Annotated in this window: 55 protein-coding genes, 2 pseudogenes and 1 riboswitch (2 of these 58 cut by a window edge); of the genes and pseudogenes, 30 read left to right on the top strand and 27 right to left on the bottom strand. The window is 73.7% G+C overall.

Annotated features, from left to right (window positions below; translation table 11 throughout):
• The 14 genes from ACZ6ZT_RS01035 to ACZ6ZT_RS00970 all read right to left on the bottom strand — a co-directional run.
• On the bottom strand, nt 1-607 hold the 5' portion of the coding sequence (locus ACZ6ZT_RS01035; protein ID WP_469714318.1) for a glycosyltransferase. The gene continues 656 nt to the left of window position 1, outside the view; only the first 607 of its 1,263 coding nucleotides appear in the window; its start codon is at nt 605-607; its stop codon lies beyond the left edge, outside the window.
• Complete coding sequence (locus tag ACZ6ZT_RS01030; RefSeq protein ID WP_469714316.1) at nt 604-1,566, bottom strand: glycosyltransferase; 963 nt, start codon at nt 1,564-1,566, stop codon at nt 604-606. Before ACZ6ZT_RS01030 ends, ACZ6ZT_RS01035 begins: the two co-directional genes overlap by 4 nt.
• Nucleotides 1,563-2,753, bottom strand: coding sequence for a glycosyltransferase family 9 protein (locus ACZ6ZT_RS01025; protein WP_469714314.1), 1,191 nt, complete (start codon nt 2,751-2,753; stop codon nt 1,563-1,565). Before ACZ6ZT_RS01025 ends, ACZ6ZT_RS01030 begins: the two co-directional genes overlap by 4 nt.
• Complete coding sequence (locus ACZ6ZT_RS01020; protein WP_469714312.1) at nt 2,750-3,388, bottom strand: D-glycero-alpha-D-manno-heptose-1,7-bisphosphate 7-phosphatase; 639 nt, start codon at nt 3,386-3,388, stop codon at nt 2,750-2,752. Before ACZ6ZT_RS01020 ends, ACZ6ZT_RS01025 begins: the two co-directional genes overlap by 4 nt.
• Entirely contained in the window at nt 3,385-4,470 is a 1,086-nt protein-coding gene (locus ACZ6ZT_RS01015) for a glycosyltransferase family 2 protein (protein WP_469714310.1), read from the bottom strand. The genes ACZ6ZT_RS01020 and ACZ6ZT_RS01015 overlap by 4 nt, the downstream gene beginning before the upstream one ends.
• Nucleotides 4,467-6,122, bottom strand: a complete 1,656-nt coding sequence (locus tag ACZ6ZT_RS01010) for a carbamoyltransferase family protein (protein WP_469714308.1) — start codon at nt 6,120-6,122, stop codon at nt 4,467-4,469. The genes ACZ6ZT_RS01015 and ACZ6ZT_RS01010 overlap by 4 nt, the downstream gene beginning before the upstream one ends.
• A 113-nt stretch (nt 6,123-6,235) precedes the next feature.
• Nucleotides 6,236-7,198, bottom strand: coding sequence for an NAD-dependent epimerase/dehydratase family protein (locus tag ACZ6ZT_RS01005; protein ID WP_469714306.1), 963 nt, complete (start codon nt 7,196-7,198; stop codon nt 6,236-6,238).
• Nucleotides 7,199-7,473: 275 nt separating this feature from the next.
• Nucleotides 7,474-8,658 (bottom strand): zinc-dependent alcohol dehydrogenase, encoded by a 1,185-nt coding sequence (locus tag ACZ6ZT_RS01000; RefSeq protein WP_469714304.1) that lies wholly within the window; start codon nt 8,656-8,658, stop codon nt 7,474-7,476.
• Nucleotides 8,659-8,795: 137 nt separating this feature from the next.
• Nucleotides 8,796-9,290 (bottom strand): hypothetical protein, encoded by a 495-nt coding sequence (locus tag ACZ6ZT_RS00995; protein WP_469714301.1) that lies wholly within the window; start codon nt 9,288-9,290, stop codon nt 8,796-8,798.
• Complete coding sequence (locus ACZ6ZT_RS00990; RefSeq protein ID WP_469714298.1) at nt 9,287-11,779, bottom strand: molybdopterin oxidoreductase family protein; 2,493 nt, start codon at nt 11,777-11,779, stop codon at nt 9,287-9,289. The genes ACZ6ZT_RS00995 and ACZ6ZT_RS00990 overlap by 4 nt, the downstream gene beginning before the upstream one ends.
• Before the next feature lie 49 nt (nt 11,780-11,828).
• Nucleotides 11,829-12,386: a cysteine hydrolase family protein gene (locus ACZ6ZT_RS00985; protein ID WP_469714296.1), complete on the bottom strand. Its 558-nt coding sequence runs from the start codon at nt 12,384-12,386 to the stop codon at nt 11,829-11,831.
• A gap of 50 nt (nt 12,387-12,436) precedes the next feature.
• Nucleotides 12,437-13,150 (bottom strand): DUF6766 family protein, encoded by a 714-nt coding sequence (locus ACZ6ZT_RS00980; RefSeq protein WP_469714294.1) that lies wholly within the window; start codon nt 13,148-13,150, stop codon nt 12,437-12,439.
• 83 nt (nt 13,151-13,233) lie between these two features.
• Nucleotides 13,234-13,743 carry a hypothetical protein gene (locus tag ACZ6ZT_RS00975; protein ID WP_469714998.1) on the bottom strand — a complete coding sequence of 170 codons (510 nt, stop codon included), beginning with the start codon at nt 13,741-13,743 and terminating at the stop codon, nt 13,234-13,236.
• Between the two features lie 216 nt (nt 13,744-13,959).
• The gene (locus ACZ6ZT_RS00970; RefSeq protein ID WP_469714290.1) at nt 13,960-14,775 is read right to left on the bottom strand and encodes an SDR family NAD(P)-dependent oxidoreductase; all 816 of its coding nucleotides are present in this window, start codon (nt 14,773-14,775) and stop codon (nt 13,960-13,962) included.
• A gap of 136 nt (nt 14,776-14,911) precedes the next feature.
• Here ACZ6ZT_RS00970 and ACZ6ZT_RS00965 point away from each other — a divergent pair, with 136 nt between their 5' ends.
• On the top strand, nt 14,912-15,805 hold the full coding sequence (locus ACZ6ZT_RS00965) for an SDR family oxidoreductase (RefSeq protein ID WP_469714289.1): 894 nt from the start codon (nt 14,912-14,914) through the stop codon (nt 15,803-15,805).
• A gap of 63 nt (nt 15,806-15,868) precedes the next feature.
• Entirely contained in the window at nt 15,869-16,795 is a 927-nt protein-coding gene (locus ACZ6ZT_RS00960) for a DUF72 domain-containing protein (RefSeq protein ID WP_469714287.1), read from the top strand.
• On the opposite strand, the gene ACZ6ZT_RS00955 is transcribed toward ACZ6ZT_RS00960, so the two are convergent.
• Together ACZ6ZT_RS00955 and ACZ6ZT_RS00950 are read right to left on the bottom strand one after the other, a co-directional pair.
• Complete coding sequence (locus tag ACZ6ZT_RS00955; RefSeq protein WP_469714285.1) at nt 16,752-17,621, bottom strand: alpha/beta fold hydrolase; 870 nt, start codon at nt 17,619-17,621, stop codon at nt 16,752-16,754. The two genes, ACZ6ZT_RS00960 and ACZ6ZT_RS00955, sit on opposite strands and share 44 nt — an antisense overlap.
• 128 nt (nt 17,622-17,749) lie before the next feature.
• On the bottom strand, nt 17,750-18,055 hold the full coding sequence (locus tag ACZ6ZT_RS00950) for a hypothetical protein (RefSeq protein WP_469714283.1): 306 nt from the start codon (nt 18,053-18,055) through the stop codon (nt 17,750-17,752).
• A gap of 176 nt (nt 18,056-18,231) precedes the next feature.
• Between ACZ6ZT_RS00950 and ACZ6ZT_RS00945 the strand changes: the two genes are divergently transcribed.
• Nucleotides 18,232-19,524 (top strand): hypothetical protein, encoded by a 1,293-nt coding sequence (locus tag ACZ6ZT_RS00945; RefSeq protein WP_469714281.1) that lies wholly within the window; start codon nt 18,232-18,234, stop codon nt 19,522-19,524.
• On the opposite strand, the gene ACZ6ZT_RS00940 is transcribed toward ACZ6ZT_RS00945, so the two are convergent.
• Both ACZ6ZT_RS00940 and ACZ6ZT_RS00935 read right to left on the bottom strand, forming a co-directional pair.
• Nucleotides 19,492-21,609: an ATP-binding protein gene (locus ACZ6ZT_RS00940; protein ID WP_469714280.1), complete on the bottom strand. Its 2,118-nt coding sequence runs from the start codon at nt 21,607-21,609 to the stop codon at nt 19,492-19,494. The two genes, ACZ6ZT_RS00945 and ACZ6ZT_RS00940, sit on opposite strands and share 33 nt — an antisense overlap.
• Before the next feature lie 154 nt (nt 21,610-21,763).
• The gene (locus tag ACZ6ZT_RS00935) at nt 21,764-22,291 is read right to left on the bottom strand and encodes a MarR family winged helix-turn-helix transcriptional regulator (protein WP_469714278.1); all 528 of its coding nucleotides are present in this window, start codon (nt 22,289-22,291) and stop codon (nt 21,764-21,766) included.
• Nucleotides 22,292-22,374: 83 nt separating this feature from the next.
• On the opposite strand from ACZ6ZT_RS00935, the gene ACZ6ZT_RS00930 reads away from it, so the two are divergent.
• From ACZ6ZT_RS00930 to ACZ6ZT_RS00895, 8 genes are all read left to right on the top strand, one after another.
• Entirely contained in the window at nt 22,375-22,776 is a 402-nt protein-coding gene (locus ACZ6ZT_RS00930) for a carboxymuconolactone decarboxylase family protein (RefSeq protein WP_469714996.1), read from the top strand.
• A gap of 104 nt (nt 22,777-22,880) precedes the next feature.
• Nucleotides 22,881-23,054: a CsbD family protein gene (locus tag ACZ6ZT_RS00925; RefSeq protein ID WP_469714276.1), complete on the top strand. Its 174-nt coding sequence runs from the start codon at nt 22,881-22,883 to the stop codon at nt 23,052-23,054.
• 247 nt (nt 23,055-23,301) lie between these two features.
• Nucleotides 23,302-24,555, top strand: coding sequence for an FAD-dependent oxidoreductase (locus tag ACZ6ZT_RS00920; protein WP_469714274.1), 1,254 nt, complete (start codon nt 23,302-23,304; stop codon nt 24,553-24,555).
• A 28-nt stretch (nt 24,556-24,583) separates the two neighbouring features.
• Nucleotides 24,584-24,646: riboswitch (guanidine-III (ykkC-III) riboswitch) on the top strand.
• Nucleotides 24,647-24,726: 80 nt separating this feature from the next.
• The gene (locus ACZ6ZT_RS00915) at nt 24,727-25,248 is read left to right on the top strand and encodes a hypothetical protein (protein ID WP_469714272.1); all 522 of its coding nucleotides are present in this window, start codon (nt 24,727-24,729) and stop codon (nt 25,246-25,248) included.
• A gap of 446 nt (nt 25,249-25,694) precedes the next feature.
• The gene (locus tag ACZ6ZT_RS00910) at nt 25,695-27,056 is read left to right on the top strand and encodes an NUDIX domain-containing protein (RefSeq protein ID WP_469714270.1); all 1,362 of its coding nucleotides are present in this window, start codon (nt 25,695-25,697) and stop codon (nt 27,054-27,056) included.
• Between the two features lie 41 nt (nt 27,057-27,097).
• On the top strand, nt 27,098-27,640 hold the full coding sequence (locus tag ACZ6ZT_RS00905) for an NUDIX domain-containing protein (RefSeq protein WP_469714268.1): 543 nt from the start codon (nt 27,098-27,100) through the stop codon (nt 27,638-27,640).
• 39 nt (nt 27,641-27,679) lie between these two features.
• On the top strand, nt 27,680-28,018 hold the full coding sequence (locus ACZ6ZT_RS00900) for a hypothetical protein (RefSeq protein ID WP_469714267.1): 339 nt from the start codon (nt 27,680-27,682) through the stop codon (nt 28,016-28,018).
• Nucleotides 28,015-28,143, top strand: coding sequence for a hypothetical protein (locus ACZ6ZT_RS00895; RefSeq protein WP_469714265.1), 129 nt, complete (start codon nt 28,015-28,017; stop codon nt 28,141-28,143). The genes ACZ6ZT_RS00900 and ACZ6ZT_RS00895 overlap by 4 nt, the downstream gene beginning before the upstream one ends.
• Before the next feature lie 284 nt (nt 28,144-28,427).
• Here ACZ6ZT_RS00895 and ACZ6ZT_RS00890 read toward each other — a convergent pair whose 3' ends face one another.
• On the bottom strand, nt 28,428-28,550 hold the full coding sequence (locus tag ACZ6ZT_RS00890; protein ID WP_469714262.1) for a hypothetical protein: 123 nt from the start codon (nt 28,548-28,550) through the stop codon (nt 28,428-28,430).
• Nucleotides 28,551-28,843: 293 nt separating this feature from the next.
• Here ACZ6ZT_RS00890 and ACZ6ZT_RS00885 point away from each other — a divergent pair, with 293 nt between their 5' ends.
• The 10 genes and pseudogenes from ACZ6ZT_RS00885 (at nt 28,844) to ACZ6ZT_RS00840 (ending at nt 39,500) form a co-directional block, all read left to right on the top strand.
• Nucleotides 28,844-30,859 carry an ATP-binding cassette domain-containing protein gene (locus ACZ6ZT_RS00885; protein ID WP_469714261.1) on the top strand — a complete coding sequence of 672 codons (2,016 nt, stop codon included), beginning with the start codon at nt 28,844-28,846 and terminating at the stop codon, nt 30,857-30,859.
• Nucleotides 30,860-31,227: 368 nt separating this feature from the next.
• Complete coding sequence (locus ACZ6ZT_RS00880) at nt 31,228-32,139, top strand: NUDIX hydrolase (protein WP_469714260.1); 912 nt, start codon at nt 31,228-31,230, stop codon at nt 32,137-32,139.
• 210 nt (nt 32,140-32,349) lie between these two features.
• Nucleotides 32,350-32,895, top strand: coding sequence for a hypothetical protein (locus tag ACZ6ZT_RS00875; RefSeq protein WP_469714258.1), 546 nt, complete (start codon nt 32,350-32,352; stop codon nt 32,893-32,895).
• A gap of 162 nt (nt 32,896-33,057) precedes the next feature.
• Entirely contained in the window at nt 33,058-35,445 is a 2,388-nt protein-coding gene (fxlM, locus tag ACZ6ZT_RS00870) for a methyltransferase, FxLD system (RefSeq protein WP_469714257.1), read from the top strand.
• Nucleotides 35,442-35,927 (top strand): P-loop nucleotide/nucleoside kinase family protein, encoded by a 486-nt coding sequence (locus tag ACZ6ZT_RS00865; protein WP_469714255.1) that lies wholly within the window; start codon nt 35,442-35,444, stop codon nt 35,925-35,927. The genes fxlM and ACZ6ZT_RS00865 overlap by 4 nt, the downstream gene beginning before the upstream one ends.
• A 20-nt stretch (nt 35,928-35,947) precedes the next feature.
• On the top strand, nt 35,948-36,907 hold the full coding sequence (gene hemC, locus ACZ6ZT_RS00860; protein WP_469714252.1) for a hydroxymethylbilane synthase: 960 nt from the start codon (nt 35,948-35,950) through the stop codon (nt 36,905-36,907).
• Nucleotides 36,867-37,388, top strand: coding sequence for a P-loop nucleotide/nucleoside kinase family protein (locus ACZ6ZT_RS00855; RefSeq protein WP_469714249.1), 522 nt, complete (start codon nt 36,867-36,869; stop codon nt 37,386-37,388). The genes hemC and ACZ6ZT_RS00855 overlap by 41 nt, the downstream gene beginning before the upstream one ends.
• Nucleotides 37,333-38,082, top strand: a pseudogene (locus tag ACZ6ZT_RS00850) (PIG-L deacetylase family protein); the annotation flags it as partial. The gene ACZ6ZT_RS00855 and the pseudogene ACZ6ZT_RS00850, both read left to right, overlap by 56 nt.
• Nucleotides 38,083-38,586: 504 nt before the next feature.
• A pseudogene (locus tag ACZ6ZT_RS00845) lies at nt 38,587-38,955 on the top strand (NAD-dependent epimerase/dehydratase family protein); the annotation flags it as partial.
• A 125-nt stretch (nt 38,956-39,080) separates the two neighbouring features.
• Nucleotides 39,081-39,500 carry a GDP-mannose 4,6-dehydratase gene (locus ACZ6ZT_RS00840; RefSeq protein WP_469714248.1) on the top strand — a complete coding sequence of 140 codons (420 nt, stop codon included), beginning with the start codon at nt 39,081-39,083 and terminating at the stop codon, nt 39,498-39,500.
• 184 nt (nt 39,501-39,684) lie between these two features.
• On the opposite strand, the gene ACZ6ZT_RS00835 is transcribed toward ACZ6ZT_RS00840, so the two are convergent.
• Both ACZ6ZT_RS00835 and ACZ6ZT_RS00830 read right to left on the bottom strand, forming a co-directional pair.
• Complete coding sequence (locus tag ACZ6ZT_RS00835) at nt 39,685-40,074, bottom strand: hypothetical protein (protein WP_469714246.1); 390 nt, start codon at nt 40,072-40,074, stop codon at nt 39,685-39,687.
• Between the two features lie 282 nt (nt 40,075-40,356).
• The gene (locus ACZ6ZT_RS00830) at nt 40,357-41,322 is read right to left on the bottom strand and encodes a pirin family protein (protein ID WP_469714244.1); all 966 of its coding nucleotides are present in this window, start codon (nt 41,320-41,322) and stop codon (nt 40,357-40,359) included.
• A gap of 103 nt (nt 41,323-41,425) precedes the next feature.
• On the opposite strand from ACZ6ZT_RS00830, the gene ACZ6ZT_RS00825 reads away from it, so the two are divergent.
• The 7 genes from ACZ6ZT_RS00825 (at nt 41,426) to ACZ6ZT_RS00795 (ending at nt 46,243) form a co-directional block, all read left to right on the top strand.
• Entirely contained in the window at nt 41,426-41,788 is a 363-nt protein-coding gene (locus ACZ6ZT_RS00825; RefSeq protein ID WP_469714243.1) for a tetratricopeptide repeat protein, read from the top strand.
• Nucleotides 41,789-41,858: 70 nt separating this feature from the next.
• The gene (locus ACZ6ZT_RS00820; RefSeq protein WP_469714995.1) at nt 41,859-43,055 is read left to right on the top strand and encodes a methyltransferase; all 1,197 of its coding nucleotides are present in this window, start codon (nt 41,859-41,861) and stop codon (nt 43,053-43,055) included.
• Between the two features lie 37 nt (nt 43,056-43,092).
• Complete coding sequence (locus tag ACZ6ZT_RS00815; protein ID WP_469714241.1) at nt 43,093-43,851, top strand: MerR family transcriptional regulator; 759 nt, start codon at nt 43,093-43,095, stop codon at nt 43,849-43,851.
• A gap of 107 nt (nt 43,852-43,958) precedes the next feature.
• On the top strand, nt 43,959-44,621 hold the full coding sequence (locus ACZ6ZT_RS00810) for a DUF6230 family protein (protein ID WP_469714240.1): 663 nt from the start codon (nt 43,959-43,961) through the stop codon (nt 44,619-44,621).
• The gene (locus tag ACZ6ZT_RS00805) at nt 44,612-45,088 is read left to right on the top strand and encodes a DUF6114 domain-containing protein (protein WP_469714238.1); all 477 of its coding nucleotides are present in this window, start codon (nt 44,612-44,614) and stop codon (nt 45,086-45,088) included. The genes ACZ6ZT_RS00810 and ACZ6ZT_RS00805 overlap by 10 nt, the downstream gene beginning before the upstream one ends.
• Nucleotides 45,085-45,735 (top strand): hypothetical protein, encoded by a 651-nt coding sequence (locus ACZ6ZT_RS00800; protein ID WP_469714236.1) that lies wholly within the window; start codon nt 45,085-45,087, stop codon nt 45,733-45,735. The genes ACZ6ZT_RS00805 and ACZ6ZT_RS00800 overlap by 4 nt, the downstream gene beginning before the upstream one ends.
• Before the next feature lie 292 nt (nt 45,736-46,027).
• Nucleotides 46,028-46,243, top strand: coding sequence for a DUF2087 domain-containing protein (locus tag ACZ6ZT_RS00795; protein WP_469714993.1), 216 nt, complete (start codon nt 46,028-46,030; stop codon nt 46,241-46,243).
• Here ACZ6ZT_RS00795 and ACZ6ZT_RS00790 read toward each other — a convergent pair.
• From ACZ6ZT_RS00790 to ACZ6ZT_RS00765, 6 genes are all read right to left on the bottom strand, one after another.
• The gene (locus ACZ6ZT_RS00790; protein ID WP_469714234.1) at nt 46,216-46,980 is read right to left on the bottom strand and encodes a metallophosphoesterase; all 765 of its coding nucleotides are present in this window, start codon (nt 46,978-46,980) and stop codon (nt 46,216-46,218) included. The two genes, ACZ6ZT_RS00795 and ACZ6ZT_RS00790, sit on opposite strands and share 28 nt — an antisense overlap.
• 175 nt (nt 46,981-47,155) lie before the next feature.
• Entirely contained in the window at nt 47,156-48,583 is a 1,428-nt protein-coding gene (locus ACZ6ZT_RS00785; protein ID WP_469714231.1) for a dihydrolipoyl dehydrogenase family protein, read from the bottom strand.
• A 43-nt stretch (nt 48,584-48,626) separates the two neighbouring features.
• Entirely contained in the window at nt 48,627-49,037 is a 411-nt protein-coding gene (locus ACZ6ZT_RS00780; protein ID WP_469714229.1) for a thioredoxin family protein, read from the bottom strand.
• Between the two features lie 90 nt (nt 49,038-49,127).
• Nucleotides 49,128-50,567, bottom strand: a complete 1,440-nt coding sequence (locus ACZ6ZT_RS00775) for an aldehyde dehydrogenase family protein (protein ID WP_469714225.1) — start codon at nt 50,565-50,567, stop codon at nt 49,128-49,130.
• A gap of 158 nt (nt 50,568-50,725) precedes the next feature.
• Nucleotides 50,726-51,925, bottom strand: coding sequence for a thiolase family protein (locus ACZ6ZT_RS00770; protein WP_469714223.1), 1,200 nt, complete (start codon nt 51,923-51,925; stop codon nt 50,726-50,728).
• A gap of 412 nt (nt 51,926-52,337) precedes the next feature.
• Nucleotides 52,338-53,333 carry a LacI family DNA-binding transcriptional regulator gene (locus tag ACZ6ZT_RS00765; RefSeq protein WP_469714220.1) on the bottom strand — a complete coding sequence of 332 codons (996 nt, stop codon included), beginning with the start codon at nt 53,331-53,333 and terminating at the stop codon, nt 52,338-52,340.
• A 276-nt stretch (nt 53,334-53,609) separates the two neighbouring features.
• On the opposite strand from ACZ6ZT_RS00765, the gene ACZ6ZT_RS00760 reads away from it, so the two are divergent.
• On the top strand, nt 53,610-54,863 hold the full coding sequence (locus ACZ6ZT_RS00760) for an MFS transporter (RefSeq protein WP_469714217.1): 1,254 nt from the start codon (nt 53,610-53,612) through the stop codon (nt 54,861-54,863).
• A gap of 106 nt (nt 54,864-54,969) precedes the next feature.
• Nucleotides 54,970-55,246, top strand: partial view of an amidase gene (locus tag ACZ6ZT_RS00755; RefSeq protein ID WP_469714215.1) — the 5' portion only. Its footprint extends 1,193 nt past the window's final position; the window shows 277 of its 1,470 coding nt (coding positions 1-277); the start codon lies at nt 54,970-54,972; the stop codon falls past the right edge of the window.

The following is a 55,246-nucleotide window of genomic DNA, read 5'->3' as shown; positions in this document are numbered from 1 at the left end:
CCTTGTCCTCGGGGACGCCCATGCGCGCGAGCTCGGCGACCTCGTCCCGGCAGGTGGCGACCACCCGGTCACAGCACAGGCCGACCTCCCGTTCGCAGCGGATGCGCGACGGCGGGCTGGTGTCCGCGTCGCCTTGGTGGCGTCGCTTGACGGTGCCGAGCGCGTGGTAGGTGTGCAGCATCGGCAGCCTCAGCTCCCGTGCGGCGGCGAGGGAGGCGAGCCCGGACATCCAGAAGTGCGAATGGACCAGGTCGGGCGGCTGGTCGTGCTGCCAGCGGTTCATCAGGAAGTACGCGAACTCCCGCATGTACGGCAGCAGTTCGTCCTTGGGGAGGTACTCGGCCGGGCCGGCCGGTACGTGGTGCACCGTGACGCCGGCGCGCAGGTGCACGCGCTCGGGCAGGTCGGGCGCGTCGCGCCGGGTGTACACCGTCACCCGGTGGCCGCGGTCGGCGAGGGCTCCGGCCAGGCAGGCGACGTGGACGTTCTGGCCGCCCGCGTCGACCCCGCCCAGGGCGGCCAGCGGGCTGGCGTGCTCGGAGACCAGCGCCAGGGACAGGGGGTGGTGGGCGGGTGCCCCGGGCGCGGGGCGGGGGGAAGACGTCATGACCGTACCTCCGTCATCAGCCGCTCCCAGTCGTCCAGGAAGCGTTTGAGTCCGTAGCGTTCGAGGGCCGCCTGCCGGGCGCGCGCGCCGTCCTCGGCCGCGGCCTGCGGTTCGTGGACGTAGTGGCGGGCGGCGGCGGCCAGTACCTCGGGCCGGGTGGACAGGACGCCGGTGCCGGCCGGTACGGCTTCCACGGCCTCGGTGGTGGCGAGGGCGACGACGGGCATGCCGAGGTGCATGGCCTCCAGGAGGGACAGGCCCAGGGAGGTCCAGCGCACCGGGTGCAGGTAGACGCGGCGCTCCGCCATGGCGGTGTGCAGGTCCCGCTGCGGCAGTTCGTGGGAACGGCACCGTTCAAGGGGCAGGCCCAGGTGCGTGGCGAGTCCCTCGGTGCCCATGCCGAAGACGTCCAGCGGCGCGGCCCGGGCCAGCGCGGGCAGCAGGTCCGTACCGGTGTGGCGGCCGCGGCGGACCGGTTCGTTGACGACGACGGCGGCGCGCGGCAGGGCGCCGGTGTAGAGGTGGCCCGGATCGACGATGCCGTGCTCGATGACTTCGGCGCGGGTGCCGCCGTTGTCCCAGAAGAGCCGGTTGAAGTGGGTGACGTGGACGAGCGTCAGGTCGTCGCGGTCGGCGTACGGGTGCCGGGTGCGCGGCACGTCCCCGTCCGGGGCGTTGTGTTCCAGGTAGACGGCGGGCACGTCCCGGCCCGGACGGCGGCCGAGCCACCGTTCGGCCAGTTCCGCCTCGTGGGGCCGTTGCAGCACGACGAGGTCGACGGGGGTCTCGGCGAGTTCGGCGGGGGTGACCTCGCGGACCGATCCGGGCCAGTCGAAGGTGCGGGCGCGGCCGAGGCCGTCGGGGCCCCGGTCGGGGGTGACCGGTACCAGGTAGGTGTGGGGGCCCTGGACGAACGCGGTCGTCCAGGAGCCGTGGACGTGCCACAGGAGGATGTTCATACGCCGGCTCCTCGATCGGTGAGACGGGGCGGGTGGCCGTTCAGCGGCGCGTGGCCGCTCAGCGGGGTGCCGCTGAGCGGTGTGCCGCTGAGCGGTGTGCCGTTCAGCGGTGGTCCCTGTGGGGCCGTGCCGTGCGGCACGCCGTCCTCGCGCGGGGCGCCCGCGTCCGGCGGCGCTTCGCCGAGCAGCCCGGCCACGGCCGCCAGGACCTCCGCGTCGCTCACGGAGTCCAGGCAGGGGTGGCCGGGCAGCGGGCACGTCCGGGCCCGGCTCCCGGCGCAGGCCGCGGCCTGGTCGCCGAGCAGGACGTGCGGGACGCCGTACGGGCGCCAGCGTTCGGCGGGCACCACGGGCGCGAAGAGGCAGACGACGGGGGTCCCCACGGCGCAGGCCAGGTGCATGGGGCCGGTGTTGCCCGTCACGACGGCCCGCGCGCCCGCGAGGACGCCGGCCAGTTCGTGCAGGTCCGCGGTGGCGCCGCCGAGGTCGAGGCCGTGCCGGCCGGCCACCTCGGCGGTGAGTTCCCGCTCCGCGGCGCTGCCGGTGACCACCACCCGGTGTCCCGCCCGGTGCAGCGCGGCGGCGGCGCGGGCGGCCCGGCCGGCGCTCCACCGGCGGGCGGCCACGGCGGCCCCCGGATGCAGCACCACGTACGGTTCGGGGCCGGTCAGCCGGGTGGTGGCGGGCGGTGGCAGCACCCGCAGGGCGCCGTCGTCGCCGGGCGGCAGGCCGAAGCCGAAGGCGCGTACGAGGTCGAGCGCGGCCTGCGCCTCGTGGCGTCTGGGCAGCCGCCGGTGGCGCAGGGCGAGCAGGGAGCCGGGGTACTCCTCGCAGTCGGCGGCCACCCGCTCCACTCCGGCGAGCGCGAGCAGCAGGGCGGTCGGCAGCGGGCTCTGGTGGTAGGAGACGAGGACGACGCCGCGGTCGAAGCGGCCGGCCGCCAGGGCGTCCACCAGCAGGCCGCACTCCTCGCGCGAGGTCCGGCCGGGCTCCAGGCCGACCCAGGGGGCGTCGTAGACGAGTACCTGGTCCACGCCCGGCAGCACCCGCGCCGCCGGGACCCCGAGGGGCCCGCACAGCAGCGTGGTGTGGGAGGAGCCCGCCGCGACCGCGCGTACGGCGGGTCCGGCCAGCAGGACGTCCCCGGCGCTGTCGAGCCGGACGACCAGGCTGCGCGGGGCGCTCACCGGACACCGCCCGGCCCGTGCGGCGTACGGTCCCCGGCGAGGATCAGGCGTACGGCGGCCAGCAGGTCGGGCGCGGTCCGCGGGGCGGCGGTGACCTCCTCGGGCCGCGTGACCGGGGTCGGGACCAGGACGGCCCGCGCCCCGGCGGCCTCGGCGGCCCCCATGTCGGCGCCGATGTCCCCGACGACCACGGTGCGCCCGGGGGCGGCGCCGAGGTGGGCGCAGGCGGCGAGGACCAGGCCGGGCGCGGGTTTGCGGCAGGGGCAGCCGTCCTCGGAGCGGTGCGGGCAGACGGCCCACACGGCGAACGGTCCGAAGACGGCGTCCACGCGCCGTCGTACGGATTCCACCTGCGCGCGGGTCAGCAGTCCGCGGCCGACGCCCGACTGGTTGCTGACCACGCCGACCGGGACGCCCCGTTCCCGCAGGGCCGCCACGGCGGTACGGGCGGAGGGCATGGGGAGCACCCTGGCCGGGTCGCCGTTGTACGGGACGTCGACGACGAGGGTGCCGTCACGGTCGAAGAGGACCGCGTCGGGCAGGGGGGAGGCGGCCCGGCGGCGGTGCGGCGGGGGCGTGGCGGCTCCCCCGGCCCACACCCAGGGCCCCTGCGGTACGGCGGGCGGGGCCGTCACGACCGCACCCGCTGCGCGGCGGACCGCACCGGCGGGGCCGGCGGTGCGAGCGCGGCCGGGGGCTGGGCCGGGCGCGTCCGGGCGGTCCGGTGCAGGACGTGGCCGCGCAGCCAGTGCCAGGCGGCGACGGGCGGGATGACCACGCTGGTCACGGCCATGGTGACGACCTCGGCGCGGGTGCGCGGCCCGGGCGCGATCCGCGCCGCGGCGAACTCGGCGGTGCCGGCCAGCCAGCCGGCCGCGCACACGGAGGCGGCCCGGCCCCGGCCGGCCAGGGCGCAGCCGGCGGCGGCGGCCCCGGCGGCGGTGACCGCGAGGTGGCGCGGCAGCCGGCCGCGCGGCGCGGCGGCCCGCGCCCACCAGTCGGGTCCGTGCAGGCGGCGCATCAGGACGTCGTCGGCGTTGCCCGCCTGGACGCGGACGGACACCCACCGGTCGGCTGGCCGGACGGGGTGCGTGGTGCGGCGGGTGCCGGGGGCCAGGGTCCATCCGCCGTCGAGCAGGCGCAGGGCGAGGTCGGCGTCCTCGCGGAAGGCGCGCCGGAAGCGTTCGTCGAAGCCGCCCGCGGCTTCGAGGGCCTCGCGCCGGACGGCCATGTCGGCGGTGATCCAGCGGGCCGTGGCCAGTCCGGCGGTGTTGCGCTCCCAGTCGGTGGGGCGGCGCCGGGCGGGCAGCGGGACGTCGATGCGGGCGGTGACGGCCGCCGCGTCGCGGGCGGCCGAGGCCAGGTCGTGGGCCAGGTCCCGGCCCCAGGTGGGTCCGGGCACCACGTCGTCGTCGAGGAAGACGATCCAGGGCACCGTTCCGGCGGCCCGGGCCCCGGTGTTGCGGGCGGCGGCCGGTCCCCGGCCGCCGCCGGGCACGACGGTGGTCAGCGGGCGCAGGGCGGGCGGCACGTCCAGGGCGGGCGGCGGGGCGCCGATGCCCGTCCGGTCGTGGACGAGGACGACGGTGGTGGGGCCGGTGCCGTCGGCGGTGGCGGCGGCGAGGGCTTCGAGGCAGGCGCGCAGGCTGGGCCGGCCGAGGGTGGGGACGACGACCGCGTAGGCCGTCGTCACGGTGCGCTGGACGATCGTGCTCACGACTCGGCTCCGTTCCGGAACAGTTCGCCGCGCCGGACGGCGTAGGGGCCGATGGCGAGGAGGTCCACGGGCGAGGAGCCGAAGCACTCCAGGGCGTCGCGGGGGTCGTCGACCATCGGGCGGCCGGCGGTGTTCAGGCTGGTGTTGACGACGACCGGCAGGCCGGTGCGCTTCTCGAACTCGGTGAGCATGCGGGCCACCAGGGGTTCGCGTACCGGGTCGACCGTCTGGATGCGGGCCGTCCCGTCGACGTGGACGACGGCCGGGATGCGTTCGCGCCACTCGGGGGCGACGTCGTGCACGAAGAGCATGTACGGGCTGGGCAGGGGGCCGTCGAAGATCTCGGCCGCCCGCCCGGCGAGGACCATGGGGGCCACGGGCCGGAACTGTTCGCGTCCCTTGACGTCGTTGAGCCGCTCCAGGTTGCCCTCGTGTCCGGGGTGCGCGAGCAGCGAGCGGTGCCCGAGCGCGCGCGGCCCGTACTCGGAACGGCCTTGGAACCAGGCGACGATGGCGTTGTCGGCGAGGGCCTCGGCGACGGTCGCCGCGATGTCCTCGGGGCGTTCGAAGGGCACGCCCGCCGTCTTGAGCCAGGCGCCGATCTCCGCGTCGGACCAGTCGCGGCCGAGGTCGGCGCCGGCCATCGGTTCGGGGTCCTGTCCCGCTTCGGCGGCGAGGTACAGCGCCGAGCCGAGGGCGGTTCCGGCGTCGCCGGCGGCGGGCTGCGCCCAGACGCGGGAGAAGGGGCCCTCGCGGGCGATGCGGGAGTTGGCGACGCAGTTGAGGGCGACGCCCCCGGCCAGGGTGAGGACCTCGTCGTGGGTGCGTCCGTGGAGCCAGCGGGCCAGGTCGAGCAGGGTCTCCTCCAGTACGGCCTGGGCACTGGCGGCGACGTCCGCGTGGGCGGCGGTCCAGGGCTCGTCGGCGCCGCGGGGCGGGCAGTACTCCGCCCAGGGGACGCCGGTGGCGCGGAACCCGCCGTCGCCGGTGGGGTGCACGTGGCGGCGCAGCTCGGGCAGCAGCCGGGGGGTGCCGTAGGAGGCGAGGGCCATCACCTTGAACTCGTCGGAAGACCTCAGGAAGCCGAGGTGCTCGGTGAGTTCCTCGTACACGAGCCCGAGCGAGTGCGGCAGGTCCTGGGCGTGCAGCGGCTCCAGCCGGTTGCCGACCCGGCGGGCGGCCAGGTGGGAGGCGCGTTCGCCGCGTCCGTCGAGGACGAGGACGGAGCTGCGGTCCGCGCCGTCGGCGGCGAAGGCGCTGGAGGCGGCGTGCGCCATGTGGTGCGGTACGAAGCGGACGATGGCCGAGTCGAGGCCGGGCAGCGCGGCCGCCAGGAATCCGGGGACCTCGCGGGCGTAGGTCTGGCGCAGGTGGTCCCACGGGTCGTGCAGCCCCATGGTGTCGGCCGGCCGGGCCAGCGCCGGGTCGTAGGAGTACGCGACGGCGTCCAGGTCCTGGGGGCGCAGCCCGGCGCGGCGCAGGCACCAGGCGGCGGCCTGCTCGGGGAGTTCCCACGCGGAGAACGGCACGGGCCGCTTGCCGTGCTTGCGGCGGGAGAACCGCTCCTCCTCGGCGGCGGCGACGGTGCGGCCGTCGATGACGAGGGCGGCGGCGGGGTCGTGGAAGAGCGCGTTGATTCCGAGAATGCGCATGGCGGTGCGGGCCTTTCGGCGAGGGGGTACTGGCCGCCCCGCCTCGGCGGGCGGCGGCTGCGTGGGGCTGCGGGGGGCGCTGCGGCGGCGGTGGTGTGGGACTGCGGGCCGGGTCAGCCGTCCGGGTGGGCGCGGAACCAGGCGATCGTTCGCCGCAGCCCTTCCTCGGCCGGTACGAGCGGCTCCCACTGGAGCTTGTCGCGGGCCAGGGTGATGTCGGGGCAGCGCACGGCCGGGTCGTCGGTAGGCCGTTCCACGAAGGTGACCCGCGAGGCGGAGCCGGTCAGTTCGATGATCCAGCGGGCCAGTTCGAGCATCGTCAGCTCGGACGGGTTGCCCAGGTTCACCGGGCCGGGCATGCCGTGGGCCGCCGCCGCGAGGATGCCGGCGACGGTGTCGTCGACGTAGCACAGGGAGCGGGTCTGCAGTCCGTCTCCGGTGACCGTCAGCGGCTCGCCGGCCAGGGCCTGGCGGATGAAGGTGGGCACCGCGCGCCCGTCGTACCCGCGCATGCGCGGCCCGTAGGTGTTGAACAGCCGTACCACGCAGGTGTTGGTGCCCCGCGCGCTGCCGTGGGCCGTGGTGAGGGCCTCGCCGAACCGCTTGGCCTCGTCGTACACGCTGCGGGGGCCGACGGGGTTGACGTGACCCCAGTAGCGCTCGTTCTGCGGGTGCTCCTGCGGGTCCCCGTACACCTCGGACGTGGAGGCGAGGAGGAAGCGCGCTTCCGCCCGGTGCGCGAGTTCCAGCGCGTTGCGCGTGCCGAGGCTGCCGGCGTCCAGCGTGTGCAGCGGCAGCCGGAGGTAGTCGGCGGGCGAGGCGGGCGAGGCGAGGTGGAAGACGACGTCGGGCCGGCGCCGCACCGTGAACGGCTGCGACACGTCGGCCTCCTGGAGGGTGAATCCGGGGCGGTCGGCCAGTTCGGCCACGTTCGCGCGCAGTCCCGTGCTGAAGTCGTCGACGCAGGTGACGGCGGTGCCGGCGGATATCAGGGCGGAGCACAGGTGCGAGCCGACGAAGCCCGCACCGCCCGTCACCACTGCGTGCTCCCAGGCCGGTGCCGGAAGGGAACCCATGATGATCTCCTCGTGCCATCGGGGGAGCGCGGGACTCGGGAACCCGGAGGCGGCAGACGCTCGCCGCCCCGCACCTGGGAACGACCCGCGGGAGTGCCCTCAGCGTGCCCCACACCGACGCGGGTCGCCCGGAATGTGCGGCATTCGGATGATGACGTGGCGTGACCACCCGGTCGGCCCTGATCCACGAGGACGCCCCCCGTTCCCCCCGGGCGGGGGAGCGGGGGGCGTCCGTGACGGCCGCTCGGGGCGGTGACGTGACGCTCAGCGGACGCTCAGGGGGTGAAGAGCACCTTCACGGCGCCGTCCCGCTTCTTCTGGAACATGTCGTACGCGTCCGGGGCCTCCTCCAGGGGCAGCCGGTGGGTGGCGAAGTCGTCCACGCCCAGCGGGTCGCCGTCGACGAGGAGGGGCAGGATGTCGTCCACCCAGCGGTGGACGTTGGCCTGGCCCATGCGCAGCTGGATCTGCTTGTCGAACATGGTCAGCAGGGGCAGCGGGTCGGCCGCGCCCCCGTAGACCCCGGAGACGGACACGGTGCCGCCGCGCCGGACGAGTTCGATGGCCGTGTGCAGCGCGGACAGCCGGTCGACTCCGGCGCGCTTCATCATGGCGGCGGCGAGGCCGTCGGGCAGGAGGGTGGTCACGCCCTGCGCGGCGGCGGCGACGCGGCTGCCGTGGGCTTCCATGCCCACCGCGTCGATGACGGCGTCCGGGCCCCGGCCCCCGGTGAGCTCGCGTACGGCGTCGGTGAGTCCGTCCCCGCACTCGCGCAGGTCCAGGGTGTGGACGCCGCGCCGGCGGGCGCGTTCCAGTCGCTCGGGCACGAGGTCGATGCCGATGACCGTGCCGGCTCCCCGGAGGGCCGCGATGCGGCAGCTCATGTCGCCGATCGGGCCGAGTCCGAGGACGGCGACGCTGCCGCCGGGCGGGATGTCCGCGTACGCGACGGCCTGCCACGCGGTGGGCAGGACGTCGGAGAGGTAGACGAAGCGGTCGTCGGCCGGCCCCTCGGGGACCTTGACGGGCAGGGCGTTGCCGAAGGGCACGCGCAGGTACTCGGCCTGGCCGCCCGGCACCTGCCCGTAGAGCTTCGTGTACCCGAAGAGGGAGGCCCCGGTGCCGTGCTCGTGCACCTGCGTGGTCTCGCACTGCGAGTGCAGGCCCCGGCCGCACATGAAGCAGGCGCCGCAGGAGACGTTGAAGGGGACCACCACCCGGTCGCCGGGCTTGAGGCCCGTGACGTCGGGGCCGGTCTCCGCCACGACGCCCATGGGCTCGTGGCCCAGGATGTCGCCGGGGTCGAGGAAGGCACCGAGCACCTCGTAGAGGTGCAGGTCGGAGCCGCACAGGCCGGTGGTCGTGATCTTGACGATCACGTCGTCGCGGTCCTGGATGACGGGATCGGGGACGGTGTCGACCCGTACGTCCCGCTTGCCGTGCCATGTCAGTGCCCTCATGACGTCTCCTCGTGGGTTCGTCCGCGGTGGATTCGTGTGCGGTGTTCGTGCGCGGTGTTCGTGCGCGCGCCGTCCAGGCGCCTGCCCCGGGCGGCGCCGCCGAACCGGGACGGCCGCGCCGCGCGGCGGCCGGGGGGTCACAGGCTGGTCAGGACCTGCGGGCAGACGTTTTTGATCATGGTGTTGGTCCAGCGCATCTGCCGCAGCGTCTGCGGGTGGCAGGACGCGGCGAGGCCGATGAGCCCCTGGTCGTGGGTGGCCCGGGCGGTCTGCGCGAGCATCTCCCAGTGAAGGGAGTTGCGGGCGGCGGCCACGTGCAGCTCGCGGAGGTCCGTCAGCAGGAGCAGGCCCGGCGGCCGCGGCCCGGCCGTCCCGGCCGCCGGGGACGGCTCCGTCGGCCCGGGCGCCGTGTCCCGCCCGGCGGCGTCGGGGGCGCCGTCGAGGGTGAGGCCGTGGTCGGCGCCGGCCTCGGCCAGGCGCCGCACGTGCTCGAAGGACCAGCCGGCCAGGTCGGTGGCGATGTGGTGCACCTCGTGTTCGGCGCGGTGGCGGCCGGCGACCGCGAGGAGCTCCTGTGCCAGGTCCTCCTCGCCGTGGTGCAGCGCGCGCAGCGCCCAGGCGATGCCGTTCACTCCTCGTCGTCTCCCTCGGCCTCGTACCGCTCGTCCTCGAAGGTGTGGGTGACGCGGGCGGTCGGGCCGCCCGTGGTGGCGGGCGCGCCCCTGCGCCCGGCGGGGGCCGACGCGGTCGTGGTGGGGGCGGGCGCCGGGGTGCCGTTCCCGCGTGCGACCAGGGAGAGCGAGGCCGCGGCGGTCTTGAAGAGGGGCTGCTTGGAGGCCGGGTCCCACTCGGTGACCGTCGTCTCGTTGGCCGCCCGGCCGGGGGTCGTGCCGTCGGGGGCGTGTCCGGTGGGGGTGTCCCAGTAGCCGTAGTGGAACGGGACGAACAGCATCCCGCGCCGGATGCCGGTGATCCGCAGCCGCCCGCGCAGGGCGCCCCGGGGCGAGGCGACCTCCACCAGGTCCCCTTCCGCGAGGCCCAGTTCCGCCGCGTCGGCCTCCGCCGCCTCGACCCATACGTCGGGGGCGGCGGCGTTCAGCTGGGGGGCACGGCCGGTCTTCGTACGGGTGTGGAAGTGGTAGAGGGTGCGTCCGGTGGTGAGCCGGAAGGGGTGGGCGTGGTCGGGCTGTTCGTGGGGCGGCCGGTAGGCGGCCGCTTTGATCATCGCCTTGCCCGTCGGGTTGCACGCCCGGTAGTCGGTGGCGCTGTCGGCCGCGCCCGTCTCCAGGTCCTTCCCGTACGTCTCGCAGGTGTCGGGGTGGGCCCAGCTGATCCCGTCGGTGTAGAGGCGCTCGGTCCCGCCGGGGGCGTCCTCGTTGCACGGCCACTGGATGCCGCCGACCCGGCGCAGCAGATCGTGGTCGAGGCCGGTGTAGTCGCAGGGGCGGCCGGCGCTGCACCGCTTCCACGCCTCGAACGCCGAGCGCGGGTCGTGCCAGTGGACCAGCGGGCCGCCGTCCTTGTCGCGGAAGTCCATGCGGGCGGCGAAGTCCAGGAAGATGTCGAGGTCCGGCCGGGCCTCGCCGGGCGGCTCGACGGCCTTGTCGGACAGGTGGACGGTGCGGTCGGCGTTGGTGAAGGTCCCGGTCTTCTCGCCCCAGGTCGCGGCGGGCAGGACGACATCGGCCAGTTGGGCCGTCTCCGTCGGGAACAGGTCCTGGACGACGGTGAACAGCCGCTCCTGGGACAGGATCGAGCGGATGCGGGCGAGCTCCGGCAGCGACACGGCGGGATTGGTGCCGCTGATCCACAGCATGCGCAGCGAGCCCTGCTCGGCGTAGCGGAAGATCTGCAGGGCGTGTGTGGGCGGCGCGTAGTGCGGGATGCGGTCCGGTTCGACGTTCCACACCCGGGCCAGATCGGCGACGTGCTCCTCGTTCTGCCAGTTGCGGAAGCCGGGGAGGTCACCGTTGGCGCCGCATTCCCGGGTGTTCTGCGCGGTGGGCTGACCGTTCATCTGGAGCACACCGGCGCCGGGGCGGCCGAGCATGCCGCGGATCAGGTGCAGGTTGTTGACCTGCACGGCGGCCGCGGTCGCCTGGTGGGACTGGTAGACGCCCTGGAGCACCGTGGACAGCAGCCGGTCGGCCGTCCCCACCAGGTCCGCCGCCTCCTCGATCCGGGCGGCCGGGACGTCGCAGATGTCCGCCGCCCACCGGGGGGAGCACTGCGCCACCCGCGCGCACAGCGCGTCGAAGCCGACGGTGTGGGCGGCGACGTAGTCGTGGTCGACCCGGCCGGTGCGGATGACTTCGTGCAGCAGCGCGTTGAGGAGGGCCACGTTGGTGCCGCCGCGGGGCGCCAGATGGACCGCGGCCCGCCGCGCCACGACGGTGGGGCGCGGATCGACGCAGACCAGGCGGGGTGGATCGGCGCCTTGGAGCCGGTCCAGGATCCGCATCCACTGGACGGGCTGGGTCTCGGCGATGTTGTGTCCGAAGAGGGCGATGACGTCGGCGTGGTCGATGTCGTCGTAGGAACCGGGCTGGCCGTCACACCCGAACGACTCCTTGAGGGCCTCCGCCGCGGTGGCGGTGCACAACCGGGTGTTGCCGTCGATGTGGTTCGTCCCGATGCCGGCCCGGGCCATCGTCGCGAGCGTGTAGTACTCCTCCAGGAACAGCTGCCCCGAGGTGTAGAAGCCGATCGAGCCCGGTCCCCGCTCGTCCAGCAGCTCCCGGGTGCGGGCCACGATCCGGCCCATCGCCGTGTCCCAGTCGCTCTCCACCAGTCGGCCGCCCTCGCGTACCAGGGGCCGGGTCAGCCGGTCGGGCGAGGCGTTGGCCTGCCAGCCGAAGAGGTCCTTGGGGCCCAGCCGGCCGTGGTTGACGCGGTCGTCGGCGCGCCCCCGCACGCCGGCCATGCGGCCGTCGACGACGGCGATGTCCATGGCGTCCCCGTCGGAGTGCAGGATCGAGGCCGCCCGCACCCACCGCTGCACCCGCGTCTCCGTGACGCCCGGAGCGAGGAAGGTGTCGACCCGCACGGGCCACGGCTCGCCCCGCCCGTAGGCGGTGCGCGGGCCCCAGGGGCGGGCGATCCGGTCGGTCGTGGTGCTCATGGGGCCGCCTCCTGCGGGGTCGTCGTGGCGCGGTGCGGGCCGGGCCCGGTCAGGGGCGGTCCTGCGGGGCGTCGAAGGTGATGTCGTGTCCCGGCAGGATCTCGGCGCCCATGTTGCGCTCCATCATCCGTACGGCCGCCTCGGCGAGCTCCGGGTCGATGTGGGCGACCGCGTCCGCGGCGACCACCACGTCGAGGTGCCGGATGTGGGCGTCCAGCGCCGAATACAGCACGCACTGCTCCGTCACCTGCCCGCACAGCACGATCCGGCCGACGTCGAGCTGTTCCAGCAGGTAGCCCAGGGGCGTCTCGAAGAAGGCCGAGTGCCGGGCCTTGACGACGAAGAGCGCGTCCTCGTCGGGGGCGACCGGCTCGACCAGGTCCGCGTGCCGGCCGGACAGGGCGGCCCGGAGGATCTCCCCGTGGTGGGAGCGCCACTGCCCGAAGTTGTCGTTTACGTAGATGACCGGCGCCTTGTCCGCGCGGGCCCGCTCCAGCAGCAGGCGGACGCCGGGCAGGGCTTTGCGGACGGACGGGGCGAGGGCGTCGGCGTCCTCGTGTTCGTAGGTGTTGATCATGTCGATCACGATGAGGGCCGTCCGGGCCATGGCCGCCTCCTCTCCTTCGTCGTTCCTCGTTCCCGTTCCCCGTTCCCCGTTCAGCCCTCCACGCCGGTCGAGGTGTGGGGGGCACCGACCGGCTTGGACTCGGGGGAACCGCGCTGGCGCAGGTAGACGGAGAGGATGACCATGGCGGCGACCGCGAGGAGCTCGGACTGCCAGTTCTGCAACGTCCGGCTCCAGAAGTCCGGCGCGCCGAGGTAGGCGCCCCAGCTGATCGGATCCTGGAGTTGCCGGAGTCGCTCTCCGTCGTACGCCGCCACCCCGGCGATCGACTGGGCGAGCCAGGAGCCGAGGAACAGGCAGCCCATCACGGTGCCGAGCGAGCGCGAGTAGAGCCGCTGGCGCCAGTCCTTGGTGCCGGCCCAGCGGGGCGAGTCGGCGCGGGCGTGGTCGCCGAGGCGCTGCTCGCGGTCGGATTCCGTACCGGCCTTGTGGAGTTCCTTGGACTCGGGGGAACCGCGCTGGAGGAGGTAGACGGTGCCGAAGATGTAGAGGGAGAACTGCAGGAACTCCGACTGCCAGTTCTCGGAGACGTCCACGGCGAAGTCCGAGGTGGTGACGTACTCGCCCAGGCTGATCCGCTGGAGGCCGTCGACCGTGAGCTGGTCGTTGAACTCGGCGTGGCCGGCCACGGCCTGCGCGACCAGTACCACCAGGAAGGCGGTGCCGAAGACCAGCGTCAGGCTGTTGTCCCGCCAGAACCCGCCGCGCGGGGAGGTCTGGCGCTCGTCGCTGTCGTCGTCACTCATCGCTGCATCGCTCCGATCGCGATGAAGTAGGCGAGCCCGCCGATCACCACGACGAGGCAGGTCACGAACAGGAAGCGCATTCCTCAGCCGCCTTTCAGCTCGCACTGGTAGGGCTGTTCCCCCTGCGGGGTGCAGCCGGCCGCCACGACCTTCCACCCGGCGTCGAACCGGGACAGGAAGAGCGTGTCCCCGTCCAGGTGGAGCAGGGCCTGCCGCCCGTACACCTCGGTGGCGCGTACCGCGCCGGCCTTCGGGAGTTCCTCCGCACCCAGCGCGGGGCCGCACGCCTTGCGTTCCTGCTGCTCCAGGGCTTGGCGGGTCTCGGGAGCGAGCAGCCGGCACGCCGCCTCGTGATCGCCGGAGGCCATGGCCCGTACGAACTCCTCCCCGGCGCTGCGCGCCCCGGACACCCGGCTCGCGGACGCTCCGCAGCCGGCGAGGACCAGGGCGGCGGCGCCCGCGCCGAGGACGGCCCGCAGGACCCGGTTACGGGGCCGCGCCGCCCGGCGCCGGTCCGGTCCCGCGGGCGCCGGCGCGCGCCCGGGCACCACCCCGGTGCCGGCCTGGCGGCCGGCGGCCTCACTCCCCGACATCGCGATCACGCGGGTCTCCCGGTTCGGTTCTTCGTTCCTACGGTCCTTCTGTTTCCTTCGGCCGGCAGGCGGTCCACGCCCCGTCCACACGGGCCGGTGCGCGCCCCGCACATGCTCATGCCCCGTCCGCGCCCCGCCGGCGCGCCGCGCCACGGGCGCCACCCGACCGGCGGACCGGAGGCGTGCGTACGGTCCTCGTCGGGTGAGGGTGGCCGGTCATGGCTGTCCGCCGTCACGGTCCGCGCCGGATCCGGGCTCGGCCATCTTGCGGTGCAGCTCCGCCTTGGCCTTGTCCGGCAGGACCTTGTTCGCCAGGCCCTGGGCCTTCGTCTTCACCGAACCGGCGACGATCTTGTCCTTGCCCGCGAAGAGGGCGTCCAGCCCCTGGCGGGCCACCTCGGCAGGGTCGTCCTTGTCCTGCTGTCCGACCTTGGTGTCCTCCATGCCGGCACGGCGGAAGAAGTCCGTCTCCGTGGGGCCGGGCATGAGCGCGGTGACCGTGATGCCCGTGTCCTTGAGTTCGTTCTGCAGGGCCTGGGCGAAGGACTGCAGGAACGACTTCGAGGCGTTGTACACGGCCTGGAAGGAGCCCGGCATCGTCGAGGCGATCGAGGAGGTCACGAGGACGTGGCCGTCCCCGTCCTCCGCCATGTCCCGCAGGACGCGTTTGGCGAGGTGCACGGTGGAGCGGACGTTGAGGTCGACGATCTCCAGCTCGTCCGCGAGGTCGGTGTCGACGAACGGGCCGCCCCGGCCGACGCCCGCGTTGAGCACCGCGACGGCCACCGGCCGGCCCCGCGCGGTGACGGCGCCGTAGAAACGTTCCGTCTCGTCGTAGGCACGCAGATCCGCCTGGACGGCCTCCACCGAGGCCCCGGTCCGCTGGATCCGCCGCGCCGCCTCTTGCAGCCGGTCGTGGTCCTCGGCGTTGATCACCAGGTCGAATCCTCGCTCGGCCAGCTGCCGCGCCAGTTCGAAGCCGATGCCGCTGGACGCTCCGGTCACCAGGGCGAGGGGTCTGATGTCGTTCATGAGCGGCGTCTACCCCCCGTCACGCGGGGAAACAGGGGTGCCCGGACATAACATCCGAAACAAGGGGTTACCCGCACGCGCGGGGGTAGCCGGAGTGCAAGGACACCCCTCGCGGAAGGCACCAGAGGAAGGCACCATGAGCGCACAGGAAGATGCCCGCCCCACCGACCCGACCGGCCTGCACCCCCGCCCGCCGTTCCCCGACCAGCAGCAGGACCATCCCGGCTCGACGGAGGAGATGAACCCCCGGCCCGACCACGGCGAGGACTCCTACCAGGGTCACGATGTCCTCCGCGACCGCGCCGCGCTGGTCACCGGCGGCGATTCCGGCATCGGCAGGGCCGTCTGCCTGGCCTTCGCCCGGGAAGGCGCCGACGTCGTCTTCACCCACCTCCCGGAGGAGGCGGACGAGGCGGCCGAAACGGCGCGCCTGATCGAGGGGGCGGGGCGCAAGGCCGTCCCCGTGGAGTGCGACATCCGTGACGAGGCCCAGTGCGACGCCCTCGTCGACCGGGCCGTCCGCGAGCTGGGCCGGATCGACGTCCTGGTGAACAACGCGGCGTACCAGATGTCCCAGCCCGACGGGATCGAGGCCATCACCACCGAGCAGTTCGACCGCGTGATGAAGACCAACCTGTACGGCATGTTCTGGCTCTCCCGCAAGGCACTGGCCCACATGCCGCGCGGCGGCTCCGTCATCAACACCACGTCCGTGCAGGGCTACCAGCCGAGCCCGCACCTGCTCGACTACGCCATGACGAAGTCGGCCATCATCTCCTTCACCCACGGACTGGCTCAGATGCTCGCCGAGCGCGGCATCCGCGTCAACGCGGTCGCTCCGGGCCCCGTGTGGACCCCGCTGATCCCCTCGACGATGCCCGACCCCACCGAGTTCGGAAAGCAGTCTCCGCTGGGCCGGCCCGCCCAGCCGGCGGAGATGGCTCCCGCGTACGTCTTCCTCGCCTCCGACCGGGCGAGTTACATCACCGGCGAGATCGTCAACGCCACCGGCGGAACCCCGTTGCCCTGACCGCCGCTGCCCTCCCGCGGCCGTTCGGCGGTGCCGACGCCCCGGCGGGGTATACGGCGGCCCATGGGTGACATCTGGGTGGGCGCGTGTTCGTGGACGGATCCGGCACTGGTGGCCAGCGGGTGGTACCCCGTCGGCCGGCGCGACGCGGAGGGGCGGCTGAGGCATTACGCCGCCCACTTCCCGGTCGTGGAGGTGGACTCCTCCTATTACGGGCTGCCGAGCGCCCGCAACAGCCGGCTCTGGGCCGAACGGACCCCGCCGGGCTTCCGGTTCGACGTCAAGGCGTTCTCGCTGCTCACCGGCCAGCCCACCCGGGCCGCCGCCCTCCCCGCCGACCTGCGGCCGGCGGGGAGCGGGTACGCCTGGGTGCGGCCCGACGACGGACTCCGCAAGGAGGTCTGGGAGCGCTTCAGCGGTGCGCTGGCACCGCTGCGGGAGGCCGGACGGCTCGGGACCCTGCTGTTCCAGTTCCCGGCCGCGCTCGCCCCCGGGGCGCGGGCCGAGGCCACGGTGGAGGAGTGCGCCGAGCGGGCCGAGGGCTGGCCGGTGGCGGTGGAGCTGCGCCATCCGGGGTGGTGGAGCGCGGAGCGGCGGACGGCGACGGCCGCGCTCCTGGCCCGGCACGGGATGGCGGCCGTGGCCGTCGACACGGCCCAGGGGCTGCCCGCGTCCGTCCCCCCGGTCGCGGCCGTCACCTCCCCCGACCTGGCCGTGGTGCGCTTCCACGGGCGGAGCCCCGCGTGGGGCTCCAGCGGCCCCGGCAGCAAGGAGGAGAAGTACCGCCACACCTACACGGAGGCGGAGCTGGCCGGCTGGCTGCCCCGGCTGCGGGACATGGCGGAGCGGGCCGGCTCCGTCCACGTGCTGTTCAACAACTGCTGCGCCGACGCGTCCGTGCGGGCGGCGGAGACGATGCGGCGGCTGCTGGAGGACGATGCGGCCTTCACCGTGCGTGGGCCGCGAGGTGTTCCCGGATCAGGGGATTGACCAGGTCGGGGACCTCCTCGGGCAGCCAGTGGCTGGCCCCGTCGAGGACGACGAAGCGGTACGGCGCGTCCACGAAGTTCCCCGTGGCCTCGGCCGCTTCACGGCCCAGGGCGACGTCCTCGGTGCCCCAGACGAAGAGGGTGGGGACCGTGATGCGGCCGGCGGGGGTGGCGAGGCGGCCGTCGATCGCGCGGTACCAGTTCAGGGTCGGGGTGAGCGCCCCGGGCTCGGAGAGGCGGCGGACGTTGTCCTCCACCAGGTGGTCCGGGACGCGCCCGCCGTAGAGGCGGCGCAGCCGGGCGGCGCCGTCGGCCAGGAGGGCCGCCTCGGCGACGTGGCCGGGCCGGCGGAAGAAACGTACGTAGTCGGACTGCTGGTACTGCTCCGAGCCGGGCGCGGCGGCCTCGCTCAGCGCCCGGGGGTGGGGGGTGGCGAGCACGGTCAGCGACTTCAGCCGTTCGGGATGGGCCGAGGCCAGGGCCCAGGCGACCAGCCCGCCCCAGTCGTGCGCGACGAGGTGGAACCGGCCGGCGCCCAGCGCGTCGGCGAACGCGAGCGCGTCGGCCACCAGGTGCTTCGCGGCGTAGTCCGACACCTCCTGCGGACGGGCGCCCGGGGAGTAGCCGCGCTGGTCGACGGCGACGGCCCGGTACCCGGCTCCGGCGAGGTCGGGGAGCACCTCGTTCCAGGAGCTGGCGAACTCGGGCCAGCCGTGGAGGAGCAGGACGACGTCCCCGTCCCGGGGGCCGGCGGCGAGGGCGTCGAAGCGGTACGGGCCGGCCTCGATCGTCAGCTCTTCCGGCTCGGGGCGTCGCGTGGTGGTCATGGCTCCTCCTGGATCAGCGGTCGACGGCTTGCGAGTGTCGGGATCAGCTGTTCACGGCGACGAGCCCCGCGTCAACGAGCGGCCCGCCGGCCGGGCAGAATGTGCACGCCAGGAGGTGACGAGTGGGGTCAGGTGGACCGCTGCCGATGCGTGTGCCGGTCGGAGAGGGCTCCGAGCGGTGGGTCAGCCGTACGGGCCTTCGGCGCGTGCTGCTGGTGGTGCACAACACCACCTCCGCCGGGCGCCTGCTGGACGTGCTGCCGCTGTTCCACGACGACTTCCGCGTACAACTGCTCGTCACGTCGACGGGATCCTCCGCGTTCCAGGGCGGGATGCGCGAGCTGTTCGACGACTTGGGCCTGCCCGTGCTGTCCTGGGAACAGGCCCTGGCCACGCCCGTCGACCTGGCAATATCCGCCAGCTTCGGGGGTCAACTGCACCTGCTGCAAGGGCAGTTGACCGTCCTGTCACACGGGGTCGGATACACTAAGACACTGGCCCAGCCGGGAGCCGGGAGCCGGGAGCCGGGAGCCGGGAGCCGGGAGCCGGGAGCCGGGAGCCGACGTTCGGTCTGTCGCCGGAGTGGCTGCTGGCCGGGGGCGAGCCGTTCGTGGACGGGCTCGTCCTGTCCCACCCCGAGCAGCTTGAGCGGCTGCGGCGGGTCTGCCCCGAGGCGGAGGCCGCGGCCGTACTCGCCGGCGACCCCTGCTTCGACCGCATGCTGGCGGGCCGCCCGTACCGTGAGCGGTTCCGCCGCGCCCTGGGCGTACGCCGCGGCCAGCGCCTCGTCGTACTGAACTCCACCTGGAACGCCGAGGGGTTCTTCGGCAGCGGCGGCGGTCAGGACGTCCTGCCGAGCCTGCTCCCGCGGATCGCCGCCGCATTGCCGGCCGACGACTACCGGCTGGCGGCGATCCTGCACCCGAACATCTGGTACGGGCACGGTCCGGGCCAGATCCGCGCCTGGCTGGACCGGGCCCGCCGCGCTGGGCTGGCCCTGATCGACCCTCTGCACGCCTGGCGGCAGGCCCTGCTCGCGGCGGACCTCGTCCTCGGGGACTTCGGGGCGGTCTCCTACTACGCGGCGGCCCTGGGCACGCCCGTCCTGCTGGCGGCCGCCGCCCAGGACCGGCTGGACCCCGAGGCACCACTCGCCGCGTTCGTCCGGGAGGCGCCCCGGCTCGACCCGTACGCCCCGTTGCGCGAGCAGGTGGAGAAGGCGGTGGCCGGGCACCGGCCGCTCGCCGGCCCGGCCGCGTTCACCACCTCGGCGCCCGGCGCCTCGGCCACCCTGCTGCGGCGGCACTTCTACGCCTTGATGGAGCTGCCCGAGCCCGGTCGCCCCGCGCTGCTGGAGCCCCTGCCCCTGCCGCCGTACGACCCACCGGACCGGACGGCGCCGCTGCCCGTGCGGACCCGCGTACACGGTACGGACATCGCGATCGAGCGCACCACCGAACACCCGTACGCCGCCGACGGCGTCACGCACCTGGCGGCGCACGAGGACACCCTCGACCCCGGAACCCTGGATCTCGCCGACGTCATCACGCGCGACGGCCCACCGGACGACCCCCGCCTCGGCGGACCGGAGTCGTGGACAGCGGAGGTGCTGCGGCGGCATCGGCACTGTGCCGTCGCCGGGTACGTGACGGGGCCGGACACCTGCACCGTCCGCGTCCGGAACCGGGGGGTGTTCCGGCTGTCCCCGGACCCGGCGGGGCAGCCGCGGGCGGACCTCGACCCGGCGGCGTACGCGTCCGCGCTGCACGCGTGGCTGGGCGAGGCCGACCACGCGGCCGATCACGCGGCCCCTACCGTGCTCCGGATCCACGCGGCCGGCGGTGTGCACCGGGTGCTGGTGGAGCCGGCGCTACCCCCCGGCGACCTCGCAGCGCAGGCGTAGCCCCGCCAGGTACCCCAGGTGCGGGACGGCGGCCGGATCGAGGAGGCGTTCGGCGTCGGCGATCTTCTTCAGGGCGTCGGTGTTCCGGCCCGCTTCGTGCAGGGTCTCGGCCAGGTCCGTCAGCGCGCGCGCCTGGTTGTACGCCTCCCCCTGCCGCTCGAAGAACTCCGCCGCCCCTTCCAGCAGCCGCCGCGACTCCTCCAGCCGGCCGGCACCGCGCAGGGCGCGCCCCTGGTGGCGCTCGGCGAGGGCGAGGGCGCGCGGCAGGTCCCGAGCGCCCTCCTGGCCGGGGCCGATGCGCCGGTAGATCCGTTCGGCCTCCACGAACCGTTCGTACGCCGGCTCGTACAGCCACCGGTGCAGGTACAGCAGGCCCTGCAACTCCACGGCCGAGGCCTCGCCCAGCAGATGGCCCGCCGCCCGTTCGCACGCGGCGGCCGCGCGCGCGGCCTCGTCGGCCTCCTCCCGGCGGCCCAGTTCGCCCAGGCAGTGGCCGAGCTGGAAGTGCAGGGCCCCGGCCATCCGCGAGCGCGGCTGGTGCTCGTCCGCGCACCGGGCCGCGATCCGGAGGGCGGGCAGGACGTCGTCCCAGTGACCGGCCTTCAGCTGGAGCGGCCACAACGCCCGGGCCAGCCTCAGGGCGGTGGTCACGTGCTGGTACTCCCGGGCCACGGACACGGCACGCACCAGGTTGCCCGCCTCGGCGGCCAGCACGGCCAGGCCTTCCGCCTCATCGCGGTACGCCTCCCCGTGCGCGGGCGCGGGCTCGGTCCGCCAGCTCCGCGGCAGGGCCGCGTGGGCGGCGTGCAGCGCCTGGTCCAGCAGGGCGTCGAGGGTGCGGGCGACCGCGGCGGAGCACTCCGGGATGCCGTGCTCGGGGCCGGCCGTGTCCGCGAGGTGGCGGCCCACCTCGGGGCGGAACCGGTAGCGGCCGTCGGGCAGCGCCTCCAGCAGCCGCACGTCCGCCGCGTCGGCGAGCATCCGGGCGGCCTCCTCCGGCGCCACACCGGCGGCGGCCCCGGCGATCCGGGCGCTGACCGACGGCCAGCCGCCCAGGGCCGTCAGCCGGCAGAGCCGGGCCGTCGCGGGCCCGGCCTGACGGCAGGCGATCCGGGCCGCCTCGTGCACGGGATGGCTCCCCGGTGTCCCGGTGACCAGCGGCGCGTCCTCGGTCCCCAGAAGCGTCGCGGCGGCCTTGAGTGCGAAGGCGTTGCCCGCGCACCGCTCCAGCAGCCCCGGCAACTGCGCCTTGGCGCGCGCCGCCTGCTCCTTTCCGGCGACCTTCCGCACCAGTTGGAGCGCGTACCGGTCGCCGAGCGGGGGCACCGCCACCCGCTCCGCCTCCAGCCCGAGGGCCGGGCCCGACACGACCACGAGCAGGAGGACGTCGGGCGTGGCGGGAACGAGACCGCGGACCTGCGCGACCGACGACGCGTGGTCGATGACCACCATCATGCGGCGGCCGTCGGTCAGCTGCCGGTAGAGCTGCTCCCGGCCGGCTTCGGTGGGCGGAACGCGCTCGGCGGGCACGCCCATCCGCCGCAGCAGGCGCAGCAGTACGGCGGCCGGCGTCGGCCCGTGCTCGCCGGGGGTGTCACGCAGATCGACGTAAAACCGTCCATCGGGAAACCGGTCGTGGCAGGCGGCGGCCAGGTGCAGGGCCACGGCCGTGGTGCCGATCCCCGGGGGACCGTAGAGCAGCGCGACGCGCGGGCGGCCGGCCGCGGGGCGGGTCGCCTCCCGCTTCAGCCGCTTGACGACGTCCTGACGGTTGGTGAAGTCCCGGGAGGCGGGCGGCATCGCGCCCCCGGCGGAGGGCGCCGCCTGCGGGCGCTCGGCGAAGCCCGCCAGGAGGAGCGCCCACTCGTCGGCGCCGCGCCGGTCGTCGCCCAGGCGCGCGTGGAGGTGGCCGGCCAGGGCCCGTACGTCTTCGGGGCAGGCGGGCAGCGGGGTCTCCCGCCCCATGGTCCGCCGCGCCAGCGAGCCGGTGGAGAGCAGCAGTTGCTTGCCCATCTCCCCGGCGGCCCCGTTCCCCACGGCGGTGAGAAACGCGGTGAGCGCACTGAGCGCCACGACCTCCAGCATGCCGGCCCCTCCCGTGATCCCCGTGTGACGCCCGTTCCCGCCCTGGCCGGACCCTATCGCCGCGACGACGGCCGGAGGAATCATTCAGGTCACACCGTTCCCGGCGCGTGCCCGGTCCGCGTCGCCGCCGCCGAGGTGTTCGCCCGGGACTTCCTCAGGCGCCGCCGAGCCAGCTCGTGGCGTCCAGGCGGTAGGCGGTTTCCGGCGGTACGACGGTGCGCAGGGCCGCCTCCAGGTCACGGACGCGGTCGGCGCCGAGGGTCGCGGCCCATTGCGCGCGCAGTTCGCCGAAAATCGCGGCCGAGCGGGCCAGGGCGTCGTAGCCGTGCGGGGTGAGGCGCACGAGCTTGCGGCGGGCGTCGGCGGGATCGTCGGCCCGTTCGGCGTAGCCGAGGGCGAGGAGGCGGTCGACGGTCTTTCCGGCCGCCTGCTTGGAGACGCCGAGCCGGCGCCCGAGGTCACTGGCGGTCGCCCCCTGGGCACCGATGGCCTGCATGGCGAAGCCGTACGCGGGGCGTAGGCCGGGATGGCCCTCCGTGGCGAGGCGGGCGTGCAGGTGGTCGATCAGCGTGCGGAAGCCGCCGAACAGCAGGAACGGCAGCTCGTACGCGGGGCCCTCGGGCTCCCCCTTGCCGATATCGACAACCTGGTTTACGTTCTTCTCAGCGGAATGGTCAACCATGTTGTCCATCTTAGGCCACCCGCTTCCCTGAGCCCATCCCACCATCCTCATCCTCATCAGGAGTTCCCTTGTCCACCACCGACATGGCCGCCCGCACCACCCACGCCGTCGCCCTGCTCAAGGAGTCCCCGCACACCCTCGACGGCTTCCTGAAACTCAGCGAGATCTTCGAGTCCACCACCCTGGACGCGCACTCCCGCGAAACCGTCATCCTGACCGTCGCCTCCCGCAACCAGTGCCACCTGTGCGTCGACATGCACGAGGCGAAGCTCGCCTCCCTGGGCCCGGCCCCCGACCCGGAACGGCTGCGGGCCGTATGGGAGTTCACCCTCCAGGTGCTCGCCTCGTCGGGCGCGGTGAGCGACGCGGAGCTGCGGGCGTTCGAGGAGGCCGGCCACACGCGCCAGAACGCCCTGGAGGTGGTCCTCGGCATCGGCACGTACACGGTCTCGACGTTCGCGAACCGGCTCACCCGAGCCGCCTGACGCACGGCTGCCGCACGGCGGCGTGGGATCCGGGGGGTTTACGGGGCGCGGCGCGGAGCACAAGAGCGATTACGACCAAGCCGGTTCCAAACGAGGAGGTCCCCATGTCGGGTACTGAGAAGGCCAAGGCGCAGACCGAGCAGGCCAAGGGCAAGCTCAAGGAGGCCGCGGGCCGGACCGTCGGCAACGAGCGCATGGCCGCCGACGGCAAGGCCGATGAGGCCAAGGGCAAGGCCCGCGAGGCCAAGGAGGACACCAAGGACGCTTTCCGTCCCTGAGTGACCTGACAGTCCCCCATGAACGGCTGGACCCCGACCCCCTCCCCCCGGGTCGGGGTCCAGCCGCGTCCGCCGACGGTCGACTGTCCCGCTCGCCGTGGCCCCGGTGTGCGGGCCAGGCGGGCCGGGTGTTTTCGTAGCCGGGTGTCTTCGTCGAGCGGCGTGTTCCGGCCGGGGCGATCGCGGTGGCGGCGTAACGTGCGGCGGGCCAGAACACGCCACCGTGCAGCGAGGAGCCCCCACGGTCATGCCGAGCAACCAGGAGGGCGTGGGCGGCGGGCTCGACGTGGTGGTCGTGGGGGCGGGAGCCGCCGGGCTGGCCTGCGCCGCGGATCTCCTCGCGGCGGGCCTGCGCGTGAGGCTGCTGGAGGCTTCGGACGCCGTCGGCGGCCGGATCCGTACCGACCGGGTCTCCGGGTTCACGGTCGACCGCGGGTTCCAGGTGTTCAACACCTCCTATCCGCAGGTCAAACGCCGTCTCGACCTGCGCTCCCTGCGGCTGCGGGCCTTCACCCCCGGGATGCTGGTCCACACGGACGGCCGGTTGCGCCGCGTCACCGATCCCACGCGCCGCCCGGCGGCTGCCCGGGACCTGCTGCCCGGCCGGCTGTTCTCCGCCCGCGATCTGGCGGCCCTGGCCGTCCTCTCGGCCCGCGACATGTTCGGACCGGCCGGCGCGGGGCGGACGCGGCCCGACACCACCACGCGCGCTGGGCTGGCCGAGGCCGGTTTCTCACCCCGCGCCGTGGAGACGTTCTTCCGGCCGTTCCTGTCCGGGATCTTCCTGGAGGACGAGCTCCACACCTCCGCCCGCTTCTTCCACCTGGTCTGGCGCAGCATGCTGCGCGGCACGCTGTGCCTGCCGTCCCGGGGCATCGGCGCCGTCCCGGCCCAGCTCGCGACCGCCCTCCCCGACGGAGTCCTCGCCACCGGCAGCCCGGTCACGGCGCTCACCGCCGACGGCGTGGCCCTGGCCGGCGCCGGCGAGCTCGCCGCCCGGGCGGTGGTCGTCGCTGCCGGGCCCAGAGCGGCGGCGCGGCTCCTGCCCGGGCTGGACGTCCCGGCCGGCCGCACCGTCACCACGCTCTACCACGCGGCGGAGCGCTCCCCGCTGCCCGAACCGACCCTGGTGATCGACGGCCGGCGGCGCTTCCTGAACTCCTGCGTCCTGACCGAGGTCCACCGGGGATACGCCGAGGACGGACGGGCGCTGGTGTCCACCTCGGTGCTGGGCGCACCCGACCCGGCGCGGGAAGCGGCCGTCCTCGCCGCGCTCGGAGAGGTGTACGGGGCGGACACCGCCACCTGGCAGCCCGTCCACCGGGTGACCGTCCACGACGCGCTGCCCGCCATGCCCCCGCCGCTCACCCTGTCGCGTACCACCCGCTTCGCCCCGGGCCGGTACGTCTGCGGGGACCACCGGGCCACCGGTTCCCTCCAGGGCGCGCTCGCCTCCGGTGCCCGGGCGGCACGGGAGGTCCTCGCCGATCTGCGGGGGTGACGCTGCGATCGGCGGTGTTAGATTGTCCGGCGGCCCGGTCCTGGGGCCCCGGACGAGATGCGCCGTACCCGGTTACGCACGACGACGCGCCAGGCACCTTCCCCACCGGCGGGCGCCGAAGCGCTGTCCGGTCCCGGGCGGTGTTCCCTCGTTCCATGGATGGGCCGACACATGACCGCGCACCCCGAACGCGCCCGTACCGGACACATGGTGACCGACGCCGGGCACCTCCTACCGCCGGAGCCGGCGGGGCCGGGACCCGTCGGAGCCCTCCCGGCGGCGGGCGGACCGGGCATCCCGGTGCCCGAGCGGGGCGCGTGGCTGCGGCGCGGCATCAGCCGTGACGGCGGGCCGCTGGTGGAAGACCGCGAGGTGGTGTGGCTCCAGGTGGGCCCGTTCTTCGCCGACAGCCGGGGCTTCGCGGGCATGACGTCCTTCGACGGCGCGGCCGTACGCTTCCACCACCTGACGGGCGAGCCGGGTGAGGACACCGGCTCCTTCCGGTGGGAGGGCGCGGATCTCGTCGAGTGGGGCACCAACACCGACGGCAGCACCTTCCTGGAGGTCTGGACCCCCCTGCCCGCCACCGACGGCGACACCGGCTCATGGACCGGCCCGAACCACCACGTGGTCCGCGTCGGCCGCCATGTCGTCCACGTCGATGCCGGGGCGGGGGCGTACTGGCGGTTGTGACGTGGCTCAGTCACGGCGGTGCCCCGGCATCGGGCCCCAGCGAGCGGTAACCCGCAGTGGCTTGACTGGTCGGGGAGCCCGGCGCCCAGCCCCGGCCGGGCTCGTCTTTCGCACACGACGCCTGGCCGGGCAGGCCGGAACTCCGGGAGCGGGACGGGCGCGCCGACGCCCTTCCCCCCTTTTCCTCCCGAACCGATCGTCCTCTACGCCCGTGTGGCGATCGAAGGCATCCGCCCCGGCCGCACCTTCACCGCATCCGGCTGGGACTGACCGACGTACCGTTTCCCGAACAGCGAGAGGATTCGTCCGTGGTTGATCCCATCGTGCCGCCCGCCCCTGCCGAACCTGATGCGAGGAACGGGCCGGGGCCCCTCTCCTCCAGCGCGCACAAGACGGAGCCGTGCGGGAGAACGGCGGGCCCACCCCGCCGCCAGGGCCGGTACACGGTGCCCGTCGACGTCCACCTCATCCTGCGCCGTGAGGGCGACAGGGGCCCGGAGGTGCTGCTGTCCCGCCGGGCGGGGCCGGTGTACGCGTCCGGTCTGTGGCATCTCCCGTCCGGGCACCTCGACCCGGACGAGGACATGGTCGAGGCCGTCATCCGGGAAGCCCGCGAGGAAACGGGCGTGTCCATCCGGGTGGAGGACGTGACCGCGGCGGTCACCGTCCACCACCGCCCGCCGACGGGTTCCCGATCCCGCCTCGGCATCTTCTTCGAGGTGCGCCGGTGGTCGGGCCGGCCCCAGGTCATGGAGCCGGACCGGTGCGACGGCATGGGGTGGTACGCGCTGGACGCCCTGCCGGGGCCGATGGTCGCGTACTGCCGGGCCGGGCTGGACGCCTACCGGGCCGGCCTGCCCGCCGCCGTGCATTTCCAGCAGCCCGGTGACGCCGTCGAGTACGGCCAGGAGGGCCCCGACCGCACCCGCCTGCTGGCCGGACCGCCCACCGACGGCATCCATCTGCCGTACCGGCTCCGGGTGTTCGCCGAGCAGGCCGTCGGCCGGATCGCGCAGGCCACGGAGGTGTCCTGGGTGCGCGCCGGCAGCCGGGTGTGGCGGCTCACCGGACCCGACGACGGGGGCACCTGGTACCTGAAACGGCACCGCGGGCCGACGTTCCACAACCGGGAAGTGGCCGCGTACCGGTCGTGGGTGCCGACGCTCGGGCCGCGGGCCCCTCGCCTCGTCGCGGCCGACTCCGAGGCGCGGGCCGTCGTACTCACCGCGCTGTCCGGGCGCCCGGTGCACGGGATGGTCCTCGGCGCCGCCGACGAGACGCGCATCCAGCACGGGCTGGGCCGGCTCGTCAGTGCCCTCCACGGCGCCGCACCCGCGCGGCCCGCCGGCTCCGCACGGGAGGCCGACATGGTCGCGCTCCATCTGGAACGCGCCCGTCCGTACCTGGCCGACGGGGACGAGGCCCTGGTCCGCGCCCTGGTCAGCGCGTACGCGGACCTCCCACGGCCCTCGCTCGTACCCGCCCACGGGGACCTGCAGTACCGCAACGTCCTGCTCGGCGAGGACGGCGGCCCGCAGCTGTTCGACTTCGAGCGGTCCGAGTACCAGACCGCGACCCGGGACCTGGCGCGGCTGAGCGACACCTGGACCGGCCGTCCGGACCTGCGTTCCGCGTTCCTGGAGGGGTACGGCAGGCCCCTCACCCCCGTCGAGGAGGTGCGCCTGGACTGCGAGGCCGCCTTCGACGCCGTCTCCGGCATCGCCTACGGCACCCGCCACGACGACCCCGAGGTGACCGAACGCGGCCACCGCACCCTGCGCCGGCTCCACGCCACCCACCGCCCATGAATCCGTGGGCCCCACCGGGCCCCTATAGGAAGGAAACCCCCGTGCCCTTACCCCGCCGTGGCTGCCCGGCCGATGCCGCCGCCGACAGGAAGTGGCTCCCTCCTGAGCAGTTCGCCGCGACGCTGCCGAAGGCCACGGTCTTCGGAGCGGTGTTCTTCACCGATGAGCACGACCGGCCCGTCCAGCTCCGCGCCACCTCCTCCCACGCCCACCCCTGGCAGTGGCCAGGCGGCGTGGCCGAGCCCGGCGAGCGCCCCTGGGAGACCGCCGTACGCGAGTGCCGGGAGGAGACCGGCATCCATCTGGCGGGACCCGCACGCCTCCTGGCCACGGTGTTCGGGCTGCCGGGCAAGGCCTGGCCGCTGGCCACCGTCGGCTTCGTCTTCGACGGCGGCCGGCTCCCGCCCGGGCAGCTGTCCGCGATCGCGCTGGACCCCGCCGAACACGACCAGGTGCGCGCCCTGACCGTGCCCGAGTGGCGGGAGCTGATGCCGGCACGGGACCACGCCCGGCTCGAAGCCGTCATGGCCGCTCGTGACGCCGGGGTCCCCGCGTACTTCGACACCTGGGACTGGGAGGCGTAAACGACCGCCGCCCTGATGCCCGGCCCGCGGGTTGCCGCGATGCCGGCGGCTGTCATCGGCGAGCCCCTCGCGGACGGCCCGGAGCCGGGCGAGGCGTCCGAGTCCGGCGCGGTACGCGAACTCGCCGTCGCTTCTGCAGCACCACATACCCGCCTGGCCGAAGCCGGGTTCGCCAACTCCGTCGGCACCTACCGGCTCCGGGCGGCACACCAGCATCCGGCCTGCCAGGACCTGAGCCCGGCCAACTGCCCGCCCGCCGCCCAGGCCGTGGACCGGATGCTGGCCGTCACTCTCCAGCAGCAGACCACCAAGGCCGGCCTGCACCACTTCGCCGAGAGCGTCCAGCGCGAGACCAAGACCTGGGCGGAGGGCCGATGACCGCGAACCTCCCGCCGCAGCCCGTACCGGCGGCTGCACCCGAGGCGGACGAGTTGCTCCAGGACGTCGACGGCGTCGTCGTAGACCGGACGGCACCGTCGTCGACAACGCCGAGATCCGGCTGAGCGCGCTCCAGCAGGCTCTCGCCCCGTACGGCGTGGACGTCGACCCGCAGTGGTACGCCCTGATCTGCGGGCTTCCCGTCCGCGACGTCATCACCCGCCCCGCGGGCCCGCGCACGCTCCCGGTCGAGGAGATCGCGCGTCCTCTCCGAGGCCGGGTTCACGGTGCACGGGACGTTCGGCGGGTAGGGCGGCAACCCCCTCACCGGAGACAGCACGCGATGCGTCGTCGTCGCCCGCCGGACATGACCGGCCCGGCCCAGGCCCCGGGGCGGAACAGGGTGCCGTCAGTCGAACAGCGAGCCCTGCACCACCCGCCGGGACAGGGCCACATCCCCGCCCGCGACACGGACCTCGGCGATTCGGCCAAAGGCACGCCTGGGCAGACCCGTTGCGCCGAACGGGTCCATGCATTCTCCACGCGCCGCCATCCGCTCTATCCCGGGAAATCCGGAGCGACTGAAATACACCAGTTCGATACCTCGGCCGGCTCGTTGAGCCTCACGGACCAGCCGTGACCGACAGACCGGGGGAGCAGCTTGAGCACCGGCAGCACAGCCCACAGCCGCGCAGCAGAGCAAGGGCGTACCGGAGGTGAGGCCTCCGGGGCGCGGAACATCAGCCTGCCGCCTCTTCGCAGGATTCGTCCCAGCGCCGACATCGGTGCCCGAGGCACCACACAGCCGGATTTGGGGTGGGGGGAATGAACCAGCACGAGGAGCAGGCTCCTGAGGTCTCCGAAGCGGCGACCGTGTCGGATTCGGAACGGCTGCTGTTCGGCGGGGAGCTGGCGTACGACGTCGGGTGGGACCAGCATGAAGGCGCCTGGCTGAAGCTCGGCCTGTGGACGATGGCCAAGGGCCTGCCCCGGATGGTGGGTACCGGACTTCGGCTCGCGCACGTCGCCGACGCCCGCGCCCTGCGTGTGGTCCTGGGCGCTGAAGTGGGGCGCGGAATCGTGCAAGCCGCCGGGCTTGTCGCGGTCAACGGTGTCCTGGGGCACATCCTGGCCGGAGGCGGGACACGGGAGCGTCTGACCAGCGCGTTTCCGGCGCTCATCGTTGTGGCGGTCGCGGCGCTGGCGGGTTCGCTGCTGCGGTCCGCGTCCACGGCCGCCACCGGTGAGCTGGAGCCCAAGGTCCAGCGGGTGGCCACCGAGCAGTACCTGGGGCTGGTGCACCGGGTGGAGCTCGCCGCGATCGAGGACGACGAGTTCCACCGGCTGCTGGACGCCGCCCGCTACGGGGCGGACTCCGCCCGTCGCATGATCCGGTACTGCACCAACACCCTGAACTCCGGAATCTCCCTGGTCGCGGCGGCCGGCGTGCTCACCGTGCTTCACCCCGCACTCCTGCCGCTGCTCGTGCTGATGACCCTGCCCAGCGGGTGGCGGTCGCTGAAGATCTCCCGGCAGCGCTACATCTCCTTCCACACCTTCGTCCAGCACGCCCGCGCCGGACACCTCCTGGGTCAGCTCCTGACCCAACGGGAGGCGGCCGCCGAGGTCCGCGTCCACGAGGTCGGGCCCTTCCTCCTCTCGCACTTCCGGGAGATGGCCGAGACCAGCGAGCGCGAGCAGACCCGCCTGGCCCGCAGCGCCGCGAAGATCGGCCTCATCGCCGACGGCGCCTCCGGCGCCGCCACCCTGCTCACCTACGGGGCGCTGGGGCTGCTGCTGTGGAGCGGCCGGATGGACCTCGCGGTCGCCGGCACGGCGGTCCTGGCCATCCGTACGGGGTCCTCGAGCCTGGACGGCCTGGTCGTGCAGATGGCCGACCTGCACCAGGAGTCCCTGTTCGTCGCCGACTTCGAGCGGCTGTGCGTGGAGGCGAAGGCGCGGGCCATCCCGGAGAGCGGCGAGGACCTGCCCGAGCAGGTGCGGGAAGTCCGGTTCGAGAAGGTCACGTTCACCTATCCGGGCAGCGGGGACCAGGTACCCGAGCCCACGCTGCGGGAGGTGTCGCTGTGCTTCCCCATGGGCAAGGTCATCGCCCTGGTCGGGGCGAACGGCTCGGGCAAGTCCACCGTCGTCAAACTCCTGGCCGGTCTCCACCAGCCGGACCCGGGCGGAGGGACGATCTGGTGGGACGACGTGGACGCGGCCGTGGCCGACCGAAAGCAGATCTTCGCCCGCGTCGGGCTGATGTCACAGTCCTTCTTCCGGTGGCCCTTCACCGTACGCGTCAACATCGGCATCGGTGATCCGACCCTCCCCATCGACGACCAGGCCGTGCGGGAGGCCGCGGGGTTCTCCGGCGCCGACCGGTTCATCGCGGGCCTGCGCCGGGAGCTCTCCACCCTGCTCGGCCGCGGCTACCGGGGCGGGCAGGAAGCCTCCGGCGGGGAATGGCAGATGATCGGGATCGCCCGCGCCTGGTACAAGCGTGCGCAGATCCTGGTGGTCGACGAGCCGACGAGTGCCCTCGACGCGGTCGCTGAGCAGCGGGTCTTCGACCAGATCCGCGATCTGGCCGCCGCAGGTCAGACGGTCGTACTGATCACCCACCGCCTGCACTCCGTGCGCCACGCGGACCTCATCCACGTCATGAAAGACGGGCGGCTCGCTGAGTCCGGGACCTTCTCCGAGCTCATGGACGAGACCGCCGGTACGGGCACCGGGGACTTCCGGACCGCGTACCGGATCCAGGCCGCGGCGTTCGCAGACAGCATTCCCGGCCCGCGTCTGGCCGCCGACACCAGCACGAAGGAACTCTCATAAGTGTCGTGCTGCAAGACCGAACCGGCTCAAGCTCCGATGTTCTGGAGGGCTCCCAGAATCGGGGTACCCGGGCGTCGCGATGGCAGGCGCTCGGGATGCCGGAAGGCTCCACAATGGCCGCCACTGCAACGGTGCCGCTTCCTCTCGTCGACGGGCACCACCCCCTCTACCGCGCTCGCTTCGGGTTCCCCACGCGGTTCCAGACCCCCGACGGCACCGACGTGACCGATGCTTTCGGATGCGTCGCTCTACCGCGCAAGGCGCACCGCGAGCACTGCGCCGCCCACGAATTTCGTGGTGGTCTTCGACGCAGAGGACGGCTCCACCACGCCCGTCGGCGCCCCCTTCCCGACCCGGAGGAGTTCCACGTGACCGCCCTGTCCACCGAACCCCACGGCACCGCGGCCCTGTTGGTCAACTCCGCCGGTGAGTACCTGCTGCATCTGCGGGATGCCAACAAGCCGTACATCTGCGACCCGGGCACCTGGTCCATCCCCGGCGGAGACCGCGAAGGCGAGGAGACCTGCCGCCAGGCGGTAGAGCGCGAACTCTTCGAGGAGACGGGCCTGAGGGTGCCGCTGGAGCCGCTCACCATCGTCGACTCGCACGGCCCCACCGGAGCCAAGGGGCGGATCCAGGTGTACGTCGGCTCCTGGGACGGCGACGACAGCACGCTGCCGTGCCCCGAAGGGATCATGTTCAAGTGGTTTCCCGCAGCGACCACGGCCTGGCTGACGATGTGCCCGTGGGCGGCCGAGGCCATCGCTTTGCACCAGAGGACCGCTCCCGTTCCGGCCCCCCGGCCGGCGAGCCTTCGGGCCCGGGCGGGCGACGGCCGGCCCCGTCTCAACGTCATCGGCGTTCACCTCTACCTCCAGCGCGAAGACGGCATGATCCTCCTCGGGCTGCGCCACCCCGACAGCGCTTTCGCCGGCGGCACCTGGCACTTCCTCGCCGGTCATCTCGAAACCGAAGCCGCGGTCGCCGGACTGATCCGCGAGGCAGAAGAAGAGGCGGGCCTGGTCATCGCGCCCCAGGACCTCGACCTGGTCCACACGGTGCACATGCTCGACGAGGACGGTGACGATCAGCCCCGTCTCCAGCTGGTCTTCCGGGCCCGCACATGGTCGGGGACCCCGGAGGCCCGAAAGCCGGACCGGTGCCTGGAATGGGGCTGGCACGACCCGGCCCGGCTTCCCGAGCCCCTCGTCCCGTACACGCGGGCCGCGATCGAGGCGATCGGCCAATGTCGCGCCTACACCGAACTGGGCTGGGCGTAGCCGCGAGTCAAGGAGACAACGTGCACGATCAGCCGGTCGCCGACGCCACCATCCCGCACCCCAGCACCGAGCTGCCGCCCGACCCGGTGAGCGGGTTCTGGTGCGCCCTGAACTTCCTCCACCCGGGCCTGGTGCGTCACGGGGGCGCTGATCACCTGGTCATCGGGGCGCCCGCGTGCGGCTCCTGGGCCGCCGCCCGCCGAACGCACGGTGGTCGCGCACGCGGTCGCGGCGGAGGACTTCACCCCGGTCACCCCCGGCGACCAGGCCGATCTGATCACGATCTGCCGGCCCTTCCACTGGATGAACAGGCCTGCGGTCCTGGCCGTCGCAGACCGGGTGGCCACGCCGAAGGCCGCTGTCGCGATCATGGGCGATGGCAGCCTCTGGACCCATGACGCGGAATGGAGCTCCGCGCTGAAGGACCTCATCCGCTCCGAGCTCGGTACAGACCGCCGCGCCGGAACCACCGGCACCTACAACGAGCCCGGCCGCCGCTACGAGGACGACCTGGCCCAGTCACCGTTCAGCGCGGTCACCGCTCACCGATTCCTCCTCACCCGGACCTGGACGCCGCAGAGCGTGGTCGGCTACCTGCGCTCCACCAGCTTCGCGCGGGCCGACCTGTTCACCGACCACGTCCGCTTCGAGAACCAGGCCCGCGCCCTGCTCGAAGAGCGCGCCCAGGACGGCCTGCTGCACGAAGAGTTCGTCTTCACCGTGCTCCTCGCCCGCCGGCCAGGGGCCGCACAGTGAGCGGCGGGCCGCAGCACACGTGCCGGTCGATGTCCACCTGATCCTGCGCCGGGACGGTGCGACGGGACCGGAGGGGCCGTCACACCGCTCTGTTGTACGGGCCGACCGACCCGCACCCCGGCCTGACCTCCGTGAAGACCACGCTGAAGGAGCACCCCGCCCATGAGCACCCCGCCCACCATGCAGGCCTGGCACGACCACTACGACCGCGGCATGGACTTCAAACCGCTGACCGACGACGAGAAGGCCCTCCTCCAACAGCACTTGTCGCTGTCCGACGGCGAGCATGGCGCCCGTGCGCTGGATGTGGCCTGTGGGACGGGCGAGGTGGCACGGCTGCTGGCCGCAGCCGGGTACCGGGTCGACGCGGTGGACTGGGCCGACGCCGCCCTCGACCGCGCTGAAGCCACGAACGCGGAGGCGACCGCGATCAGCTATCACCGGCTCGACGTCACCGGCGGTGATCTCGCCGCCCTCGCCGTCGACGGCGGGTACCGGGTCATCACCATGCGGCGCGCCCTGGCGCACCTGCCCGACCGGACCCGCACTGTCGCCGAACTCGCCGTCCTCCTCACGCCGGACGGCACCCTGTGCGTGATCACCCCGCATGCCGACCGGCACCCGGCCAAGCTCCGTTCGATCTGCCTGGATGACACCGAGATCGACCTGCTGTGCGATGCCTGGGACCACGCCGAGCGCATCGAGGCCGGCGGGTCCACGGCCTTGCTGCTGCGCGGGCCGAAGGCCGCGGCCGTGGTCTACGAGGAGAAGCGGACACCGAAGGCGGCCGCGATGGCAGGCGTCGCGGTCGTCGTCACCAACACCCGAGGGCAGCTCCTCCTCGGCTGGAACAACGCGCGCACCATGTGGGAGCTGCCGGCCGGGAAGGTCGAGCCTGGAGAGCCCTTCCAGGTCACGGCGGTGCGGGAGCTGGAAGAGGAGTCCGGGCTGGTGACCGCTGCGGATGCGGTGCTGCTGCTCGGCACCCTGTGCGACGCCACGGTCGGCGGGTTCACGCGCGTCACCGAGGTCGCCAGGGTCACCGATTTCACCGGCGAGCCGACGGTTCGGGAGCCCGATCTGTCCCGTTGGGAGTGGCACAACCTGTCCGACCTGCGGAGCCTGCCGCAACCCCTGTTCACGGCCAGCGCCCAGGCCGTGAACGTCGTCTGGCCCGGCCTGCTGCCCGACGTACCGGCCGCGCACCACACCCCACGCCCGGCCGGAGACATCTCGCTCGGGTTCGGGGAGCCGGCGAGCGCCCGGCGGCTGCGCGAGCGGCTCGCCCAGGATCTGTCCGACGCCGGATGGGCCGACACCGACGAACTCCGGCGGGTTTTCGCGACCGTGCCCCGGCACGCCTTCCTGCCCGAGCAGCCTCTTGACCGGGCGTACGCGAACGAGGCCGTGGTGACCGTCTTCGACGAGACGAGCGGCCGGTCGATGAGCTCCGTGTCCCAGCCCGAGATGCAGGCCGTCATGCTCCGCCAGGCCGGACCGGCCGGGATTCGGCGGGGAGACCGGGTGCTGGAGATCGGGGGCGGCGGCTACAACGCGTGCCTGGCCGCCGAACTGGTCGGCCCGACCGGGTCGGTGCTCTGCATGGAGATCGACCCCTACGTCCATGCCCGCACGGTGCACTTCCTGACCGAGACCGGTTACGCGGACCGTGTCAGGGCCGTCCTCGGCGACGGCACCCACGGGGCTCCCGCCCCGCTCGTTCCGGCGGAAGGCTTCGACGCGATCATGGTGACGGTCGCCGCGAACGACATCCCGGCCCCCTGGCGCGACCAGCTCCGTGAAGGCGGACGTCTGGTCCTGCCGCTGCGGATCGGCGGGTTCACCCGAGCGGTCGGGTTCCGCAAGTGGGCCGGGGCGCTGCACTCGGACGGCATCAGCGTCTGCGGATTCGTTCCGATGCAGGGTGACGGGCGGTGGGACGAGACACCGGACCCGATCGGGCAGAGCGGCTACGGGATCCGCTGGGAGGACACCTCGCCGGCCCCGCTCGACGGCCTTGACCGAGCCCTCACCGCCGCGGGGGCCGACGTGCGGACCGGGGTGAGCGTCGTCGAGAACGAGTCCTTCGAGGACCTCCAGCTCTGGCTGGCGACATCCGTGCCCGGATTCTGCCGGCTGACCGGGGACCGCGAGCAACCCGGCCTCCTCCGCCTGCCCAAGTACATGGACGCCATGGCGATGGTGTCCGGCGGGTCCCTGGCCTGCGTGGTGGTCGAGCGCCTCGAACAGCGGACGGAGCACGGCGGCATGCCCCCGTGGGAGTTCCGCGTCCAGGGCTTCGGACTCGATGGCAAGGCCGCCGCCGACACCCTGGCCGACGCCGTCCGGGCGTGGGACCGGCACCTACGCGGACGTGCCACCCCCGCGTTGACGGTACTGCCCGCGGACACGCCCGACAGCTTCCTCCCCGCCGGCCATGTCATCGAGAAGCCGACGGTGCGCATCGTGACCAGCTGGCCCGGGCGTGACGGCGCCCCCGGCGGAGGCCTTGGGCAGGGCACGGTCGAGGAAGGCGGCATCGCACGGTGATCATCTGGGTCAACGGGGCGTTCGGAGTCGGCAAGTCGACGTTGGCCGCCGGGCTCCGTGCTGCGTTGAGGGGATCGGTCGTAACGGACCCGGAGGGCGTCGGCGCCCTCCTTCGTCCGAGCCTGGCCGGCCACCCCCGCAGGATGCGCGATTACCAGGACTACCCCGCCTGGCGGCGCCTGAGCGCGAGGGAGATGTTCGAGCCGCTCGCCGAACTGGGGACCTTCCACCACGTGGTTCTCCACGCCGGCCCTGACCTGCTCGAAGCCCGGATCGCGGCCGGCCGCGAGTACCCGGGCGACGACACGCGCAGCGAGGCGGTCCGTGCCCACCGGCGACGGCGAGCCTGCGACCACCGGCAAGCCGAATCCGGCTGGCTGCGCCGCACGGCGTCGCAGAATGTCGATACCAGCGACCTCGCCCCCGGGCACACCCTCCAAGCAGTACTCGCATGCCTCCCGCTTTCCCCTGGCAAGCCGTGATCAGACCGGAGATTCGCACCGTGACCAGTCCTGTAGCCTCCCGTACGTTCCGGCTCGGGACCCGCCCGAGCCCCATGGCGATGGAGCAGACCGGCCGCTTCGCCGATGCCTTCCGCACCCGTCACCCCGGCATCGCCCTCGACGTCCACGAGATCGTCAGCGAGGGTGACGCGCACCGCGGTCCTCTCTCCGAACTCGGAGGGAAGGGTGCTTTCACCCGCCGGGGTGACGCGTACCTGCTGGAGGGCCGTGTCGATGCCACCATCGCCTGTGCCAAGGACGTCCCCGGCCCCCACGACCGGGCCCCCGGGATCACGGTCGGCGCGGTCCTGCCCCGCGAGGACGTCCGCGATGTCCTGGTCCTGCCCGCCGGGCACCCGCCCGCCACCCTGGACGACCTGCCGCCCGGCACCCGCGTCGGCACCAGCGCACCCCGCCGGGCCGCCCTCCTCAAGGCCCTCCACCCGAAACTGATCCCCGTACCGATCCGCGGCAACGCCGACACCCGGATGCATGCGCTCGACGCCGGGACCCTGGGCGCGGACGTGATGATCGCCGCCCTGGCCGGGCTGCGCCGACTCGGCCTCGCCGACCGGGCCTCACAAATCCTGGACCCCACCCTGTGGTTGCCGGCTGCGGGCGCCGGGATCGTCGTCATCGAGCACCGCTCCGACGACCGGACCACCGGAAGGCTCCTCGCCCCGCTCACCCACGCCCCCACCCACGCCCGCCTGGACGCCGAGCGGGCCGTCCTCGCCGGGCTCGGCGGGGGCTGCCTCACCGCGGCTTCCGCCCACGCCACCCTCGCCGCGAACGGCCGCGTCACCGTCCACGCGGCCGTCCTCGACCCGTCCGGTGGCCCCGCCCTGCGCACCGAGACCTCGGGCCCTGCCGGACAGGCGGCTGAGATCGGCCACGCCTCCGCCCACGCGCTCCTGGATGCGGGCGCGGCCCGCCTCCTCGCCGTCACCCCCGAATAGCGCATCCGAAGACTCGCCCCGAAGCAGCAGCACGCTTGGCCCAAGGCCGCCGGAAGCCAGTCCGGGTTTCCCCTACTGCGGAGCTCATCCCATCCGAAACCCCCTCCTCATCACCATCACCGGCGCCCCTGGATCCGGGAAGTCCACCCTCGCCCGGGCACTCGCCGCCGAGCTGGGTTGCCCCGCCGTCCTGCGCGACGAGATCAAGCAGGGGATGGCGGCGAACGTCGAGATCCCACAAGTGGACACCGACCGCCTCAACGCCGCTGTCCTGGAAGCCTTCTTCGGTGCACTGGGCGTCCTGCTCCGGGCGCAGGTCACCGTGGTCGCCGAGGCCGCCTTCCAGGACCGTCTCCGGCGGCCCGGTCTGGACTCCGCTGACCATCCCACCCTCCTCCGCGCGCAGCTCCGAGAAAGGTCCACCCATGACGCCCTCCCCCGTGCCGTCCCTCCTGGCAGTTCTGGCACACCCCGACGATGAAGTCCTGCTCGCCGGCGGTGTCCTCGCCCAGTACGCGGCCGCGGGCGCGGCGACCGCGGTGGTCACCGCCACCTGGGCTCCCGACAGCCACCGGGCCGCTGAGCTCGCCGACGCGCTCGCGATCCTGGGAGCCGGGAAGCCCCGGATGCTCGGGTACGCCGACGCCCGGGTTCCCCACTCCGCTCCCGGACGGCCCCGCCTGTGCGACGCCCCGCTCGACGAGGTGATCGGACTGCTCGTCGGCCACATCCGCGAGCTGAAGCCGACCATCGTGATCACACACGACCAGTACGGCCAGCTCACGGGACACGCCGACCACACTCACACCCACCGAGTGACCCAGCTCGCCGTCCACGCCGCCGGCCTCCCCCACCTCTACCCCTACGCTGGTGAACCCTGGAAGCCCTCCGCCCTGTATGCGGGAACTCACCCGGACTCCGGCATCGGTGACCTCGGCCCCCTCCTCCAACGTGTCGGCAAGACGGTCCGCAGCGCGCCCGATGCGCAGGTGACAGCACGCGTCGACGTGAGCCCCTTCGTGGCGACGAAATGGGCAGCTCTCCTCGCGCACCGGAGCCAGACCGAAGGCCCGCGTGCCCTGCCGGCTCTGCTGTCCGGCCTCACGGACGACGCCCGGCACCGGATCCTGGCCACCGAGTGGTACACCCGCCTGGACAGCGGACCCGTACCCGGTCCCGTACAGGACAGCCTCACCCCGCCCGTGCCGGAACCAGACGCCCTGTGGGGCACGATCGGCCGGCTCAGCGAGTTCTTCACCGGCCTGGACACCGAACGCGGGATGACCCCGGAGCAGCAGTGGACGCTCCAGGTCCTCAAACTCACCGAGGAGGTCGGCGAATCAGCGCAGGCCGTGGTCGGTGCCTGGGGAACGAACCCCAGGAAGGAGCGGAGCACCTGGCGGAACGTGCAGGAAGAGGTCGCCGATACGGCCATCACGAGCCTGGTCACCTTGCACCGGATGCTCGGAGCCCAGGCCCCCGGCTTCCTGTTGGACGTGCTCGCCCAGAAGTCCGCAAGGTTCCTCCCTCCGGCCGGCACTGGAGGGGACCGGTGAACGGCGTAGTACGGGGAGACTGCTCCAGAGCGGTCGCGCATCCGCTGCGATTCACCGACACCCCCCGGTCGTATTTCTCCTGGCAGGGCTCACCGGCTCAGGCGGACGGCGGAGGAGACCCCGGTGATCCTCGACAACCTCGTTCGCGGGCGCAGGGAGTTCACCGAGGGGCGGACCTTTTACGAGGGCGACATCGCGAACGGCGCACTGGTCGACCGGATTTTCTCGGAGCACCCGGATGTCTCGGCCGTGGTGCACTGCGCCGCCTTGATCGTCGTCCCGGAGTCGGTCGCGGACCCGATCGGCTACTACGAGGCGAACGTCAGCAAAAGCCTGTCCTTCGTCAGCCACCTTCACCGCAACGGCTGCGACCGCATCGTATTCAGCTCGTCGGCCTCCATCTACCAGGCCGATGACGGCTCCCCCGTCAACGAGAACTCGCCGCTGGCGCCGCAGAGCCCCTACGCACGGACCAAGGCCGTGTGCGAGCAGATGTTCACCGACATCGCCGCGGCCGGGCCGCGGGTTCTGTCGCTGCGGTACTTCACAACCCCGTCGGCGCCGACCCTCAGCTGCGTACTGGCCTCCAGCTCAAGCGGCCCAGCCACGCGTTGGGCGTGCTCATCCAGGCGCACCAGGAAGGCCGACCGTTTCCGATCACCGGAACGACCTACCCGACGCGCGACGGCACCGGCATCCGCGACTACCTGCACGTCTGGGACCTGGCGCAAGCCCACGTCGCAGCGATCCAGCGCTTCGACTCCATCCTCACGGACACGAAGCGCTCGACCGCGATCAATCTGGGCACGGGCAACGGCACCACCGTCCGTGAGCTGTGCGAGGCCTTCAACGCCGTTGTCAGCACGCCGCTGGCCACGGTCGACGCCGACCCGCGCCCCGGCGACGTGGCCGGCGGCTACACCAAGAGCAACCGCGCGGCTGAGCTGCTGGGCTGGGCCCCCAAGCTGTCCCTGGAGGAGGGCATCCGGTCAGCTCTGGACTGGATCCCGCTCCGCGACGAGCGGCTGAAGGACTGACCCACACATAGCGGCCGCCGAGAACCGGCTTCCCGAAGGAGCCGGTTCCTCGCGTCTTCCACCCCGACCTCACGGAGAGCGACGACGCAGCTCGCGGCCATCGTCGAGCTCGGCGGTGAGGTGGAGCTCCCAGCCACCCGTAACGGGCGCTTCAGGGACGCGGTCATCCCAGAAGGCTGCGCGGTCAGCGCCGGCCGCCGCCGATGCGGCGGTCGTCGGCCAGTGCGGTAAGCGGGCCGAACTCGCGGGCAAGCTGGTTCCACGTCAGAACCTCGCCACAGCGGGCCGGGAATTCCTTCGGGTTGAACTCGGGCATGGTCCAGGTGCCAGTGCCCCGGTCCCGCAGCCACAGGTCCCCGTCACCGTCGACCACAGTCGGCGGGACCGGTACGGGCTCGGCCTGATCGGTGGGCTCCCAGGTGACCCGGCCCGGGTGGGAAGCGCGGCGCAGCTCGGTGGTGGCCAGCCGCGCGGCCAAGTCACGGGTGGACTCTTCGGCGTCCTTGACCGACGCGAGTCGGTATGCGTCGTCAAGTACGGGCAGGGCTGGATTCTTGCTGCGCTTTGAACTCATACGCTGACTACCTCCGGTGGGGGGCGTCACATCCGTTATGGCACCCCGTAGAGGAACACGGTATCCGAGGCGGGAGCCGGGTCGGCTACGACCACTGTCCAGATGGAGCCGCCGGCACACCGGGCAGTGGGGCCAAAGGTTGTCCCGGAAGGCTCGGGGCGTCGAACCACCGGCACCGGAGGCTGTTGCACCCCGTCCGACTCCCTCCCTCCCTCCCGAAAGAAAAAGCGGAGGGCTGGGCCCGAATGCCGCACCCAGCGCTGGTCCACACGAAGCAGCAGGTCAGCGGAGCCTGCCTCTGGGCTTCAGGTGGGTCGGCGGGAGCTCGGGGGCCGGGATCGGAGGGCCGTCGTAGCCCTTTACGTCGCCGAAGCGGGTGCCGGTCATCCAGTCTTCGCGGGCTTGGGCGATGTCGTCGTGGGAGCGGCCGATCCAGTTCCAGAACATGACGATCTCCTCCTCGAACGGTTCGCCGCCCAGGAGCATCAGGCTCGCGTCCGAGGCGGCGCGCAGGGGGAGGGTGGTGCGGCCGCAGCCGAGGTAGAGCATCGAGCCCGGGAGGAGGGGGACGTCGTCCACGTGGGCTTCGCCGGACATCGAGAGGACCGCGTACTCGAAGTCGGGGTTCAGCGGGAGGCGGGTCTCGGTGCCGGAGGCGAGGGTGAGGTCGGCGCCGACGATGGGCGTGTACGCCGTCCCGGGGGAGGTGGCCGTGTCGAGGGTGCCCAGGATGACGGTGGCCGTGAGGCCCGGGGCCGTGACGTGCGGGAGTTCCGGGTGGTGCTGGAAGTGCGGGGCCACGTCCCGGTGGGCGCCGGGCAGGGCCACCCACAGCTGCGCGCCGTGCAGGAAGCGGGCGTGCGGACGCGGGCTCTCCTCGGAGTGGCTGATGCCCCGGCCGGAGGTCATCAGGCCGAGCTCGCGCGGGCGGATCGTGGCGAGGCTGCCGACGCTGTCGCGATGCAGCACCTCGCCCTCGTGCAGCCAGCTGACCGTCTGGAGGCCGCAGTGGGGGTGCGGAGCGACCTGCATGCCGGGTTCGTCCGCGATGTCGTCGGGGCCGTAGTGGTCGACGAAGCACCAGGCCCCGACCATGCGGCGGCCCAGGTTCGGCAGCAGGCGGCGGACCTCGGTGGACTCCCCCAGCTTGACGGTGCGCGGGCTGAGGAGCTCGCGGACCGGCTCGGCGACGACGAAGCCGCGTCCGCCGCAGGTGGCGAGAGCGGGCTGGCGATCGAGATTGCTCATACCGCACAACCTAGTGCGCCGTGGAAGGCGTACGGAATGCGCGGGGCCGGTCCGCTGTTGCAGAGGCCGACAGTGACGGGACGGACCGAGCGGAAGGGCCGCCATGGACGCGCAGCGGAGCGACCACGCCCAGTACCACGAGCACGGCACGACGGCCGAGCGCTGGGCGCGCGGGCAGCTGTTCTTCGAGGCCGAGGAGTACACGACGGCCGCCCGCGTCCTGGTCACCGTGGCCGCGGAGGCGCCGGAGCAGCTCGCGCCCCGGCTGCTGCTGGCCCGCGCCTACTACCACTCCGCGCAGCTCTCGCGCGCCGAGCGCGAGCTGCGCGCCATCCTGGAGCGGTGGCCGGTGGAGGACTACGCCCGGCTCATGCTGGGCCGCACCCTGGAGCGGGCCGGGAGGGCCGAGGAGGCCCGTCCGCACCTGCGGCTGGCGGCCGCGATGGCGGGCGAGTTCCCGCAGTGAGGCGCCCTCCGGCCCCGCGTGTGCGGGGCCGGGGGGCCGTCTCGGCTAGCCTGGGTTCCATATGAACCGCCTGACCACGCCTTTCGGCTCCTACGAACTCACCCGCTTCCCCATCGACCCGCGCGACCGGCTCCGGGCCTGGGACGCCGCCGACGAGTACCTGCTGCGCCACCTCGACGCCGGTACCGGCGAGCGCGGCCCGGTGGACCTGGCCGGCGCCGGGCAGATCACGGTGGTCGGCGACCACTGGGGGGCGCTGACGACGGCCCTGGCCGCGTACCGCCCCACGCAGATCACCGACTCCTCGCTGGCCCGCGCCGCCACCGAGGCGAACCTGGACCGGGCCGGCATCGGCACCTCGAAGTCCACGGTGACCCTGCTGACCACGCGGGACGCGCCGCCCGCGCGGATCGACGTCCTGCTGGTGCGGGTGCCGAAGAGCCTGGCGCTGCTGGAGGACCAGCTGTACCGGCTGGCCCCGCACGTGCACGCGGGCACGGTGGTCGTGGGCGCCGGCATGGTCAAGGAGATCCACACCTCGACCCTGCGCCTCTTCGAGAAGATCCTCGGGCCGACGAAGACGTCGCTGGCGGAGAAGAAGGCCCGGCTGATCTTCTGCACGCCCGGCACCCCGGGCGCGGCCCGTCCGGAGAGCGCCGGACCGTGGCCGCTGACGTACACGGTGGACGAGGACGGCGGCTCGGGCGCCGGGCTGACCGTGGTCAACCACGCCGGGATCTTCTGCGCGGACCGGCTGGACGTCGGCACCCGCTTCTTCCTCCAGAGCATCCCGACCAACACCGACGGGGCCCGGGTCGTGGACCTGGGCTGCGGCAACGGCGTCGTCGGCACGGCGGTCGCGGTCGCCGACCCGGACGCCGCGGTCGTCTTCACCGACGAGTCGTACCAGGCGGTCGCCTCGGCGCGGGCCACCTACGAGGCCAACGTCGGCCCGGGCCGGCGGACGGCTGAGTTCCACGTCGGTGACGGGGTGGCGATGCTGGATCCGGGTTCGGTGGACCTGGTGCTGTGCAACCCGCCGTTCCACTCCCACCAGGCGACGACGGACGCGACGGCGCTGCGCATGTTCGCGCAGTCCCGCAAGGTGCTGCGCACGGGCGGGGAGCTGTGGGTGGTGGCCAACCGGCACATGGGGTACCACACGCACCTGCAACGGCTGTTCGGCAACTGCGAAGTCGCCGCGAGCGAGCCGAAGTTCGTGGTCCTGCGGGCGGTCAAGCGCGAGGCCCGTCAGCGCCAGGTGTGACCCATGTGACCAGCCAGTACGTCCTACACTCGGCCGCGTGAGCACCGGGGCACAGAAGGACCGCGCGAGCGGGGAGCGGCGCTACCGCCGGGAGGACGTGGCCGCGGCGGCGGGCGTCAGGGTACGCAACCTGCGCTACTACCAGGAGCGCGGGCTGCTGCCCCCGCCGCGCCGCGAGGGGCGGATCGCCTGGTACTCCGACGACCACCTGACCCGGCTGCGGCTGATCAGCGACCTGCTGGGGCGCGGTTACACGGTCAACGGCATCGCGGAGCTGCTGGCGGCCTGGGAGCACGGCGGCGGCCTGTCCCAACTGCTGGGCCTGGAGCGCGAGATGACCCGGGACTGGGTGCAGGAGGAGCCGGTCGCGATGACCCGGGCCGAGCTGCGCGAGCTGTTCGGCCCGGCGGCTTCGCCCGGGGACACCCGGCGGGCGGCCGAGCTGGGCTACGTACGGCTGGACGGGGACCTGGTCACGTATCCGAGCCGGCGGCTGCTGGAGGCCACGGTGGCGCTGGTGCGGCAGGGGGTGCCGCTGGCGGAGATCCTGGACGCGGGCGATTTCCTCCAGGTGCAGGCGGCCGCGCTCGCGGACCGGTTCGTCGCGCTGTTCCGGCGGCACGTGATCGGCCCCGATGGACTGGAGCGACTTTCGGCTAGCCAACTGGATCACATCCGGGACGCGGTGACGGCCCTGCGTCCGGTGGCGGGCGAGGTCGTGGCCGCCGAGTTCGCGCGGGCGATGGCGCGGCGGGTGGAGGCGGAGGTCGCCGAACTGCTGCGTACGGAGCAGTAGGAGTCGGCCGAAAGGGTGCGGTCCCGCAACCTTGCCAACCACCATTGGCACTCTTACATTCAACTCGTCGGTAACAAAGGTGCACAGCCGAGATAAGGGACGATCTCATGGCAGATACACCGAACTTATCCGGGCCGCCCGGCGGGGAAAGCGCTCCCACGGACGCCGCGGGCAGGGACGAGGGCCGGGTCCGCTGGCGCCGTTTCGCCCTGCTGACGGTGCCCGCGGTGGCGGTGACCGCGGGGCTCGGCATCGCCCTCGCGCAAGGGGCGCTCGCCGCCTCGTTCGCCGTGTCGGGGCAGCAGTTCAAGGTGTCGGCGAAGAGCCTGGAGGGCGAGGGCTTCGCCCAGTACGGCAGCGTCGACGTCAACGCGCGCAACGAGCTCATCCCGGTGGCGGTCACCGCCATCAAGGAGGCCAAGCTGCACAGCCTCTGCCAGTCGGTGGTCACGACCCTCCCCCTCGTCGGGGACATCTCGCTCAACCTGACGGCGGGCGACAAGGACGCGGTCGAGGCCAGCAACCTGTTCGTGGACGCGACCCAGCTCTCCGGTGACGCGGTCTTCTCCAACATCGAGATCGGCCGCGACGCCTCCACCCTCGACAAGGGCCCGGCCGAAGCGGTGGGCATGCAGGACCTGTTCGCCCAGCAGGCGGACACGGTCAACATCAGCAACCTCCACCAGACGGCGTGGGCGACCAACGCCGGCACCTTCAAGCTGTCCGGGCTGAACATGAACATCAGCAAGGGCAAGAAGGAATGCTTCTGAGCCGCTGGCGGCGGTGGCGGCGCGCGCGGCCCTTCTGGGGCGGGCTCTTCGCGATCCTGGCCGGTGCCTGGATCTGCGTCCTGCCGCTCGCACCGCTGAAGATCATGCTCCAGCAGGGGGTGGCGGGCATCCCGTCGGTCCTGATGGGGATCATCATGATCGTCCTCGGTCTCACCGCCTGGTTCTCCCCCCGGCAGCGCTCCCTCGCCGGGGTCCTCACCACGCTGATCGCCACTGCCTCGCTGGTCCTGTCGAACCTCGGCGGGTTCCTCATCGGCACCCTGCTCGGCATCCTCGGCGGCGGGCTGATGTTCGCCTGGCAGCCCGGCGCCCGCCCTTCGCGCAAGCGCCACTCCGGGAAGACCGCCGGGGACCCCGTGAACCCCGGGGACCCCGTACACCCCATGGATCCCGGGGACCCCACCACCCCCACCCCGCACCACGATCCCCAAGGAGCACAGCCATGAGCCGTACGCGTACCGCTCTCGCCCTCGGGATGGCGGCCGCGGCCGCCCTGACGGTGGCCTCGGCCTCCGCCACCGCCGCGCCGTTACCGCTGGCCGGGTCGACCACCGTCACCCCGGCCGGGCACGCCTTCAAGGCCACCCTCAGCGGGAAGGCCACCCTCAAGGCCGGTTCGGTCACGGTGACCTGCTCGGTCTCCGTCTCCACCGGTACGGTGCCGGCCGCCCCCGGCAACCACAACGCGGCCGGGCCCGTCTCCTCGCCCATCTCGCCGCCGACCTACAGCTCGTGCACGGCGAGCCTGCCGGGGGTCACCCCGACGGTCACCACCAGTGGCGCCTGGGCGGTGTCGATGCAGAACGGCTCGCCCGTCACGGCCACCATGACGGTGCCGACCGGCGGACTCGTCCTGCACACCACCGGCCTGGCCACCTGCACGGTCACCGCCGCCCCGACCGGTCCGGCGTCGGTCGCGGGCAGCTGGGCCAACGGCGCACCGTCGGGCCTGACGTTCACCAACGCCTCGGTCCCGGTCACGGTCACCGGCGGCTTCGGCTGCCCCACGAGCGCGACCTTCTCGACCTTCAGCGCCGTGTACAAGGTCACCGACACCACCGACCCGGCGCAGCAGATCACCGTCACCTCCTGACCACGGTCAGGGTGGCGCCCCCGGCGCCCCCACCGCCCCGCCGCCCCGGACCTGCCGGGCGCGGTGGGGCGCGTGCGCGTCCAGCGGCGGGGCGCGGAAAACGCGTTGCCCGGGGTCGCGCGGGTACGCGAAGCTCGACGGCATGTCACACAGCACCTCACAACGACCGGCGGACGCCTACGCGGACGCCGAAGCGGACACGGACGCCGACCCCGACACCGACGCCGACACGAGCGCCGGCCAGAGCCGGCGCGGCGTCCAGGACCTCTTCTCCGGTGGCCGGCTCGTCGCGATCCCGCGCAAGGCCGCCCGGCGCGAGCAGCTCCTCGTCCACCTCGCCGAGTCCCTCTTCGCGACGGACCGCGCGTACACCGAGCCCGAGGTGAACGACGCCCTGCGCACCGTCCACGAGGACTGCTCCGCGCTGCGGCGCTACCTGATCACCTCGGGCCTGCTCGCCCGGACCCGTGACGGCGCCAGCTACCGGCGGGCGACGACCACCCGGTAGTGCGTCGTCAGCCGCCCGTCCTCGCCGATCACGTGGAAGGCGACGGCGGGCGGCTCGTCGAGGTGGACGTGGTGGCCGGGATCCGTCGCCGCCTCCCAGGGGAGCCGGAGGGTTGAGGTCACTCCGGGCGCCACCAGCAGCGGGCGGCCCGCGAAGGTGGTCACGGCCGCGGTGTGCGCGTGTCCGCACAGGAACGCCAGCAGGTGCGGGTGGCGGTCCGCGAGGGCGGCGAGCCGCTCCTCACCGAACTGCCTGATCCCGTCGACGTACGGGGTGTGCAGCGCGACGGGCGGGTGGTGGAAGGCCACCAGCACCGGGACCCCGTGCGGGGTCCCGGTGAGGATGCCGTCGAGCCAGGCGAGCGTCGCGTCCGACAGCCGGCCGTGGTCCTCGCCGGGTACGGAGGAATCGCACACGGCCAGCACGAAGCCCTCGCCGCGCAGCACCTGGTCCACCGGCTCGGCCGACGCGCCTTCCTCGCCCAGCAGCACCCGGCGGAACGCGACGCGCTCGTCGTGGTTGCCGGGGCAGAGCACCGACGGGTGGCGGGTGGTGAGCGCCTTGCGCGCCTCCTCGTACTCGGCCGCGGTCCCGCGGTCGGCGATGTCGCCGCTGACGAGCACCGCGTCCAGGTCGTACGGGAGCCCGTCCAGGTACTCCATGACGGCGCGGGTGCGCTCGGCGGCCCGGTCGCCGCCGTCGAGGTGGACGTCACTGACATGCGCGATCACGATCACGGGCGGGGCTCCTTCGCCTCGGGGCGGGTACCGGGCCCATTCAACAGGGCCCGCCGGAGCGGACGTTGCCCACCCACCCCACCCGGCCCGCGCCGCTCCGGTCCGGGCCGGGGCCGCGCGGGCGGCGATCCGGGCTCGGCCCGAGCCCCGCACCCCGACCGCCCCCGCCCCCGCGCTACCCGCGATAGGTCTCCAGCAGCCGCAGCCACACCTCGCTGACCGTGGGGAACGCCGGAACCGCGTGCCACAGCCGGCTGATCGGCACCTCCCCCACCACCGCGACGGTCGCCGCGTGGACCAGCTCGGCGGCGCCCGCGCCCACGAAGGTGGCGCCCAGGATCACCTCCCGTTCGAGGTCGACGACCAGCCGGGCCCGCCCCCGGTACCCCTCGGCGAAGAGCCCAGCGCCGGAGACCCGGCCCAGGTCGTAGTCGACGGCGCGCACCCGGTGCCCGGCCCGCTCCGCCTCGGCCAGGGTGAGGCCCACCGCGGCGGCCTCCGGATCGGTGAAGACGGCCTGCGGTACGGCCTCGGTGTCGGCGGTGGCCGCGTGCGCGCCCCAGCGGCCGGTGTCGGGCTCGGTGCCGGCCGCGCGGGCGGCGATGGCGGCGCCCGCGATCCGGGCCTGGTACTTGCCCTGGTGGGTCAGCAGCGCGCGGTGGTTGACGTCCCCGACCGCGTACAGCCAGTCGTGGCCGGGGACCCGGCAGCTCTCGTCGACGCCGATCCAGCCGCCCGGGGTGAGCCCGACCGTGTCGAGCCCGATGTCGTCCGTGCGCGGCTCCCGGCCGGTCGCCATCAGCAGCTCGTCGCCCTCCAGGGTCTCGCCGCCCTCCAGCACCACCGTCACCGGGCCCGTCGAGCCGTCGCGCACGACCGCCTCGACGGACACCCCGGTGCGCACCACGGCCCCGGCCTCGGTCAGCGCCTCGGCGACCAGCTCGCCCGCGAAGGGTTCCATGCGGGGCAACAGCCCGGAATCCCGTACGAGGACGGTCACCCGCGAGCCGAGGGCCTGCCAGGCGGTGGCCATCTCGGCGGCCACCACGGAGCCGCCCACGATCAGCAGCCGCTCGGGCGCGTGGCGCGCGGACGTGGCCTCGCGGCTGGTCCACGGGCGGGCTCCGGCGAGGCCCGGCACGTCCGGGATCACCGCGCGCGTGCCGGTCGCCACCACCACCGCCTGCCGGGCGGAGAGCACGTGGTGCTCCCCCTCGGGGCTGGTCACGGCGACCTTGCGAATGCCGTAGAGACGCCCGTGGCCCCGGTAGAGATGGACCCCGACGGAATCCAGCCAGTCGATCTGGCCGTCGTCCTTCCAGTGGCTCGTCCACTCGTCGCGGTGCGCGAACACCGCCTCCGCGTCGAGCGGGCCCTGGGCCGCGCCCGCCAGCCCCGGCACCCGGCGCGCCTCGGACCGGGCCAGCGCCGGGCGCAGCAGGGCCTTGCTGGGGATGCAGGCCCAGTACGAGCACTCCCCGCCGACGAGCTCGCTCTCGACCAGCGCCGTGCTCAGCCCGGCGGCGCGGGTCCGGTCGGCGATGTTCTCGCCGGCCGGGCCCCCGCCGAGCACCACTACGTCATATTCCACCGCTTCAGTCATGCGGACCAGTGTCACCGCAGGCCGGGGGCGGTGTCCCGCAATCTCAGGCTTCCGGCGTGCCGGAGGCGCCCGGCCCCTCCTGCGTAGCGGAGCGCGGCGCCGAAGCGGCGATCTTCGCGCGGACCTCGTCCATGTCCAGGGCGCGGGCCTGCCCGATCAGATCGGTCAGTGCCGCTTCCGGCAGGGCCCCGGGCTGGGCGAAGATGGCCACCTGCTCGCGGACGATCATCAGGGTCGGGATCGAGGTGATCTCGAACGCCGCGGCCAGCTCCTGCTGGGCCTCGGTGTCGACCTTGGCGAAGACGAGGTCGGGGTTGGCCTCGGCGGCCTTCTCGTAGACCGGGGCGAACTGGAGGCAGGGGCGGCACCAGCCCGCCCAGAAGTCGATCAGGACGAACGGGTTCTCGCTGACCGTCCGGTCGAAGTTCTCTTTGGTGAGCTCGACTGTAGCCACGGTTTCCAGACCTCCTGTGTGCTGCGTGTGCTTCGTCAACGATCGGCCGGTCCGTCGCATTCCGCCGCCGGGAGCGGGCCGGCCGGCGGCCTAGAAGGGGTGGGCCGGTGGGGTGGTGCGAGCCGTGGTCCAGCGCAGTTCGGTGAAGGCGTCGAGGTTGGCCTCGCCGCCGAAGCGGGCGCCGGTGCCGGAGGCGCCGACCCCGCCGAAGGGGGCGACCGCCTCGTCGTTCACGGTCTGGTCGTTGACGTGGACGATCCCGGTCGGAATGCGTTCGGCCAGCTCCAGGCCGTGCGCCGCGTCGCCGGTGACGATGCCCAGGGAGAGCCCGTACGGGCCGGCGCAGGCCAGCTCGACCGCCTCGTCCTCCGTCGCGAAGGAGCGTACGGGGGCCACCGGGCCGAAGACCTCCTCGCAGTAGGCGGGGGTGTCGTCGGCGACGCCCGCGAGCACGGTCGGCCGGTAGAAGAGGTCGCGGTGGGTGCCGCCGGCGAGGAGCTTGGCGCCCTGTTCGAGACTGGCCTCGACCAGGCCGTGCACCCGCTCCAGCTGGGTCCGGTCGAGCAGCGGGCCGAGGTGCACGGGCTCGCGGTACGGGTCCCCGACGGCCAGGGCCTCGGCGCGTGCGGCGAGCCGCTCGACGTACTCGTCGTAGAGGGACGCGTGGACGAGGTGGCGTCCGGCGGTCATGCAGATCTGGCCCTGGTGGAAGAAGGAGCCCCAGGAGGCCTGGGCGACGGCGGCCTCGACGTCCGCGTCGGCGAGCACGACGAGGGCAGAGTTGCCACCCAACTCCAGGTGTGCCCGGGTGAGGTGACGGCCCGCCAGTTCCGCGACGGAGCGGCCGGCGGCGGTGGATCCGGTGAAGGACACCACGCGCACGCGCGGGTCGGCCACCACCGCCGCCCCCGTCCGCGCCCCGCCGGGCAGTACGTGCAGCAGCCCGGCGGGCAGTCCGGCGGCGGCGAACACGGCGGCCAGGGCCAGGCCCCCGCAGACGGCAGTGCGGTGGTCGGGCTTCAGCAGGACGGCGTTGCCGAGGGCGAGCGCGGGCGCCACGGAGCGGATCGAGAGGATGAGCGGGGCGTTGAAGGGGGCGATGACCCCGACCACGCCCGCCGGTATGCGCCGGGTGAAGGAGAGCCGGGGCGCCTCGCTGGGCAGCACCTGCCCGGCCGGGCGGGAGGCCAGCGCGGCGGCCTCGTAGCACTCCTGGGCGGCGACGTGCAGCTCGAAGTCCGCCTTCCCGGGGATCGAGCCCGACTCCCGGACCAGCCAGTCGCGCAGTTCGGCGGCGTGCGCGGCGAACAGGTCCCCGGCGCGGCGCAGGACGGCCGCCCGCTCCAGGTGCCCGGCCCGCGCCCAGTCGCGCTGCGCGGACCGGGCGCGTACGGCGGCCTCCGCCACGTCGGCGGGGGCCGCGAGGTCGAGCGTGGCCAGGGTACGGCCGGTCGCGGGTTCGACGACAGCGGCCGTACCGCCGGTGAGGGTGGGTCCGTCCTGCCAGAGGGTCGGATCGAGCAGCGGCATGACGCGGGGCCTCCGGAGGGGTGGGCGGGGCGGGGAGCGGCAGCACGCGCCATCGTGCCAGACCGGGGGCGGCACCACTGTTCAGTTATTGGGCAGTTGAGGGGAGCCGGTGACCGGAATTGATCGACTTCCGGGCACCGGCCGGGTGGTGTGCGTCCTCAGCGCTCCAGGACCAGCGCGATGCCCTGTCCGACGCCGATGCACAGCGCCGCCATGCCGGTGCCGGATCCCGCCGCCGCCAGCTGGTGCGCGACCGAGCCGGCGAGCCGGGCGCCCGAGGCGCCGAGCGGGTGGCCGAGGGCGAGGGCGCCGCCACGCGGGTTGACGACGGCCGGGTCCAGCTCGGGCCAGGCTTCGAGGCAGCCCAGCGCCTGGGCGGCGAAGGCCTCGTTCAGCTCCATGACGGAGAGGTCGGCGAGCCGGCGGCCCGCCCTGGACAGCGCCCGCGCGACGGCGTCGACCGGTCCGAGGCCGAAGAGCTGTGGCTCGATGCCGGTGACGGCGCTGACGCCGATCCGGGCCAGCGGCTCCCGGCCGGTGGCGGCCAGTCCCGCCTCGTCGGTGAGCAGGAGGGCGGCGGCGCCGTCGTTGAGGGGCGAGGCGTTGCCGGCGGTGACCGTGCCCGAACCGTCGCTGCGGAAGGCGGGCTTGAGGCGGGCCAGCGACTCGGGGGTGGAGCCCTCGCGGATGGACTCGTCGCGGGTGAGGTCCGTACCGGGGTACGGCACGACCTCGTCGTCGTACAGGCCGGCGGTCCAGGCGGCGGCGGCCTTGCGGTGGCTCTCCAGCGCGAACCGGTCCTGCGCCTCGCGGCTGATGCCGTGCTTCTCCGCGATCAGTTCGGCGCCCTCGCCGAGGGAACCGGTCCACTCGGCGGGCATGCGCGGGTTGGTCATCCGCCAGCCGAGGGTGGTCGACCACATCTGCTGGTGCCCGGCGGGGAAGGCCCGTTCGGGCTTCTGCACCACCCAGGGGGCACGGGTCATCGATTCGACGCCGCCCGCGATGGCGATCGAGGCGTCGCCGAGCGCGATGGCGCGGGCCGCCTGGATCACGGCTTCGAGCCCCGATCCGCACAGCCGGTTGACGGTCACACCGGGCACGGTCACCGGCAGCCCGGCCAGCAGCACCGCCATGCGGGCCACGTCGCGGTTGTCCTCGCCGGCGCCGTTGGCGTCGCCGAAGACGACGTCGTCGATGCGGGCCGGGTCGAGGCCGGGCGTACGGTCCACCAGCGCGCGCACCACATGGGCGGCCAGGTCGTCCGGCCGGACCCCGGCGAGGGCACCGCCGAACTTGCCGATCGGGGTGCGGACGGCGTCGACGACGTACACGTCGCGGACGGTGCGGATGCTCATGGGGTCTCTCCTGGGCGGATCCGTACGGGCGAAGACTCGGCGACGGCGGGGTGGGCCGCCGGTACGACTCCCCGGGCGGGCCGCCGCGGCTGCCCGGGGCGGGCCGGCCGTGCGGCTGCCCGGGGTGGACTGCCGTTTGGCTGCCCGGGCTGGGCCGCCGTGCGACTGCCCGGGGTGGGCCGCCCTACGACTGCCCGGGATGGGACGCCGTTGGGCTGCCCCGGGGTGGGCCGCCTGTAGGGTGCCGGGTGCGCCCGGTGGGGCGCGCCCGCAGTCTCCGTCGTCGCGTCGCCGCCTGTCAACGGCCCCCGGCCGCGCACCGGGGGCGGGGCCGCTGCCGCCCGTGCCGGGCGCGGCGCCTGCCCGGCTCCCTCCGGCCCGCGTGGCCCCGGTGGGGTCCGGGCGGGCGCCGTCAGGTGGACTCGCGGTGGAGGGGCGTCGCTGCCATCAGGTCGTGCCGGCGGGTGATCCGCGTCGGTTCGCGCACCGCCCGGTCCACGAGGGCGGCCATGTGGTCGCCCGAGGGCAGTTCGATCCGGACCGTGCTCAGCCGGGGCCGCAGCAGCCGCCCCAGGAGCAGGTCGTCGGCGCCGATGACGGCCACGTCCTCGGGGATCCGCAGGCCCTCGTCCTGCAGGGCCCGCATCAGCAGCATCGCGTACTCGTCGTTGTACGCGAACACCCCGTCCAGGCCCAGCGAGCGCCACCGGGCGGCCAGCGCGGCCGCGGACTCCTCCGTGTAGGCCATCTCCAGCGCCCGGACCCGCGCGCCCGGCACGCCCTCGGCCCCGGCCAGGCGGGGCGCGGAGAACAGGTCCAGGCCCTCCTCGCGCGGGACGATCACGCCGATCCGGCGGCGGCCCCGTTCGACGAGGTGGGCGGCGGCCCGCGCGCCGACCTCCGACTGGTCCATCACGAGCGCGTGCGCCCCCGGTACCGCGTCCGGGCCCAGGGTGATCACCGCGCGGGCCCCGGCCCGCGTCAGGGTGGCCACGTTGGACGCGGACAGGGTGGTCTCCCCCAGCGATATCACCGCCACCGGGCGCAGTTCGGCCCAGGCCCGCGCGGCCTCGTCACCGGTCAGGCCGAGGCTGCCGTACTGCACCACCGTGTAATCCAGGCGGCGCAGGGCCCACTGGAGTTCGTTCAGGAAGGCGCTGTAGAGCGGGCCCGCCGGTACGGGCAAGGCGGGCAGCAGCACGATCCGGGTGTGCCCGGCGCGCAGGGTGCGGGCGGCCGCGTGCGGGACGTAACCCAGTTCCTCGGCGGCCTCGCGGACCTTGCGGCGCGTCGGCTCGCTGATGCGTACGGCCTCGGCGTTGTTCAGCACGTACGAGACCGTCGCGCGCGAGACGCCCGCCAGGCGGGCGACATCGGCGCTGGTCGGCGGGTTCGATGAGTCAGACATGGCCGTGGCATCTTTCCAGACCGGTCGCTCCCCGGGTCTGGCGGATGGCCGGAAACCAGTGCTACACAGTGGTTACACGCTTCACTGACACGTGTAACCACCGCAACAGCGGTGCGGCCCACGGCGTCACCTTTCCCTGCGCACGAGGTGTCGCCGCACGCGTCGACGTCCGCGCCCAGCCGTGCCGCCGCCCCGCCGCTCCCACCGCACCCCGCCGCCGCGACGGGGTGGCGCGCACCCCCTCGTCCGCTCACCTCCGCTGCCCAGGAGGGCACCGTGGCCCTTTCCCCCGCCGACGCCGGCGCCACCGCCACCACCCCCGACGCCTCCCCCGCACCCGCCCCCACCAGCGGTCTGCTCCCGCTGCTGCTCGTCGGCAACACCGCGATGTACGCGCTCTACATCGGCGTCGCCGGCATCCTGCTCGCGCTCCAGGTCGAGGAGATCGACCCGGCCCACAAGGTGGCCAACTTCGGCCTGATCGCAGGGGTTTCGGCGGTCTTCGCGACGCTCTTCAACCCGCTCGCCAGCGCGCTGTCCGACCGCAGCGGCCGGCGCAACCCGTGGATCCTCGGCGGCGGCCTCGCGGCGGTGCCCGCGATGTTCCTGCTCGGATACGCCGACACCGTCCTGCTCATCACGATCGCCTGGTGCCTCGGCCAGGCCGTGATGAACGTCTACCAGGCCGCCCTGACCTCCGTCGTCCCCGACCGGGTGCCCGTGAGCGCCCGGGGCAAGGCCTCGGCGGCGGTGGGCCTGGGCCTGCCCTTCGGCTCCACCCTGGGCGCGCTGGCGGGCGCCGCCTTCTGCGACGACTACCGCACCGGCTACCTCGTCTTCGGCGCCCTGGTGGCGGCCTCGGCGGTGCTGTTCACCGCCTGCGCCCGGGAGCGGCGCCTCCCGGCCCGCCCGCCCCTGCCGGTCCGCGCCCAGCTGGCGGCCTTCACCGGGGCCCTGCGGGACCACGACTTCCGCTGGGCGTTCATCGGGCGGGCGCTGCTGGTCCTCGGCTACTTCGCGGTGAGCGGCTACCAGCTGTGCATCCTCCAGGACCACACCGTGCTGCCGGACGGGCTGGAGCCGCAGGCCGCGGTGGCCCTGCTGATGCCGCTGACGAGCGTGGCGATGGTGGTCTCCACCGTCCTCGGCGGCTACCTGTCGGACCGGCTGGACCGCCGCAAGCTGTTCGTCGGCGCCTCGGCGCTGCTGTCGGCGGTCGCGCTCGCGATCCCGGCCATGTCGACGAGCTGGGCGGCGATGCTGGCCTTCTCCGCCGTCAACGGACTGGCGTTCGGCTGCTACATGGCGGTGGACACCGCGCTCGTGACGATGGTGCTGCCCAAGGCCGAGGACGCGGCGCGGGACATGGGCGTGCTCAACGTCGCGAACGCCGGACCCCAGATCGTCGCGCCCTTCATCGCCTCGCTGATCGTCTCGGTGAGCGGCGGGTACACGGCGCTGTTCCTCGTCGCCGCGGTCCTGGCGGTGGCGGGGGCGCTGGCCGTCCGTCCGATCCGCGGGGTCCGCTGAACCCCCGCTTCCCCCGGCAGAGGGGCGGATCCGGACCGGTCCGGCCCTTCCGGATACCCCCGCTCCCCCTTACCGTCGGCACTACCGACCGGTAGGGGGACGTCCGATGACGGGCTCGGCGCATGCGTACGGTTCGACGCGGCCTGCGGGCGCCGGCGGCCCCTCCGGCCCGCACGGGGCCGCCGGACTAGGGGAGACGGCAGCCGCCCTTGCCGAAGGGGCGTGCACGGCCCGCCAGTTGACGGAGCGCTCCCTGGAGCGGATCGAAGCCACCCAAGCCTCCCTCAACGCCTTCCGGATCGTCCGCGCCGACGCGGCCCTGGCCGAGGCGGACGCGGCGGACGCGCGGCTGGCCCGCGGCGAGCGGCTGCCGCTGCTGGGCG

The organism is Streptomyces sp. NPDC102258 (genome assembly GCF_055584685.1).
This window is presented reverse-complemented; position numbering and strand designations above follow the sequence as displayed.

Bases quoted from the DNA above. Each gene is read 5' to 3' on its own strand.
- ACZ6ZT_RS01030 (WP_469714316.1), bottom strand. From the start codon at position 1,566: ATGAACATCCTCCTGTGGCACGTCCACGGCTCCTGGACGACCGCGTTC.
- ACZ6ZT_RS01010 (WP_469714308.1), bottom strand. From the start codon at position 6,122: ATGCGCATTCTCGGAATCAACGCGCTCTTCCACGACCCCGCCGCCGCC.
- ACZ6ZT_RS01005 (WP_469714306.1), bottom strand. From the start codon at position 7,198: ATGGGTTCCCTTCCGGCACCGGCCTGGGAGCACGCAGTGGTGACGGGC.
- ACZ6ZT_RS01000 (WP_469714304.1), bottom strand. From the start codon at position 8,658: ATGAGGGCACTGACATGGCACGGCAAGCGGGACGTACGGGTCGACACC.
- ACZ6ZT_RS00990 (WP_469714298.1), bottom strand. From the start codon at position 11,779: ATGAGCACCACGACCGACCGGATCGCCCGCCCCTGGGGCCCGCGCACC.
- ACZ6ZT_RS00985 (WP_469714296.1), bottom strand. From the start codon at position 12,386: ATGGCCCGGACGGCCCTCATCGTGATCGACATGATCAACACCTACGAA.
- ACZ6ZT_RS00980 (WP_469714294.1), bottom strand. From the start codon at position 13,150: ATGAGTGACGACGACAGCGACGAGCGCCAGACCTCCCCGCGCGGCGGG.
- ACZ6ZT_RS00975 (WP_469714998.1), bottom strand. From the start codon at position 13,743: ATGTCGGGGAGTGAGGCCGCCGGCCGCCAGGCCGGCACCGGGGTGGTG.
- ACZ6ZT_RS00970 (WP_469714290.1), bottom strand. From the start codon at position 14,775: ATGAACGACATCAGACCCCTCGCCCTGGTGACCGGAGCGTCCAGCGGC.
- ACZ6ZT_RS00965 (WP_469714289.1), top strand. From the start codon at position 14,912: ATGAGCGCACAGGAAGATGCCCGCCCCACCGACCCGACCGGCCTGCAC.
- ACZ6ZT_RS00960 (WP_469714287.1), top strand. From the start codon at position 15,869: ATGGGTGACATCTGGGTGGGCGCGTGTTCGTGGACGGATCCGGCACTG.
- ACZ6ZT_RS00955 (WP_469714285.1), bottom strand. From the start codon at position 17,621: ATGACCACCACGCGACGCCCCGAGCCGGAAGAGCTGACGATCGAGGCC.
- ACZ6ZT_RS00940 (WP_469714280.1), bottom strand. From the start codon at position 21,609: ATGCTGGAGGTCGTGGCGCTCAGTGCGCTCACCGCGTTTCTCACCGCC.
- ACZ6ZT_RS00935 (WP_469714278.1), bottom strand. From the start codon at position 22,291: ATGGTTGACCATTCCGCTGAGAAGAACGTAAACCAGGTTGTCGATATC.
- ACZ6ZT_RS00930 (WP_469714996.1), top strand. From the start codon at position 22,375: ATGGCCGCCCGCACCACCCACGCCGTCGCCCTGCTCAAGGAGTCCCCG.
- ACZ6ZT_RS00925 (WP_469714276.1), top strand. From the start codon at position 22,881: ATGTCGGGTACTGAGAAGGCCAAGGCGCAGACCGAGCAGGCCAAGGGC.
- ACZ6ZT_RS00920 (WP_469714274.1), top strand. From the start codon at position 23,302: ATGCCGAGCAACCAGGAGGGCGTGGGCGGCGGGCTCGACGTGGTGGTC.
- ACZ6ZT_RS00915 (WP_469714272.1), top strand. From the start codon at position 24,727: ATGACCGCGCACCCCGAACGCGCCCGTACCGGACACATGGTGACCGAC.
- ACZ6ZT_RS00900 (WP_469714267.1), top strand. From the start codon at position 27,680: ATGCCGGCGGCTGTCATCGGCGAGCCCCTCGCGGACGGCCCGGAGCCG.
- ACZ6ZT_RS00895 (WP_469714265.1), top strand. From the start codon at position 28,015: ATGACCGCGAACCTCCCGCCGCAGCCCGTACCGGCGGCTGCACCCGAG.
- ACZ6ZT_RS00890 (WP_469714262.1), bottom strand. From the start codon at position 28,550: ATGGACCCGTTCGGCGCAACGGGTCTGCCCAGGCGTGCCTTTGGCCGA.
- ACZ6ZT_RS00885 (WP_469714261.1), top strand. From the start codon at position 28,844: ATGAACCAGCACGAGGAGCAGGCTCCTGAGGTCTCCGAAGCGGCGACC.
- fxlM (WP_469714257.1), top strand. From the start codon at position 33,058: ATGAGCACCCCGCCCACCATGCAGGCCTGGCACGACCACTACGACCGC.
- ACZ6ZT_RS00855 (WP_469714249.1), top strand. From the start codon at position 36,867: ATGCGGGCGCGGCCCGCCTCCTCGCCGTCACCCCCGAATAGCGCATCC.
- ACZ6ZT_RS00835 (WP_469714246.1), bottom strand. From the start codon at position 40,074: ATGAGTTCAAAGCGCAGCAAGAATCCAGCCCTGCCCGTACTTGACGAC.
- ACZ6ZT_RS00830 (WP_469714244.1), bottom strand. From the start codon at position 41,322: ATGAGCAATCTCGATCGCCAGCCCGCTCTCGCCACCTGCGGCGGACGC.
- ACZ6ZT_RS00825 (WP_469714243.1), top strand. From the start codon at position 41,426: ATGGACGCGCAGCGGAGCGACCACGCCCAGTACCACGAGCACGGCACG.
- ACZ6ZT_RS00810 (WP_469714240.1), top strand. From the start codon at position 43,959: ATGGCAGATACACCGAACTTATCCGGGCCGCCCGGCGGGGAAAGCGCT.
- ACZ6ZT_RS00805 (WP_469714238.1), top strand. From the start codon at position 44,612: ATGCTTCTGAGCCGCTGGCGGCGGTGGCGGCGCGCGCGGCCCTTCTGG.
- ACZ6ZT_RS00800 (WP_469714236.1), top strand. From the start codon at position 45,085: ATGAGCCGTACGCGTACCGCTCTCGCCCTCGGGATGGCGGCCGCGGCC.
- ACZ6ZT_RS00785 (WP_469714231.1), bottom strand. From the start codon at position 48,583: ATGACTGAAGCGGTGGAATATGACGTAGTGGTGCTCGGCGGGGGCCCG.
- ACZ6ZT_RS00775 (WP_469714225.1), bottom strand. From the start codon at position 50,567: ATGCCGCTGCTCGATCCGACCCTCTGGCAGGACGGACCCACCCTCACC.
- ACZ6ZT_RS00770 (WP_469714223.1), bottom strand. From the start codon at position 51,925: ATGAGCATCCGCACCGTCCGCGACGTGTACGTCGTCGACGCCGTCCGC.
- ACZ6ZT_RS00765 (WP_469714220.1), bottom strand. From the start codon at position 53,333: ATGTCTGACTCATCGAACCCGCCGACCAGCGCCGATGTCGCCCGCCTG.